The sequence below is a fragment of the Streptomyces sp. NPDC003027 genome (genome assembly GCF_053591435.1).
In genome coordinates this window covers 1-49,763 of record NZ_JBSFTU010000044.1, presented here as the reverse complement: position 1 = coordinate 49,763, position 49,763 = coordinate 1, and the positions used below count along the sequence as shown (strand labels likewise).

At 71.6% G+C, this 49,763-nt stretch carries 40 protein-coding genes and 3 pseudogenes; 24 read left to right on the top strand and 19 right to left on the bottom strand.

Going from position 1 to position 49,763, the window contains the following annotated elements; genetic code table 11:
- The 7 genes from ACWDX6_RS25740 to ACWDX6_RS25710 form a co-directional block, all read left to right on the top strand.
- Positions 1-351 (top strand): VOC family protein (locus tag ACWDX6_RS25740; RefSeq protein ID WP_451487246.1); only part of this gene is annotated, 351 nt, incomplete at its 5' end.
- Positions 352-418: 67 nt separating this feature from the next.
- Entirely contained in the window at positions 419-1,084 is a 666-nt protein-coding gene (locus tag ACWDX6_RS25735; protein ID WP_451487245.1) for a class I SAM-dependent methyltransferase, read from the top strand.
- A gap of 63 nt (positions 1,085-1,147) precedes the next feature.
- Complete coding sequence (locus ACWDX6_RS25730) at positions 1,148-1,642, top strand: GNAT family N-acetyltransferase (RefSeq protein ID WP_451487244.1); 495 nt, start codon at positions 1,148-1,150, stop codon at positions 1,640-1,642.
- A 212-nt stretch (positions 1,643-1,854) separates the two neighbouring features.
- Positions 1,855-3,195 (top strand): hemolysin family protein, encoded by a 1,341-nt coding sequence (locus ACWDX6_RS25725; protein ID WP_451487243.1) that lies wholly within the window; start codon positions 1,855-1,857, stop codon positions 3,193-3,195.
- Positions 3,192-4,211: a hemolysin family protein gene (locus tag ACWDX6_RS25720; RefSeq protein WP_451487242.1), complete on the top strand. Its 1,020-nt coding sequence runs from the start codon at positions 3,192-3,194 to the stop codon at positions 4,209-4,211. The genes ACWDX6_RS25725 and ACWDX6_RS25720 overlap by 4 nt, the downstream gene beginning before the upstream one ends.
- A gap of 109 nt (positions 4,212-4,320) precedes the next feature.
- Positions 4,321-5,109, top strand: coding sequence for an SGNH/GDSL hydrolase family protein (locus ACWDX6_RS25715; protein ID WP_451487251.1), 789 nt, complete (start codon positions 4,321-4,323; stop codon positions 5,107-5,109).
- A 187-nt stretch (positions 5,110-5,296) separates the two neighbouring features.
- Positions 5,297-6,100: an endonuclease I family protein gene (locus ACWDX6_RS25710; protein WP_451487241.1), complete on the top strand. Its 804-nt coding sequence runs from the start codon at positions 5,297-5,299 to the stop codon at positions 6,098-6,100.
- An 85-nt stretch (positions 6,101-6,185) separates the two neighbouring features.
- Here the strand turns inward: ACWDX6_RS25710 and ACWDX6_RS25705 are convergent, their stop codons facing one another.
- Positions 6,186-9,326, bottom strand: a complete 3,141-nt coding sequence (locus ACWDX6_RS25705; RefSeq protein WP_451487240.1) for a hypothetical protein — start codon at positions 9,324-9,326, stop codon at positions 6,186-6,188.
- A 647-nt stretch (positions 9,327-9,973) separates the two neighbouring features.
- Between ACWDX6_RS25705 and ACWDX6_RS25700 the strand changes: the two genes are divergently transcribed.
- Positions 9,974-17,767 carry a ricin-type beta-trefoil lectin domain protein gene (locus ACWDX6_RS25700; RefSeq protein ID WP_451487250.1) on the top strand — a complete coding sequence of 2,598 codons (7,794 nt, stop codon included), beginning with the start codon at positions 9,974-9,976 and terminating at the stop codon, positions 17,765-17,767.
- Positions 17,764-18,192 carry a hypothetical protein gene (locus ACWDX6_RS25695; RefSeq protein WP_451487239.1) on the top strand — a complete coding sequence of 143 codons (429 nt, stop codon included), beginning with the start codon at positions 17,764-17,766 and terminating at the stop codon, positions 18,190-18,192. The genes ACWDX6_RS25700 and ACWDX6_RS25695 overlap by 4 nt, the downstream gene beginning before the upstream one ends.
- Before the next feature lie 145 nt (positions 18,193-18,337).
- Here ACWDX6_RS25695 and ACWDX6_RS25690 read toward each other — a convergent pair whose 3' ends face one another.
- The 4 genes from ACWDX6_RS25690 to ACWDX6_RS25675 all read right to left on the bottom strand — a co-directional run bounded on the left by ACWDX6_RS25690 (position 18,338) and on the right by ACWDX6_RS25675 (position 20,516).
- On the bottom strand, positions 18,338-18,859 hold the full coding sequence (locus ACWDX6_RS25690) for an AAA family ATPase (RefSeq protein WP_451487238.1): 522 nt from the start codon (positions 18,857-18,859) through the stop codon (positions 18,338-18,340).
- 5 nt (positions 18,860-18,864) lie between these two features.
- Entirely contained in the window at positions 18,865-19,590 is a 726-nt protein-coding gene (locus tag ACWDX6_RS25685) for a DUF6766 family protein (RefSeq protein ID WP_451487237.1), read from the bottom strand.
- Between the two features lie 86 nt (positions 19,591-19,676).
- Positions 19,677-20,099: a hypothetical protein gene (locus ACWDX6_RS25680; RefSeq protein WP_451487236.1), complete on the bottom strand. Its 423-nt coding sequence runs from the start codon at positions 20,097-20,099 to the stop codon at positions 19,677-19,679.
- 174 nt (positions 20,100-20,273) lie between these two features.
- The gene (locus ACWDX6_RS25675; protein WP_451487235.1) at positions 20,274-20,516 is read right to left on the bottom strand and encodes a hypothetical protein; all 243 of its coding nucleotides are present in this window, start codon (positions 20,514-20,516) and stop codon (positions 20,274-20,276) included.
- Positions 20,517-20,657: 141 nt separating this feature from the next.
- On the opposite strand from ACWDX6_RS25675, the gene purB reads away from it, so the two are divergent.
- A complete protein-coding gene (purB, locus tag ACWDX6_RS25670; protein ID WP_451487234.1) occupies positions 20,658-22,100 on the top strand; it encodes an adenylosuccinate lyase in 1,443 nt (480 codons plus the stop codon).
- Positions 22,097-22,666, top strand: a complete 570-nt coding sequence (gene mug, locus ACWDX6_RS25665; RefSeq protein ID WP_451487249.1) for a G/U mismatch-specific DNA glycosylase — start codon at positions 22,097-22,099, stop codon at positions 22,664-22,666. Before purB ends, mug begins: the two co-directional genes overlap by 4 nt.
- A gap of 25 nt (positions 22,667-22,691) precedes the next feature.
- On the opposite strand, the gene ACWDX6_RS25660 is transcribed toward mug, so the two are convergent.
- Positions 22,692-23,060 carry a hypothetical protein gene (locus ACWDX6_RS25660; RefSeq protein ID WP_451487233.1) on the bottom strand — a complete coding sequence of 123 codons (369 nt, stop codon included), beginning with the start codon at positions 23,058-23,060 and terminating at the stop codon, positions 22,692-22,694.
- Positions 23,061-23,225: 165 nt separating this feature from the next.
- On the opposite strand from ACWDX6_RS25660, the gene ACWDX6_RS25655 reads away from it, so the two are divergent.
- Complete coding sequence (locus ACWDX6_RS25655) at positions 23,226-24,383, top strand: ROK family transcriptional regulator (RefSeq protein ID WP_356886490.1); 1,158 nt, start codon at positions 23,226-23,228, stop codon at positions 24,381-24,383.
- A 157-nt stretch (positions 24,384-24,540) separates the two neighbouring features.
- Here the strand turns inward: ACWDX6_RS25655 and ACWDX6_RS25650 are convergent, their stop codons facing one another.
- Together ACWDX6_RS25650 and sigJ are read right to left on the bottom strand one after the other, a co-directional pair.
- A complete protein-coding gene (locus tag ACWDX6_RS25650; RefSeq protein WP_451487232.1) occupies positions 24,541-25,284 on the bottom strand; it encodes a GntR family transcriptional regulator in 744 nt (247 codons plus the stop codon).
- 326 nt (positions 25,285-25,610) lie between these two features.
- Positions 25,611-26,495 carry an RNA polymerase sigma factor SigJ gene (sigJ, locus tag ACWDX6_RS25645; RefSeq protein ID WP_451487231.1) on the bottom strand — a complete coding sequence of 295 codons (885 nt, stop codon included), beginning with the start codon at positions 26,493-26,495 and terminating at the stop codon, positions 25,611-25,613.
- A gap of 125 nt (positions 26,496-26,620) precedes the next feature.
- Here sigJ and ACWDX6_RS25640 point away from each other — a divergent pair, with 125 nt between their 5' ends.
- Positions 26,621-27,451, top strand: a complete 831-nt coding sequence (locus ACWDX6_RS25640) for an alpha/beta fold hydrolase (RefSeq protein ID WP_451487230.1) — start codon at positions 26,621-26,623, stop codon at positions 27,449-27,451.
- A gap of 42 nt (positions 27,452-27,493) precedes the next feature.
- Here ACWDX6_RS25640 and ACWDX6_RS25635 read toward each other — a convergent pair.
- Positions 27,494-28,330, bottom strand: a pseudogene (locus tag ACWDX6_RS25635) (EamA family transporter); the annotation flags it as partial.
- Positions 28,331-28,377: 47 nt separating this feature from the next.
- Between ACWDX6_RS25635 and pdxR the strand changes: the two are divergent.
- Positions 28,378-29,853, top strand: coding sequence for a MocR-like pyridoxine biosynthesis transcription factor PdxR (gene pdxR / locus ACWDX6_RS25630; RefSeq protein ID WP_451487229.1), 1,476 nt, complete (start codon positions 28,378-28,380; stop codon positions 29,851-29,853).
- Positions 29,854-29,876: 23 nt separating this feature from the next.
- Positions 29,877-30,119: a hypothetical protein gene (locus ACWDX6_RS25625; RefSeq protein ID WP_451487252.1), complete on the top strand. Its 243-nt coding sequence runs from the start codon at positions 29,877-29,879 to the stop codon at positions 30,117-30,119.
- Between the two features lie 15 nt (positions 30,120-30,134).
- Here the strand turns inward: ACWDX6_RS25625 and ACWDX6_RS25620 are convergent.
- Positions 30,135-30,515, bottom strand: a pseudogene (locus ACWDX6_RS25620) (XRE family transcriptional regulator); the annotation flags it as partial.
- Between ACWDX6_RS25620 and ACWDX6_RS25615 the strand changes: the two are divergent.
- Positions 30,516-31,060: pseudogene (locus ACWDX6_RS25615) on the top strand (IS5 family transposase); the annotation flags it as partial. It lies immediately after the preceding pseudogene.
- A gap of 83 nt (positions 31,061-31,143) precedes the next feature.
- Here ACWDX6_RS25615 and ACWDX6_RS25610 read toward each other — a convergent pair.
- Positions 31,144-31,716 carry a dihydrofolate reductase family protein gene (locus ACWDX6_RS25610; protein WP_451487228.1) on the bottom strand — a complete coding sequence of 191 codons (573 nt, stop codon included), beginning with the start codon at positions 31,714-31,716 and terminating at the stop codon, positions 31,144-31,146.
- A 332-nt stretch (positions 31,717-32,048) separates the two neighbouring features.
- Between ACWDX6_RS25610 and ACWDX6_RS25605 the strand changes: the two genes are divergently transcribed.
- Positions 32,049-32,717: a hypothetical protein gene (locus tag ACWDX6_RS25605; protein WP_451487248.1), complete on the top strand. Its 669-nt coding sequence runs from the start codon at positions 32,049-32,051 to the stop codon at positions 32,715-32,717.
- A gap of 878 nt (positions 32,718-33,595) precedes the next feature.
- Entirely contained in the window at positions 33,596-35,026 is a 1,431-nt protein-coding gene (locus tag ACWDX6_RS25600; protein ID WP_451487227.1) for a GNAT family N-acetyltransferase, read from the top strand.
- Here the strand turns inward: ACWDX6_RS25600 and ACWDX6_RS25595 are convergent.
- Complete coding sequence (locus tag ACWDX6_RS25595) at positions 34,938-36,155, bottom strand: trans-sulfuration enzyme family protein (RefSeq protein WP_451487226.1); 1,218 nt, start codon at positions 36,153-36,155, stop codon at positions 34,938-34,940. The two genes, ACWDX6_RS25600 and ACWDX6_RS25595, sit on opposite strands and share 89 nt — an antisense overlap.
- Positions 36,156-36,215: 60 nt before the next feature.
- Here ACWDX6_RS25595 and ACWDX6_RS25590 point away from each other — a divergent pair, with 60 nt between their 5' ends.
- The 3 genes from ACWDX6_RS25590 (at position 36,216) to ACWDX6_RS25580 (ending at position 39,050) form a co-directional block, all read left to right on the top strand.
- A complete protein-coding gene (locus ACWDX6_RS25590; RefSeq protein WP_451487225.1) occupies positions 36,216-36,713 on the top strand; it encodes an Lrp/AsnC family transcriptional regulator in 498 nt (165 codons plus the stop codon).
- A 49-nt stretch (positions 36,714-36,762) separates the two neighbouring features.
- On the top strand, positions 36,763-38,466 hold the full coding sequence (locus ACWDX6_RS25585) for a DUF885 domain-containing protein (protein ID WP_451487224.1): 1,704 nt from the start codon (positions 36,763-36,765) through the stop codon (positions 38,464-38,466).
- Between the two features lie 137 nt (positions 38,467-38,603).
- A complete protein-coding gene (locus ACWDX6_RS25580) occupies positions 38,604-39,050 on the top strand; it encodes an Lrp/AsnC family transcriptional regulator (protein WP_451487223.1) in 447 nt (148 codons plus the stop codon).
- Between the two features lie 22 nt (positions 39,051-39,072).
- On the opposite strand, the gene ACWDX6_RS25575 is transcribed toward ACWDX6_RS25580, so the two are convergent.
- The 3 genes from ACWDX6_RS25575 to ACWDX6_RS25565 all read right to left on the bottom strand — a co-directional run bounded on the left by ACWDX6_RS25575 (position 39,073) and on the right by ACWDX6_RS25565 (position 44,460).
- A complete protein-coding gene (locus ACWDX6_RS25575) occupies positions 39,073-42,411 on the bottom strand; it encodes an AAA family ATPase (RefSeq protein ID WP_451487222.1) in 3,339 nt (1,112 codons plus the stop codon).
- On the bottom strand, positions 42,408-43,577 hold the full coding sequence (locus ACWDX6_RS25570) for an exonuclease SbcCD subunit D (RefSeq protein WP_451487221.1): 1,170 nt from the start codon (positions 43,575-43,577) through the stop codon (positions 42,408-42,410). The genes ACWDX6_RS25575 and ACWDX6_RS25570 overlap by 4 nt, the downstream gene beginning before the upstream one ends.
- A gap of 256 nt (positions 43,578-43,833) precedes the next feature.
- On the bottom strand, positions 43,834-44,460 hold the full coding sequence (locus tag ACWDX6_RS25565; protein ID WP_451487220.1) for a YigZ family protein: 627 nt from the start codon (positions 44,458-44,460) through the stop codon (positions 43,834-43,836).
- Between the two features lie 114 nt (positions 44,461-44,574).
- On the opposite strand from ACWDX6_RS25565, the gene ACWDX6_RS25560 reads away from it, so the two are divergent.
- Entirely contained in the window at positions 44,575-44,997 is a 423-nt protein-coding gene (locus tag ACWDX6_RS25560) for a CoA-binding protein (protein ID WP_451487219.1), read from the top strand.
- Here the strand turns inward: ACWDX6_RS25560 and ACWDX6_RS25555 are convergent.
- Positions 44,990-45,553 carry a YbaK/EbsC family protein gene (locus ACWDX6_RS25555; RefSeq protein ID WP_451487218.1) on the bottom strand — a complete coding sequence of 188 codons (564 nt, stop codon included), beginning with the start codon at positions 45,551-45,553 and terminating at the stop codon, positions 44,990-44,992. The two genes, ACWDX6_RS25560 and ACWDX6_RS25555, sit on opposite strands and share 8 nt — an antisense overlap.
- Before the next feature lie 44 nt (positions 45,554-45,597).
- Positions 45,598-46,170: a helix-turn-helix domain-containing protein gene (locus ACWDX6_RS25550; protein ID WP_451487217.1), complete on the bottom strand. Its 573-nt coding sequence runs from the start codon at positions 46,168-46,170 to the stop codon at positions 45,598-45,600.
- Positions 46,171-46,287: 117 nt separating this feature from the next.
- On the opposite strand from ACWDX6_RS25550, the gene ACWDX6_RS25545 reads away from it, so the two are divergent.
- Positions 46,288-47,157: an EamA family transporter gene (locus tag ACWDX6_RS25545; RefSeq protein ID WP_451487216.1), complete on the top strand. Its 870-nt coding sequence runs from the start codon at positions 46,288-46,290 to the stop codon at positions 47,155-47,157.
- A 96-nt stretch (positions 47,158-47,253) separates the two neighbouring features.
- Here the strand turns inward: ACWDX6_RS25545 and ACWDX6_RS25540 are convergent, their stop codons facing one another.
- Positions 47,254-48,033: an acyltransferase gene (locus tag ACWDX6_RS25540; RefSeq protein WP_451487215.1), complete on the bottom strand. Its 780-nt coding sequence runs from the start codon at positions 48,031-48,033 to the stop codon at positions 47,254-47,256.
- 184 nt (positions 48,034-48,217) lie between these two features.
- Between ACWDX6_RS25540 and ACWDX6_RS25535 the strand changes: the two genes are divergently transcribed.
- On the top strand, positions 48,218-48,772 hold the full coding sequence (locus tag ACWDX6_RS25535) for a gamma carbonic anhydrase family protein (RefSeq protein WP_451487214.1): 555 nt from the start codon (positions 48,218-48,220) through the stop codon (positions 48,770-48,772).
- Positions 48,773-48,933: 161 nt separating this feature from the next.
- Here ACWDX6_RS25535 and ACWDX6_RS25530 read toward each other — a convergent pair whose 3' ends face one another.
- Positions 48,934-49,608, bottom strand: a complete 675-nt coding sequence (locus ACWDX6_RS25530; RefSeq protein WP_451487247.1) for a DedA family protein — start codon at positions 49,606-49,608, stop codon at positions 48,934-48,936.
- Positions 49,609-49,763: the final 155 nt, after the last annotated feature.

Genomic DNA, 49,763 nt, shown 5'->3' with positions numbered 1-49,763 from the left:
CAACCCATCCTGGCCACAGTTCACCAAATCGTGTCCGACGGCGCGGACCCGGCCGCCATGTGCGCGTCCGGGCCCCACCTCGCGGGGGGGGCCCCGCCCCCCCGCCCCCCCGACTGGTCGTACATCGACCCGCCCGATTTCGTCCGGCTCGCCTTTCAGCGGGTGCCGGAGGGCAAGGCCGTGAAGAACCGGCTCCATCTGGACCTCCAGGTGGCCGATCTCGACGCGGCGGCCGACGAGGCGACCGGCCGGGGGGCGGAGCGGGTCGCCGGGATCGTCACCGACGACCACGGCGACTTCCAGGTGATGCGGGACCCGGAGGGCAACGAGTTCTGCTTCGTGACGGGCTGAGCGGCGCGGAACGGGGAAGAATCACCCCGTCCGCGTCTGCGCCGTCGAGCGCCGGAGGAGGTCCGCGATGTCCCCGCGTTCCACCCGGGTCCCCCGGGACGCCGTCCACCACCCCCTCTTCGCCCGCTTCTACGCACGGTTCAGCGTCGCCGCCGACACCAAGGGCGGTATCGGCGACCTGCGTACGGAGCTGCTCAGCGGCCTCTCGGGCCGGGTCATCGAGATCGGCGCCGGGAACGGCCTCAACTTCGCGCACTACCCCGGGGCCGTCTCGGAGGTGGTGGCCATCGAACCGGAGCGCCATCTGCGGCGGTTGGCGGCCGAGGCCGCCCTGCGCGCGGAGGTGCCGGTCGATGTGGTGCCCGGCGCGGCGGAGGCGCTGCCGGTGAAGAGCGAGGCGTTCGACGCGGCGGTGGTCTCGCTGGTGCTGTGCACCGTACGGGATGTCCCTCGCGCGCTCGCCGAGTTGTACCGGGTGCTGCGTCCGAGTGGTGAACTGCGCTTCTTCGAGCACGGGTCGGCACCGGGCCGCGGGATGGCTCGCGCTCAGCGCGCTCTCGACCGCACGGTCTGGCCGCTGCTCTTCGGCGGCTGCCACACGGCGCGCGATCCGCTGGCGGCGATCGAGGCGGCGGGGTTCGAACCGGCGGCGTACCGCCGTCTCACCGTCCCGGCGGACGGTCCCCGCCTACCGTCCTCCTTCTGTGTGCTGGGATCGGCGCGACGCGGCTGAGGACCGCCGACGGCCGGCGGACGGGGTCGACGTGCGGCGCCCGGCGGTGGTGGGATGCCTACCATGAATGATCTTCGTATCCGGGCCGCCTCCCCCGCCGACCTCGACACCGTGCTGGCCTTCTGGAAGGTCGCCGCCGAGGGCACCAGCATCAGCGACGACCGTGACGGGATCGAGCGGCTCGTCGCCCGCGACCGGGAGGCGCTGATCCTCGCCGAGCGCGGCGGCGAGCTGGTCGGCACGGTCATCGCCGGTTTCGACGGCTGGCGCTGTCACCTCTACCGGCTCGCCGTCCACCCCGGCCACCGCCGCCAGGGCGTCGGGGGCGCGCTGCTCGCGGCGGCCGAGGAGCGTTTCGTACGGCTCGGGGGGCGGCGTGCGGACGCGATGGTGCTGAACCGCAACGAGCTGGGGCAGCGTGCCTGGCGTGCGGCGGGGTACGGGGCGGAGGAGCGGTGGAGGCGCTGGGTCAAGCCGCTGCCGCCCGTACCCGCCCGGGACGACACGGACGGCACGGGCGACGCGGGCGACGCGGGCGACGCGGGCGGCCGGTCCTGACCCGGGCGCACGAGCAGCCGCGGCCGGCCGAGCCCGTACGCCAGGGTGATCAGCCGATCGCTTTGCCCGTCCTTTACCATAGGTGCTTTCTTCCCGACGACCGAAAGGTGTGAGCGTCCGCCCATGGGCGAGCCTCCCAGTAGCAGCCTGCGCCACGACCCCCATCGAGCGCCCCCTACGCCCCTGTCCGACCATGGGACGGAGGTGAATCGATGATCGAAGTGCTTCTTCTCGTGGTGGCGCTGCTGCTCTCGCTGGCGTGCGGCGCGTTCGTCGCGGCCGAGTTCTCGCTGACCACGGTCGAGCGCGGCGAGCTGGAAGCGGCCGTCGAGCGGGGAGAGCGGGGGGCCGCGAGCGCGCTCAAGGCCGTCAAGACGCTCACCTTCCAGCTCTCCGGCGCGCAGCTCGGCATCACCGTCACCAACCTGGTCGTCGGCATGCTCGCCGAACCCTCGATCGCCAAGCTGATCCGCGGCCCGATGGAGGCCGTCGGCGTCGCTCCCTCGATCGCCTCCTCGGTCGCCCTGGTGATCGGCACCGGCCTGTCGACCGTCGTCCTGATGGTCGTCGGCGAACTGGTCCCCAAGAACTGGGCCATCTCCTCACCGCTGGCGATCGCGAAGCGGGTGGCCACCCCGCAGCGGGTCTTCACCGCCGCGTTCAAGCCGCTGATCAGCCATCTCAACAACACCGCGAACCGGATCCTGCGCCGGATCGGGATGGAGCCGGCCGAGGAGCTGGCCTCCGCGCGTTCCCCCCAGGAGCTGGTGGCGCTGGCCCGCCACTCCGCCCGTGAGGGGGCGCTGGAGCCGGACACCGCCGAGCTGTTCGTACGGACCCTCAACCTGGCCGAGCTGACGGCGGAGAACGTGATGACGCCGCGGGTCCAGGTCACCGCCCTGGAGGTGCAGGCCACCGCCGAGGACGTCGCCAACGCGACCCGCGCGACCGGCCTGTCCCGCTTCCCCGTGTACCGCGGGAACCTCGACTCCGTGGTCGGGATCGCCCACATCAAGGACGTCCTGGCGATACCGGCCGGCGAGCGGCGCCTGCGCCGGATCGGCGACATGCTGCGCGAGCCGCTGCTGGTCCCGGAGACCCTGACCGTGGACCGGCTGCTGGACCAGCTCTCGGGCAAGCAGACGATGGCCGTCGTCATCGACGAGTACGGCGGCACGGCCGGCGTCGCCACGCTCGAGGACATCATGGAGGAGGTCGTCGGCGAGGTGCGCGACGAGCACGATCCGCACGAGACGCCGGACCTGGCGCCGGCGGGCGTGGACGCGGACGGGCGCGACCTCTGGTCCGCCGACGGCGCGGCCCGTACGGACCAGTTGGAGGCGATCGGCCTGCGCGTGCCGGACGGCCCGTACGAGACGCTGGCCGGTGTCCTCGCCACGGAGCTGGGCCGCATCCCGGCGGTCGGTGACCGGGTGGAGCTGGCCGACTGGAGGCTGGACGTCGTGGACGCCTCCGGGCGCCGGGCGGCGCGCGTACTGATGCACGCGCCGCTCAACGACGGCTCCGACGAGACCGGGGAGGCGGGCCGATGACCGCGATCCAGCTGCTGATCGGCCTTATGACGCTGGTCGTGAACGCCTTCTTCGTCGGCGCGGAGTTCGCCCTGATCTCCGTACGCCGCAGTCAGATCGAGCCGGAGGCGGAGGCCGGGAACCGGCGGGCCCGCAGCGTCATCTGGGGTCTGGAGCACGTCTCGGCGCTGCTCGCCGCGGCGCAGCTCGGCATCACGCTGTGCACCCTGGTGCTCGGTGTCGTCGCCGAGCCCGCCATCGCGCATCTGCTCGAACCGGTCTTCGACGCGATCGGCGTGCCGCACGGTCTGGTGCACCCGATCTCGTTCGTGATCGCGCTGGCCGTGGCGACCTATCTGCACATGCTGCTCGGCGAGATGGTCCCGAAGAACATCGCGCTGGCGGAGCCGACGCGTACCGCGCTGCTCCTCGGACCGCCGCTGGTGGCCCTCGCCCGGACGCTGCGTCCGGTGATCTTCACGGTCAACGCCTTCGCCAACGCCCTGCTCAAGCTGTTGCGGGTGGAGCCGAAGGACGAGGTCTCGGCGACGTTCTCGGACGACGAGCTGGCCCGGATGGTGACGGACGCGGGCGTCGCCGGCCTGCTGGACGACCGGGCGGCCGAGCGGCTGCACGACGCCCTGGAGCTGGGGCGCCGTCCGGTGCGGGACGTCGTCATGCCGGTGGAGAGGGTCGTGTACGCGGCGGTGGGCACGACGCCGGAGGAGCTGGAGGCGCTCTCGGCGGAGTCGGGCTTCTCCCGCTTCCCGGTGGTCGACTCGGGCCGCCGGATCCTCGGCTACCTCCATGTGAAGGACGCCCTGGACGCGGCCCCGCGCGACCTGCCGTTCCCGGTCGCGGCGATGCGGCCGATCGCCCGGGTGCGGGCGGCGACGCCGATGGACGACGTGCTGACGGCGATGCGCCGCAGCCGGACGCATCTGGCGGCGGTCCTGGACGAGGACGGCAAGCTGGCCGGCCTCGTCACGATGGAGGACGTGCTGCGAGAGCTGGTGGGCCGGCCGGCGACGCAGTGACTCCGGTCTGCCGGAGCCCCGGGGCGCGTCCGCGCGCCCCGGGGCTCCGTCCGTGCCCGGGCTCCGGCGGACTCCCGCTCCCATACCGCACGGTATGATCTTCTCCGCCATGGAGATGAATGCCACCTACACCAGTCTTGTCGCCGTGGGCGACAGCTTCACCGAGGGCATGTCGGACCGTCTGCCCGACGGCACGTACCGGGGGTGGGCGGACCTGCTCGCGGCCCGGCTGGCCGCGCGTACGCCCGATTTCCGGTACGCGAATCTCGCCGTACGCGGAAAGCTCATCGGCCAGATCGTCGAGGAGCAGGTGGACCTGGCCGCCGCGATGAAGGCGGACGTGGTGACCCTGGTCGGCGGGTTGAACGACACCCTGCGGCCGAAGTGCGACATGGGGCGGGTGCGCGGGCTGCTGACGGAGGCGGTCGAGCGGCTGGCGCCCTCCTGCGGGCAGCTGGTCCTGATGCGCAGCCCCGGCCGGCAGGGCCCGGTCATGGAACGGTTCCGCTCCCGCATGGAGGAGCTCTTCGGGTACGTCGACGAGCTCGCCGCCCGGCACGGCGCCCTGGTGGTCGACCTGTACGGGGCTCCGGTGCTCGGGGACCCGCGCCTGTGGGACGTGGACCGGCTCCATCTGACCGGCGAGGGGCACCGGCGGGTGGCCGAGGCCGTGTGGCAGGCCCTGGGCCTGGACCCGGAGGACGACTGGCGGGCACCGCTGCCGGCGGCCGTGCGTCCGAGGTGGACGAGCCGGCGCGCCGAGGACGCCCGCTTCGCCAGGGAACACCTCGGCCCCTGGGTGGGCCGCCGGCTGACCGGCCGCTCCTCGGGTGACGGCCGCCCGGCGAAGCGCCCCGAACTCCTGCCGTACGAACCGCCGACGGGCCTGGGCGCCTGAGCGAACGGGCGGCGGGCGAGGGACGCGCCGTATGCCAGAACGTCACGGAAAAGCCCTCTGACCGTTACACGACAACACACTGCCGCATGCCACTCTCCCGGTGACAAGAACTCAACACGCGTAGAACGCCTCGCCCTTGAGCCCGGAGCGACGTTCATCGCGCGTGCCGTCCCGGGAAGGGCCCCCCATGTCCGTTCTGCAGACAGGCCGGTGGAAGATGCTGGCGGCAGGCATGGCCGCCACGCTCGTCGGCCTCACGCTCCCCGCGGTCACCGCGACTCCCGCGAGCGCCACGACCACCGCCTATGACAGCACGTACTACAAGAACGCGGTCGGCAAGACCGGCACCAGCCTGAAGTCCTCGCTGCACACGATCATCAGCAACCAGAGCAGAATCTCGTACGACGCCGTCTGGACCGCGCTGAAGGCCACCGACCAGGACCCGAACAACAGCGCCAACGTGCTCCTGCTGTACAGCGGCGTCTCGCGGAGCAAGAACCTCAACGGCGGCGACGTCGGCGACTGGAACCGCGAGCACGTGTGGGCCCAGTCCCACGGCAGCTTCGGCACGTCGGCCGGCCCCGGCACCGACCTGCACCACCTGCGCGCGTGCGACGTCCAGGTCAACAGCATCCGCGGCAACAAGGACTGGGACAACGGCGGCAGCCCGGTCAGCGGTGCGACCGGCAGCTACACGGACAGCGACTCCTTCGAGCCGCGCAACGCGGACAAGGGCGACGTGGCGCGCATGATCCTCTACATGGCCGTCCGCTACGAGGGCGACGACTCCTGGGCCGACCTGGAGCCCAACGAGTCGTCGGCCAACGGAAGCGTCCCGTTCCACGGCCGCCTGGCGATCCTGAAGCAGTGGAACGAGCAGGACCCGCCGAGCGCCTTCGAGGAGCGCCGCAACGACCTCATCCACAGCACCTACCAGGGCAACCGGAACCCGTTCATCGACCACCCGGAGTGGGTCGAGGCGATCTGGTAGCGGATCGCGGCATGGGACGAGGGGCCGCCCCGGATCACTCCGGGACGGCCCCTCACCTGTTCAGACGATCAGATCACTCAGGGGGTCACCCGAAGGACTTGATGCCGTTCCAGTTGGCCGACAGGACGGTCTTGACGGGTGCGTTGGTGTTGGTGGTGGACGGGTAGTACAGCTTGATGTTGCCGGTGTCGGCGAAGCGGGCCCAGATGTCGGGGATGCCGTCACCGCTGACGTCGGGGATGCCGATCGCGGTGGAGACGTTGGCCGCGGTCCAGCTGGTGCCGAAGGCGACGTCACCGTTGAGGGAGTTCGCCGCCAGCTTGAGGGACTCGAGGTCCACGCTGCCGGTTCCGGTGCCGGGCTTGCCGTGGCGGACGTACATGTTGCCGTTGTCGGTGTTGCGCCACAGCAGGTCGGGGGTGCCGTCCTTGTTCATGTCCGCGAGGTTGACGATGTCACGCGGGGCGGCCCAGGCGCTGCCCTCCATGAGGGTGGCGGTCTGGAAGGTGGCGCCGGTGTAGCCGGACAGCACCCAGAACGCGGTGCCCGCGCGCAGGGCGAGGTCGGGCAGCTTGTCGCCGGTGATGTCACCGACCGCCTTCATCTGCGTCCACGTCGAGGGCGCCGGCGCGTTCGACGGGAGGCGGATCTTGAGCCGGTCGCCGACGTTGAAGGTGCCGTAGCCGTCGCCGGGGTAGAGGTAGAACGTGCCGTCGGGGTCGACCGCGAACAGGTCCGTGGACCCGTCGCCGGGGTAGACGTCCTGGTAGTGGGCGATCAGCGCGGCCTTGGTGCCGTTCCACCACGGGGTCTTCGGGGCCAGGACCGGCTTGCCGTCGGCGCCGATGGTGTAGGAGCCGGTCAGGCCCGCGTACAGCTCTCCGCCCGGGGAGCCGGGGTAGGAGAAGAAGTTGCCGTTCGCGTCGATGATCATCAGGTCCGGGATGCCGTCCCCGCCGACGTCGCCGGGACCGTCCGCGGCGTCACGCGGCGGGATGTAGGTGGCGTAGTCGGTGCGGGCGCTGACATTGCCGTTGGCGTCGAGCGCGAAGATGTGCAGCCAGTTCGGGCCCGCGTGCGGCGGCTTGAGGTCGGAGACGGTGTAGGAACCGTTCACCGCGGTGACGTCGGTGTAGCTGACGCCTTCCCAGCCGTAGCGGAACTTCGCCGCACCCTCGGACGAGAAGGTCATGGAGCCGGTGTTGCCGAACTTCACGGTGGCCCAGGTGGCGCCGTCGGAGGTGGCCCGCTTGAACGGGGTGGTGTCCTCGTCGACGACCGGCGGCGGCGGGGCCGAGCCGTCGATGGTCACGGCGCAGTTGTCGGTGGTGTTGGCCGGGAAGTAGGAGGAGACGGCGCCGGCCGCGTCCTCGGCCCGCACGGCCCAGTAGTAGGTGGCCTTGTCCTCCAGGGAGGTCGAGGCGATCGTGGTCGACGCCCAGCCGCTGGACAGGCTGGTGACCAGGGTGCCGGCCGGGACGGTGGTACCGGCCTTCCAGAACTTGAAACGCAGGCCCTTCAGGTTGCCGTCCGGGTCACTCGCGTAGGCCTTCAGGACCAGGTTGGTCTTGCCGACCGTACGGCCCGGGGCACCGACGACACAGGCGAAGCCGGCGATCGTTCCGTTGGTGGGCTCCGCCGGCGGACGGTTGTAGGTGACCTCCAGCGTGGCGGAGGTGGCACGGAACTTGCGCCAGGTCTGCGTGTCGCTCTCGCTGGTCGCGCGCAGGCCGAAGGTGATGTTCGACCAGCCGTTGTCGGCGCCCTTCTGGGCGGCCGCGACGACGCCGGAGTTGTTGAACATCTCGTACTCGTCCGGGCAGGACGTCGACCAGCCGTGCGCGAAGGACTTCGACTGCAGGTGCGTCGACCAGGACGGCTGCGCGTTCCACGTCGTACCGGAGGAGATGGAGCCGGTCAGGTAGAACTTGAACTCACGGTCGGTGCAGGACCAGGAGTGGTTGTTCAGCACCTTGAAGGCCGCGGAGGTGACCTTGGCGCCCTTCATCTTCGAGTCGAAGCCCATCCGCCAGAAGGAGCGGCCCAGACCACCGGTCTCCGACTCGTAGCCCACGCGGGCGTCGGAGGTGCCGGAGGAGAAGTTCGTGCCGTTGTAGAAGCTGGAGTTCGGGTACGGGCGGTACGCCGTCGTCCACGCCTGCCAGCCCGAGTTCATCGTCGGGTCGACGAAGAGCGGGAACTTCGCGCTCTTGTCGGCGAGGAGCTTGGTGGCGCCGAGGTTCAGCGCGAGCCGGGCCGTACCGGTCCTGTCACCCTCCAGGGCGACCGGCAGCTGGGCGGACTTGGCGCCCGGCTCGATACCGGTGAGGCCGGACAGCTTCAGCACGTCGGCGGGCGTGGCGGTCGACGTACGGGCAACCGTGCCCTCGGGCAGCTCGGGGTCGCGGCCGCTGGAGTCCCAGGCGAACGGAGTCGGGATGGACCCGACCTCCTTGCCCTTCTTGTCCAGCACCAGCACGCGGTTGGCCTTCGTGTCGAGCTGGAAGGTCGCCGTCGTCGAGCGCAGCCCGTACGCCACGGACGTGAGCGCTTCCTGCTGGGCCGCCTCCGGCGTCTTCACGATGAGGAGCTGGGCGAAGCCGCCCTCCTCACGGGCCACCAGGAGCAGATCGACGCCGGGCAGAACCTCGGAGTAGAGGGCGCGCGGGCCGTCGAGCACCGGCTCGGGCAGGGCGCCCGGCCAGGTGTAGGTGAGGGTGTGACCGCCGAACTCGACCTCGGCCAGCGGCGATTCACCCGGCTGCGGGGCACGGGCGTACGAACGGTCCGCACGAGAGGCGTCCTTGCCGCCGCCGCTGGCGAACCGCACCGGATACGCCGCGTTCACGGGCGAGATGCCGAGCCCGCGGGGCGCCTTGTCGGAGCGCTGGAGCTTGTTGTCGATCGGCGCCCACCGGCCGGCGGCGTTCTTCGCGCGCTGCGGAAGAGCGTGCGTCTGCGAACGCAGCTGCCCGTCGGGCAGCGCCCAGGTCAGCGCGGTGGCCGTGGTGGCGGTGTCGACGAGGACCTTCTTGCCACTGCGCACGGCCTCGGCCAGCGCGGTGGCCTCGTCCTTCGGTCCGGTGGCGGTCCGCTGGGCATCGGTGGCCTTGCCACCGGCCGTCGTCGCGGGTGCGGAATCGGGCTGCCACCAGGGCAAGAGGGCAGCGGTGAGGGCGGCCAACACCAGGCCGATGGTCAGGGACAGCCGCGTGCGCGTGCGCACGAAGGGGCTGAGATATGGAGGCGGCGCGGGCACGAGGTCTACTCCCGTGTGAACCAGGTGGATGGTGGACAGCACAACCAGCCCCTACGGCGAGCCGCGGGGCATGGGAGCGTCACGATCACACACCCGCCACAGAGCGTCCACACATGAGAACTTTATAAATCGTTTACCAAAGCAGAGCGATCAACCTCCGTGACGCCGGGACACTCCCCCTTCACGGCTTTTGGGGCCAAGGGATGAGGGGACATCAGGTGATTACCCGTATTGCCTGATTCTCCGTCAGAGAGGCACTGTGGCCCGCAATATGGCGTGACCAAGGTCACGTGGGCTTACTTTGCGTAGCCGTAATAGACCTTGCTGTCGTCGGCCCTCGTGACAGAAAGTGCCCCCGCGGGCGTCTCCGGACGTTCGCCTCTTGGCGTTTCTGCGCCTTTCTGTTTGCAATTTCTTCACTTCGTGGCTGGTGGGAGTCGACGCGTATGCGTGCTTCAGGTCCGCTGCCATGGCTGGGGCGAGGACGCCCAGTCATGACAGAGTCGATACGACGGCGCCGGCGGCGAAGCCGCACGGCGACCGTCCTTCTGTTGTCCTCGTTGTTGACGTTGACGAGTCTGGGCACCCAGGCGCTGGCCATCCCCGGCCCGGGCATGAACCGCGAGGAGTCGACCACCTCGGTCGACCTCCCCGACATCCCCAGGAGCACCGAGCTCGACGGTGACGCCGAGGCGCAGAAGGCGCTGACCACGGCGCCTGAGGTGCCGGTGGATCCGTACGAGCCCAAGGCGGTCACGCCGTGGACGGCGGACATCGGCACAGCGCCGCTGACGGCGCAGACCCAACCGGGGACGATGGTTCCGGCCGGCAATCTGCCGGTCGCGGTGGGCGTGCCCGCGGGTACCGACCCGGCCGCTGTCGCCGGTGACTGGAAGATCGACCTGAAGGCGCCGGAGGCGTCCCAGGAGGCCGGTGTGTCCGGTCTGATCATGCAGGTCACCCCGCCGGCGACGGCGGACCCGGCCGCGCAGGTCTCCCTCGCCGTCGACTACACCGCGTTCGAAGACCTCTACGGGCCGCAGGCCGCCGACCGTTTCGGTCTCGTCCTTCTCCCGGACTGCGTCCTCTCCGCCACGCCGGTCGGCGACTGCGTCGCCGAAGAGGGCACGGAGACCATGTCCGGCCAGGACGGCGAGAACAGCGCGAACGGGGCCGAGAAGTTCGAGCGTCTGCGCTCGACCGTCAAGACGGTCGCGACGAAGGACGCCCCGACGAGGACGACGGCGGCGAAGAACGCCAAGACCCGCAAGATCCTCTCCGGATACGTGCCGGTCGCCGACCTCCTGGACGGCGAGAGCACGTCGGGCGCGCGCAAGGCCGCGTTCCCGTCGGTGGACGCCTCCGGCTCGCAGGCCGTCGGCGCCATGGACACCGGTGCGTCGGTGTCGGGTGACTTCACCGCGTCCCCGCTGCTGTCGTCCGGCTCGTGGTCGGCCGGGTCCTCCTCGGGTGCGTTCACGTACCAGTACCAGGTGCAGGTCCCGGAGACCGCCGGCGGTCTGGTGCCGAAGATCGCCCTCTCGTACTCCTCGCAGTCCGTCGACGGCCGTACCTCGTCGACGAACAACCAGGCCTCCTGGATCGGCGACGGCTGGGACTACAACGCGGGCTCCATCACCCGTACGTACGCCAACTGCCGCCAGGACTCCAAGAAGGCCGGCTCCAACAACGCCACCCACAAGACCGCGGACCTGTGCTGGGGATCCGACAACGCCACCCTCTCGCTCGGCGGCATGACCACCGAGCTGGTGTGGGACGAGGCCAAGGGCACCTGGTTCACGGCCAACGGCGACGGCTCCAAGGTCGAGCGCGTCGTGGGCCAGGCCACCGGCAACGGCGCCCGCAACGGTGAGTACTGGATCGTCACCACGAAGGACGGCACCAAGTACCACTTCGGCAAGCACAAGCTGCCGGGCTGGTCCGACCACGGCACCGCCGCCGACGACCCCACCACCGACTCCGTCCTGACCGTCCCGGTCTACGGCAACCACCCGGGCGAGGACTGCTACAAGGCCGGCGACTGGGCCCACTCCTACTGCACGCAGGGCTGGCGCTGGGGCCTCGACTACGTCGAGGACATCCACGGCAACGCCATGTCGCTGTGGTGGAAGAAGGACCAGAACTACTACGCCCGGAACATGTACTTCAAGGGCCCGGTCGTCTACGACCGTGACGGGTACCTGACGCACATCGACTACGGCCAGCGCAAGGACGCCAACGGCAGCATCTTCTCCGCCCCCGCGCCCGCCCGCGTCACCTTCGACGTCGCCGAGCGCTGCTACACCGTCGGCACGGTCACGTGCACCGAGGCGAACTTCACGTCGAAGAACCCGGGCAACTACCGGGTCTGGTTCGACACTCCGGCCGATCTGCGCTGCGAGAAGGGCAAGATGTGCTGGAACGCGGGCCCGACCTTCTGGTCCCGTAAGCGCCTCGACAAGATCACCACGTCGACCCAGCGCATCTCCGGCAACGCCGCCCGTCAGGCCGTCGACGACTACCAGCTCAAGCAGAGCTTCGCCGAGCTGAAGACCGGCCCGAACACCGCCCTGTGGCTGGAGTCCATCCAGCGCACCGGTTACGGCCGCGACGGCATCACCGGGGAGAAGAAGACCCTCAACGCCGTCCGGTTCGAGTCCAACACCGAGGACATGCCGAACCGCGTGCTGAAGCGGAGGACGACGGACGACGCGACCGGCAAGAAGGGCGACTCGATCGACCCCCGCCCCGCGTTCTCCAGGCTGCGCGTCGCCCGCGTCATCAACGAGTACGGCGGCGAGACCGTCGTCAACTACACCATCCCCAAGTGGGGCGACACGGCGGACGACTGCGCCACCGGCCAGACCCTGCCCAGCAAGTCGGACACCGCCGCGCTGAAGGCGAACAACCGGCTGTGCTATCCGGCGTTCTGGAACCCGGACCCCGAGGTCGAGGACATCGACTGGTTCCACAAGTACACCGTGGAATCGATCGAGGAACTCCCCAACGTCGACGGCGCCTTCGCGACCAAGACGGCCTACCAGTACAAGAACCCGGGCTGGAAGTACGCCGAGGCCGAGTTCACCAAGAAGTCGACCCGGACGTACTCCCAGTTCGCGGGCTTCGAGCAGACCACGGTGCTCACCGGCGCCGAGGACCCCGCCATCGGCAGCAAGCAGTCCAAGTCCGTCAACCGCTTCTTCCGCGGCATGGGCGACACCGTCCCGGTGAAGGACGTCCACGGCAACATCATCAAGGCGTCGGACGGATCGACGGTCTACGACCGCGAGGCCTTCGCCGGCCGCATCTCCGAAGAGCTCACGTACACCAACCCCACGGACGCCGACACCGACTGGCTCAGCCGCAGCGTCACCATCCCCCAGGCCACGCTCCTCGCCAAGCGCGACCGGGACGACCTGAGCGATCTCAAGGCCTGGCGCGTCACGGAGCCGGAAGAGGTCGCGTACACCAAGTCGTCCGGTACCAACACCGATGACCCGCGCACCGTGCGCGAGGTCCGTACGAGAACGACGTACGACCCGACGCACGGTCTGCCCACGCTGGTGGAGTCGCTCGGCGACACCGGAAAGACCGGCGACGAGTCCTGCACCAAGTCCGAGTACCTGCACCAGACCACCAAGAACATCATCGGTCTGACCAAGCAGGTCCTGGCCTCGCCGACGACCTGTGCCAACGCCGACTGGGCCGACCTCACCACGCTGAGCGGTGCCAACCGCACGGCGTACGACGGCACGGCCTACGGCACCGCCCTGTCCGGCACCACGCGTGGTCTGGCCACGGAGTCCTGGTCGCTCAACGGGACCGGCACCGACTTCCAGACCAACGGCACCAGTGCCTTCGACGCGGTCGGCCGCGTCATCCGCCAGACCGACGCCGACGGCAAGTCGGACACGATCACCTACGACCCGCCGACCGGCCAGGTCTTCAAGATCACGCACACGAACTCCCTCTCCCACACGCAGGTGCAGGAGCTGGAGCCGGGGCGCGCGACCACGGTGAAGACGACCGACCTCAACGGTCTGGTGAGCCAGGCGAAGTACGACCCGCTGGGCCGTCTCGCCGAGGCATGGGGCCCCGGTCGTACCCCGGCCACGGGCGCCGTGCCGGACTTCCGGGCCGAGTACACGATCCCGAAGCCCGAGCCGGACCCGGCCGACCCGACGCTGGAGATCCGCAAGCCCCCGTACGTCATCACGTACGCGCGCGGTCACGAGGACCGGATCGAGACCTCCGTCACCCTCTACGACGGCCTGGGCCGTGAGCGCCAGACCCTGGAGGAGGCCGACAACGACGCCGGCTACCTCGTCACCGACACGCTGTACAACAGCTCCGGTGAGGTGTGGCAGACCAACAACGCCTACCTGACCAGGGAGGCCAGGCCGGGCGAGCTGTTCACGCCGCTCGCCGACACCGCCATCCCCAACATCACCCGCTACACCTACGACGGCCTCGGCCGTGTCGTGACCGAGACCCCGTACATGAAGTACGTCGACCCGGTCACCAAGGAGGCCACCTCCAAGGCGTACCCGGAGCGGGCGACCAGGTACGAGTACGGCCAGGACTGGTCCAAGGTCATCAACCCCGAAGGTGCCTCGTCCTACCGCGTCTACACCGACGCGCAGGGCCGCACGATCCGCTCGGACACCTTCAACCCGGCGGCGCCCGGCGGCTTCACGTCGACGAGGTACACGTACGACGCCCTCGGCCGACTGGTGAAGGCCACCAGCTCGGCGGACCCGACGCACCCGTGGACGTGGACCTTCGACCACCGCGGCCGGATGGAGACCGCGACCGACCCGGACTCCGGGACGTCACGCACCACGTACGACCACCGTGACCGGGTGCTGACCACGACCACGGCCCGGGGCACGGTCTGGAACGGCTACGACGAGCTGTCGCGGCCGAAGCAGCAGCGCCTGAACGGCGCCACGGGAACCCTGCTGTCCGAGTACACGTACGACACCGCTCCCGGCGGCAAGGGCATGCCCGCCACCGCCACGCGTTACACGGACGGTCTGGCGTACACGCAGAAGGTCAACGGCTACACCAAGGACTACCAGCCGACCTCGACCACGCTGTCGCTTCCGCAGTCGATCGTCGACACGTGGGGCTTCGCCAAGGACTACACCTACGGCTACAGCTACACCGACACCGGTGCGCTGGAGGAGGCGCAGCTTCCGGCCGCCGGCAAGCTGGCCGCCGAGAAGATGGTCGTCCGCTACAACAAGGACGGCAATCCGCTCTCCGTCTCCGGCAAGGACTGGTACGGCTCCGAGACGACCTACGACGCGTACGGGCAGGTCGTGCGCTCCACCCTCGGTGCCCAGCCGTACCGCGTGTGGACGCAGAACTCGTTCGACGAGGGCAGCGGTGAGCTGAAGGAGCAGGCGGTCTACCGGGAGCAGAACACCGCCAGTCTCGTCGGCGGGAACCTGGTCTCGAACCGGGCGTACGGCTACGACCCGGCGGGCAACGTCACCTCGATCCAGGAGAAGTCGGTCGGGATCGAGGAGCGCCAGTGCTTCGTCTACGACCCGCTGGGTCAGCTGAAGTCGGCCTGGACCTCCAAGGACCAGGCGAACTGCACCGCCCCGAAGAACACCGACGGCACCCTGAACGTCGCCGCCGGCAAGGACGGCTCCGGCTACTGGCAGGAGTACGAGTACGACCTCCTCGGCAACCGCACCAAGCTGACCGAGAAGGACCTCACCGGCGACACCGCCAAGGACGCCGTCAGCACCTACGCGTACGGCAAGGGCACCGACAAGGCCCAGCCCCGCACGCTCACCAAGGTGACGAAGAAGTTCACCACCCCGGCGGGTGCGCAGGTCACCACGGAGGCCGAGCGGCTCTACGAGCTGACGGGTGAGACCAAGTCGATCACCTCGGTCCAGAACGGCGACAAGCAGGACCTGACCTGGACCTACGACGGCAAGGTCGACCGGATCACCGGCCAGGGCGCCAACGGCAAGACTCCGTATGTGGGTCTGGGCCAGAAGTGCATCGACCTGAAGTCGGGTCTCGCCTCCGCCGGCAACGCCATCCAGCTCTACCAGTGCAACAGCACCGTCGCCCAGTCGTGGCACTTCGACCCGGTCCCGGGGCAGACCGACGCCAACGTCGGCACCCTCGAGGTGTACGACACGTGGTGCGTGCAGCCGGCGGCGAACACCGCGGGCTCGGCGGTCCAGCTGCAGAAGTGCGACGGAACCACCGCACAGCAGCTCAAGCGCAACGCGGCCGGTCAGCTGACCCACGTCGCCTCCGGCCTGTGCCTCGCGGTGCAGGGCGCGGCGAACGTGAACGGCACCGCCATCGTGCTGGCCGCCTGTGACGCCGCTTCCACGGCCCAGCAGTGGCTGGCGCAGAACGACACCCGTCACATCTACGGCCCCACCGGCGAGCGCCTGCTGACCATCCAGGGCAAGCAGGCCACGCTGGATCTGGGCGAGGCCCAGGTCACCGTCCAGCAGGGCGGGGTCCTGGTGCGCTCCGAGCGCACGTACGCCGCAGCCGGCGGCGCGGTCCTGCGCTACGCCAACGGCACCGGCGGCGAGGCGCTCGTCGCCCTGGCCTCGGACCACCAGGGCAGCATCTACACGGAGGTCGGCCTCTACGCCAACATGCCGGTCCGGGTGCGCAAGCAGGACCCGTTCGGCAACCAGCGTGCCGCCGGCACGACGGGTCAGAACCTCCAGACCCACAAGGGGTTCCTGGGCGCCACCCGGGACGACGCCTCCGGCTTCCAGCCGCTGGGCGCCCGTCTCTACGACCCGGTGGTCGGACGCTTCCTGTCCGCCGACCCGGTGCTCGACCTGGCAGAACCGCTGCAGTCCAACGCGTACGCGTACGCCCACAACAACCCGGTGACGTACTCCGACCCGACGGGTCTGGCGATCACCCTGACCGCCTCCGAGAAGGAGGCCGCCCTTCGCGGTGCGGGCCTGTCCTCGGCGGAGGTCGCCCAGGCGCAGGCCACCATGGGCAAGTCCCTCACCTCCGTGATCCTCTCGATCGCGTGGGAGACCCTGAAGGACTTCATCGGGATCAACGACGCCATGGCCTGCTTCGGCGGTGACATGTGGTCGTGCGCGGGTCTGATCATCGACGCGATCCCGTGGACCAAGCTCGGCAAGATCCCGTCGGTCATCAAGGCCGTCAACCGCACCATCGACGCCATCCAGGCGTTCAAGGCCGCCAAGAAGGCTGCCGAGGCCGTCCTCAAGGCCGCCAAGGCGGCCGAGGCGGCAGCCTTGAAGGCCAAGAAGGCCGCCATCGAGAAGGCCAAGAAGGAGGCCGCGCAGAGAGCCAAGAAAAAGGCGGCCGAGCAAGCGAAGCGAGCAGCCGACAAGGCGGCCGCCGAGGCCAGGAAGACCGGTAACCGGGCCCAGAAGAAGGCGCAGGCCAAGGCCGCTCCGAAGGCCTCCTCGCAGCCCAAGCCCAAGAGCTCCGGAGGCGGCAAGAGTTCCGCCGGGGGCAAGTCCAACTCGAGCAAGCCCGGCGGCAACTCCGGCGGCTCCGCCCGCAGCAAGGGCGGATCCAGCGGCAGCGGCGGCTCCGGCAAGGTCGAGGAGGGCGGCACCTGCAACAGCTTCGTGCCCGGCACGAAGGTGCTGATGGCCGACGGCTCGGCCAAGCCGATCGAGAAGGTCAAGGCCGGCGACCAGGTCGTCGCGACCGACCCGAGGACCGGGGCGACCCGCGTCCAGGCGGTCACGTCCGAGATCAAGGGCCAGGGCCTCAAGAACCTGGTCGAGATCACCATCGACACCGATGGCGAGGCCGGCTCCGAGACGGCCCGGGTCACGGCGACCGACGGCCACCCCGTCTGGGTGCCGGAGCTCGGCGACTGGGTCAGGGCGACCGACCTGCGGTCGGGCCAGTGGCTGCGGACCAGCGCCGGCACGCACGTCCAGATCGCCGCGATCCAGCGGTGGACCGCCTCGCGGGCCGAGGTCCACAACCTCACGGTCTCCGACTTCCACACGTACTACGTGCTGGCGGAGGCCACCCCGCTCCTCGTCCACAACTGCGATCACTACGCGCTCGGCAGGCGCGGGAGCGACCTGAAGGGCTTCGCCGAGAAGATCGGTGCCGAGCACTTCCTCGGGTCGCCGGACGCCACCTGGAAGGACGATGTCCTGGGGGCGATCCAGCGAGCCGCGCAGGGCGAGGCGAAGATCTCGTTCCTGCTGGATGACCTCCCCGGCGCCAGCCAGGGACCGGCCAGGGCACTGAAGATCGCCCAGGAGACGGATCCCAAGCTGCTCATGTGGACTCAGTGGGAGCTGCTGCAGGTCCACCAAGCCGGTCTCATGGACTCCGTCGACTTCTATCGCTGGAATCGACGCCAGGAGGACTGGACGAAGGTGAAACTGAAGAAATGACGTACGAGCTGGTCGGTGGAGACCTTCCCCTGAGGCTGCCGGGGACCTTCAAGCCGTGGGCCATCGAGGTGGGCCACAGCAAGGTCCTGCTCCGTGGACTCCTGGGGGGCGAGGACGGTGGGCGTCCGAGGATGTTCGACGTCCTCTTCCAGGACGTGTCACGGATCTCGCTGTCGGATCGGTACACGGACCTCGCTGTCCACACCGCCGACCCGGAGACGATGCGGGCCGAGGAGCGGAGAGTGGGAGGCAGATGGCGCGGTTCCCATCTCTTCCTCCTCTCCGAGACCAATCCGTGCGACTACGTGGTCGCGGGGTATCTGTTCTGGGCGGAGGTGAACGTCTTCCCCGGCGAACGGAGCCCCCTGCTCGAGGAGTCTCCGCAGCCCGGGTCCATCGTGGGGAACAGGGTCTTCCGGGTATAGCCCTGGAGTGCTGATTCCCGCGAGCCGAGCTCGTGGCGTCCGAACGGTGGGAGCCCCGCCAGGCACAGCCTGGCGGGGCTTCTCGCATGGGCGGCGGAGTCTGGGCGGGGCGACGGCGGCCATGGGCATGGGCATGGCGAACGTTCTATGCCTCGTTCTCGTGCACCTGCCCGGCGTCGCTGTCGGGCCGGACCAGGAATCCGCCTCGGCCGTCGAAGCGCACCTCGTACACGGCGTCGAACCCGTCGGCCGGCGAGGGCCGGCGCAACCTGGTGGAGGTGGCGTGGATGCCCACGTCGGGCACCCGCTCACGGTCCCGCCGCGCGGCATTGCGGCGCTTGGAACCGGCGACGTCCGGCGGGAACCAGTACGCCGTCACCGTGGCGCCATGGGCGTGCCCGGCGGCCACCAGGGGCCGCCACTCCTCGGGCGACGGGTTGGTGTTGTCGACGGCCACGGACCGGCCTTCGGCGAGCGCGGCCTCCACCAGACGCATCTGCCGCTCCTGCTTGCGCCGGGCCGCGCGGGGGAAGAGGTCCTTGCTGACCAGTGCGTAGCGGCCCGCCAGGCGCTGTCCGTAGAAGGTCGACTTCCCGGACGCCTGCAACCCGACGAGCACGGCTATGTCGAGGGCCTCCGCGTCAGGCGGTGGCTGCTCTTCAGTCACCCGGCTCAGCCTTCGATGCCGGTGTCGGGGTGGGACGCTCCGACGGGCTTGGACTCCGGGGAGCCGCGTTGCCTCAGGTAGATGGCGAGAATGGCCATGGAGGCGACCGCCAGCAGCTCGGACTGCCAGTTCTGCAGCGTGCGGCTCCAGAACTCCGCCGATGACAGGTAATGGGCCCACGTGGTGGGGGCCTCCAGCCGGCGCAACTGCTCCTCGTTGTGGGCCGCGACGCCGGTGACCGACTGGGCGAGCCAGGAGAGCAGGAAGATGACGCCCATGACCAGTCCGAGGGAGCGGGAGAAGACCAGTCCGCGCCAGTCCTTGTACGCGGCCCAGCGCGGCGAGTCGTCCCGGGCGTATTCCCCGACCATCTGGTCCTTGTCGGACTCGGTGCCCGCCTTGTCGAGTTCCTTGGACTCCGGTGACCCGCGTTGCACCAGCCAGACGGTCGCGAAGATGTACAGGAAGAACTGCAGGTACTCCGACTGCCAGTTCTCGGTGACGTCGACGGCGAAGTCCGACGACGTCACGTAGGCGCCGAATCCGACGGGGGCCATGCCGTCGCTGACGAGCTGGTTGTTGAATTCCGCGTGCCCCGCGACGGCTTGACCCACGAGTGCCAGCAGGAAGGTGGTCAGGAAGAACAGGCCGAGGCTGTTGTGGCGCAGAAAGCGCCGTACGCGGTGCTGGGCCGGTGCGGTGTCCTCGCCGGTCCCCGGTTCGTGGCTCATCGGTGCATCAGCCCCACCGTCATGAAGTACGCCAGACCGCCGAAGATCACCACCAGGGTCCCGATGAACAGCGTCCTCATGGTCGCTCACCCGCCCTTGATCTCACAGTCGTACGGTCGCTGGGGCCGTGGCAGGCACCCGGCGGCCGTCACCTTCCAGCCGGCGGGAAAGCGCGCCAGGAACACGGTGTCCCGCTCCAGCACCACCCGGGCCTGATCGCCGTACACGTCGACACCCCGTACGGCACCGGCCGCCGGGAGCTTCTGCTCCTCGATCGCCTGGCCGATCGCCCGCTCACAACGGCTCTCGGCGGACTGCTCCAGTTCTTCCCTGGTGGCGGGCGCGAGAGCCGCGCACAGCCGCTGGCGCTGTCCGGCGCCCAGCGCCTGCTCGAACCGGGTGACTTCGTCCGTGACCTCGTCACGCCGCTCGGGAAGCGTGCTACAGGCGCTGACCGCGGCGAGGGCCGCCAGTATCACGATTCCCGGCCCGTACCGCCGTCCTCGCATCCTGCCTCCCCGTCGGCCCGGGCTGAAGCGGTTCCGCTCTGTCGGTCAAGTGACATGCGCCTTCCCGCTCATAGGACATCCACGCCCGTGCGCCCGCAACTGGGAAAGCTCCACGTCGGCGCGGTCGGCCACCATGGCCGCCGTCGGTGGCGGTGGCTCTCCGGGCTCGTCGGGTCAGTGCTGGTCGGGGTCGGCCTCGTCGGCGCCACTACTGGTAGGGCTGGGCTGGCCGCCCCCGCTCGTGCCATAGCCGCCGGGGACGCCCGGGACGCTGTCGGCGTCCGCCTCCTCTCGGGTGATGTGCCGGGTCGCGCGGACGTTCGAGCGCCGCTCAGGGTAGGGGTAGCTGAACGGCTGCGCCTCGGCGCGCTCCTCCTCGGCCTCGCGGATCTCGGCTTCGGACTTCTTGTCAGGCATGTCAGGCTTGGTCGTGCCTTGCGGGTGACCAAGCCGGCCCAGCGATATGCACGGCGGAGGCTGAAGCCGTCTCTGACCTGGATCTCAGGGGTCGTACGGACGCTCACGAGCCGCCGAGAACGCCAGGTAAGCTCTGGTCACGTGACTGCTGTGACTGCGAAGCCCCGCATCCCCAATGTCCTGGCCGGCCGCTACGCCTCCGCGGAGCTCGCCGTCCTCTGGTCCCCCGAGCAGAAGGTGAGGCTGGAGCGTCAGCTGTGGCTCGCCGTACTGCGTGCCCAGAAGGACCTCGGGATCGAGGTTCCGGACGCGGCCCTCGCCGACTACGAGCGCGTGCTCGACCAGGTCGACCTCGCCTCCATCGCCGAGCGCGAGAAGGTCACCCGGCACGACGTGAAGGCCCGGATCGAGGAGTTCAACGCCCTCGCCGGCCATGAGCACGTCCACAAGGGCATGACCTCCCGCGACCTCACCGAGAACGTCGAGCAGCTGCAGATCCGGCTCTCGCTGGAGCTGATGCGCGACCGCACCGTCGCCGTCCTGGCCCGCCTCGGCAAGCTCTCCGGCGAGTACGCCGAGCTGGTCATGGCCGGCCGCTCCCACAACGTGGCCGCCCAGGCCACCACCCTCGGCAAGCGTTTCGCGACCGCCGCCGACGAGCTGCTCGTCGCCTACGGCCGTCTCGAGGACCTCCTCGGCCGCTACCCGCTGCGCGGTATCAAGGGCCCGGTCGGCACCGCCCAGGACATGCTCGACCTGCTCGGCGGCGACGCGGCCAAGCTGGCGGAGCTGGAGCAGCGCATCGCCGGTCACCTCGGCTTCGCGCACGCCTTCACCTCGGTCGGCCAGGTCTACCCGCGCTCGCTCGACTACGACGTCGTCACCGCGCTCGTGCAGCTGGCCGCCGCCCCGTCGTCGGTCGCCAAGACGATCCGCCTCATGGCGGGCCACGAGCTGGTCACGGAGGGCTTCAAGCCCGGCCAGGTCGGCTCCTCGGCGATGCCGCACAAGATGAACACCCGCTCCTGCGAGCGCGTGAACGGTCTGATGGTCATCCTGCGCGGCTACGCCTCGATGACCGGCGAGCTGGCGGGCGACCAGTGGAACGAGGGAGACGTCTCCTGCTCGGTGGTCCGCCGGGTGGCGCTGCCGGACGCGTTCTTCGCCTTCGACGGTCTGCTGGAGACCTTCCTGACCGTGCTCGACGAGTTCGGCGCCTTCCCGGCCGTCGTCGCCCGTGAGCTGGACCGCTACCTCCCCTTCCTGGCCACCACCAAGGTCCTCATGGGCGCCGTGCGCGCCGGGGTGGGCCGCGAGGTCGCCCACGAGGCCATCAAGGAGAACGCCGTCGCCTCCGCTCTGGCCATGCGTGAGCAGGGCGCCGAGCGCAACGAGCTCCTGGACAAGCTGGCCGCCGACGAGCGGATCCCGCTCGACCGGGCGCAGCTCGACGCGCTGATGGCCGACAAGCTGTCCTTCACCGGTGCCGCCGCCGACCAGGTGGGCGCCGTGGTCTCCCGTATCGAGGAGATCGTCAAGCAGCACCCGGACGCCGCCGGGTACACCCCCGGGTCGATCCTCTGACCGGGTTCACCCCGCGGGAGCTCCAGGCCGCTCGCGACCGCGTCGTCCCCGACGTGGCCGCGAGCGGCCTTTCCGTACTCTTCTGCGGGATCAACCCGGGTCTGATGTCCGCGGCGACCGGCCATCATTTCGCGCGCCCGGGCAACCGGTTCTGGCCGGTGCTCCATCGGTCGGGCTTCACCCCCCGCCAGTTGAAGCCGTCGGAGCAGGAGGAACTGCTCTCGTACGGCCTCGGGATCACGAACGTGGTGGCGCGGGCGAGCGCGCGGGCCGACGAGCTGAGCGACGAGGAGTTCCGGGAGGGCGGCCGACTGCTGACCGAGCGGGTGGAGCGGCTGCGTCCGCGCTGGCTGGCGGTCGTCGGCATCACCGCCTACCGGACGGCTTTCGGGGAGCGCAAGGCGCTGATCGGGCCGCAGGAGCGGATGATCGGCGAGACCAGGATCTGGGCCCTGCCCAATCCGAGCGGGCTCAACGCCCACTGGACGGCGGAGTCGATGGCGGAGGAGTTCGCGCGGCTGCGGGTGGCCGCGGGGGTGCCCGACCGGCGTACGGACGGCGTGTAGGGGCCGTGCCCGTCGGTGCTCCGGCTCAGGGCGGGTCCACCTCGGTGTGACAGGCGACGAGCCGGAACTCGGCCTCGTCCCACCGCGCGAGTCCCAGCGCGACCCATCGGTCCCTCACCCGCCAGAGCTGGATGTCGGGCACGGAGGTGCAGAGGAGGTCCCAGGGGCGGGGTATCGGCTCTCCCTCGCCGTGCCGGGCGAGCATCGAGGAGAAGCCGACGAGCGCCGGCGGGCCCCAGCGGTGGGCGAGGAGGAGGGCGAGCGCCTCCCGTTCGGCCTCCGCCTGCTCCTCGGACGGGGCGCCGACGGCTAACTCCGCGAGGTGGTACCCCTCCTCGGGGAACGCGCGGGCGCGCAGCAGGTCGAGGGCGGCGAGGTGCTGTGCGAGCGTCATCGCTCCAGTAAAGCGCCCGGGTCCGACAGCTGGTACTCCGTCAGGCTTCCATGACGGTTGAAGGCGGGCGCGGGCGAGCACGGGCGGCGCGCGGGCGGCCCTCGCCGCGCTCCTGTCCATTGAGTAACATCCGGCAGACATGCGCACGAGCTGGAAGGACACACGGTGGGCCGGCTGACCGGCGGGGATCCGTCGCTGCTGCGGCGGATCAATTCCGCGGTGGTACTCCATGCTCTGCGGGGCGCCGACGCGCTCACGCTGACCGATCTGACGCGGGTCACGGGCCTGTCGCGGCCGACGGTCGAGGGCGTGGTCGAAGGGCTCATCGTGGGCGGGCTCGTCGTCGAGGTGGCGCCCGAGGAGGGTGAGGCGAGGCGACAGGGCCGGCCGGCCCGGAGGTTCCGCTTCCGCGCGGAGGCGGGGCATCTGCTCGGCATCGAGATCGGCCCGCACCGGGTGGCCGCGCTGCTCTCCGGCCTGGACGGCCGGATCATCGGCGCCGGGGCCCGGGAGGTCTCGGAGACGGCTCCCGAGGACGAGCGCCTGGAGCGGGTCCGTACGGTCGTCGCCGACGTCCTGCGCCGGGCCGGTGTTCCCCGGTCCAGCCTGCGGGCGGTCGGTGTGGGGACGCCCGGGATCGTGGAGGCGGACGGCACGGTGCGGCTCGGCACCGCGCTGCCGGGCTGGACCGGTCTCGCGCTCGGCGAGCGGCTGCGGCGTTCGTTCCGCTGCCCGGTGCTGGTGGAGAACGACGCGAACGCGGCCGCGGTGGCGGAGCACTGGAAGGGCGCGGCGACCGACTCCGACGACATCGTCTTCGTCCTGGCGGGGTTGAGCCCGGGGGCGGGTTCGCTGATCGGCGGGCGGCTGCACCGCGGGTACGGCGGGGCGGCCGGGGAGATCGGGGCGCTGCACCTGCTGGGCCGGGGGGTCACGCCGGAGCATCTGCTCTCGACCACGGACGAGCCGCTGCATCCGCTGGACGAGCAGGCGGTCGCCGAGGTCTTCACGCTCGCTCGCGGCGGCGACGCGCGGGCACGGGCCGCGGTGGAACGCTTCACGCAGCGCCTGGTCCACGACGTGGCGGCGCTGGTCCTGGCCCTCGATCCGGAGCTGGTGGTGATCGGCGGCTGGGCGGCGGGCCTGGACGGTGTCCTGCAACCGCTGCGGGACGAACTGGCGCGCTTCTGCCTGCGGCCGCCACGGGTGGTCCTGTCGATGCTGGGTGACTCGGCGGTCGGCACCGGGGCGCTGCGGCTGGCCCTCGACCATGTGGAGGAGCAGCTGTTCGCGGTGGAGCGGACGGTGACGGCCCGCCGCTGAGCGCCGGGCGACGGCGCACGGCCGGAAGCGGCAGCGACCGCGCCGGGCGGGCCCGGACGGCGGCGAGCCCGCGCGGCGCGCCGTCGGTGCGGCGTCCCTCGCGGGCTCGGAGCGTAGGAGCGCCGGGCGCTCGGGGCGTCGGAAGGGCGGGCCCCCGTCAGGAGGCCATCACCAGGTCGCCCGAATCGCCGAAGGTGAGCCGGCAGGTGTCGGCGCGGTAGGTGGCGACGGAGACGGCGGCGGTGCGGCCCTCGGAGAGGTAGCGGGTCGTCACGACGAGGACGGGAGCGCCGGGCAGGCGGTCCAGTTCCCTGGCGTCGTCGGCGCGGGCGGAACCCAGCTCCACGGCGCGGTCCTGGCCGTCCAGGGCGAGGCGCTGGAGTTCGCGCAGGACGCCGCGGGCGCCGGCGGGACCGGTCGCGGCGGCACCGGACGCGCCGAGTTCGGGGACGGAGCCGGACGGCACGTACAGCAATTCCGCCGCGACGGGCTGCCCGTGCGTGGCGCGCAGCCGGCGCACGACGTGCAGCTGCTCGTCGGGTTCGATGTCCAGGAGCCGTGCCACGGCGGGGGGCGCCACGGCGACGGCGCAGTCGACCGACTGCCAGGTCTCCTCGGTGACGCCGGGCCAGGTGTGCTGGGTGGTGGAGACGTCCACGCCCACGCGGGGCGGGGCGACGGTGGTGCCGACACCGCGGCGGCGCTGCAGGCGGCCCTCCAGCTCCAGCTGTTCCAGGGCCTGCCGGAGCGTGGCGCGGGCGACGCCGAAGCGCGCGGCCAGATCCCGCTCGTTGGGCAGGATCTCCCCGACCGCGAAGTCGGTGTCGAGCGCTTCGCTGATCACGGTCTTGAGGTGCCAGTACTTGGGCTCCGGCACCGATTGCAGCTGCGTGGTCCCCACCCTGATCCTCCGCATTCGCCGTGTCCGCGACGGTGTTCCGCGCCCTTGTTTATTAAAGGTTCCTGCACTATCTCTGCGACCATAAAGCGGCACACCCCCTTGGTCAAGACCAATCCTGCGTCGGACGGGTGGGAATCGTCGGCTCCGGCATGGATCGTTCACACGGCGTTCGCGCCCTCGTGAGCCGTCGCCTCCACGGGGCACGGCCTCCACGGGGCACGGCCTCCACGAGACAGGGCATCCCCGCGCCGAGGGTTCCCGCCCCCGCACAGCACCGTGCCCCGCCTCGGGCGGCCCGGGCGGGGCACAGGGACCGCAACAGCCGGTCAGTCGACGGTCAGCGCGCGCAGCTTGTCGGGGTTGCGGACGATGTAGACGCATTGGACGCGTCCGTCGCGTACCTCGATCTGGAAGAGGGCGTCGGGCGTGCCGTCGGCCAGGCTGAGCAAGGCGGGCGCGCCGTTGACCTCCACGAAGCGGAACGCGTAGAGCTGATCGGCGCCCTGCGCCACGGCGGAGAGGAAGCGGCCGACCTTGTCGGCGCTCTCGATGATCCGCAGCGGCGCCTTGGACTTGCCGCCGCTGTCGCCGACCAGGCGGACGTCCGGGGCGAGGAGCGCGAGGAGCTGTTCGAGGTCGCCGCCGGCCGCGGCCGCGAGGAAGCGTTCGGTGAGGTCGCGCCGCTCGGCCGGATCGACGTCGTACCGCGGCCTGCGCTCGTCGACATGGCGGCGGGCCCGCGCCGCGAGCTGACGGACGGCGGCCTCGGAGCGGTCGAGCGCGGTCGCGATCTCCGCGAAGGGGAAGCCGAAGGCCTCGCGCAGCACGAAGACGGCGCGCTCCAGGGGCGAGAGGGATTCGAGGACGACGAGCACGGCGAGCGAGACGGAGTCGGCGAGCATGGCGCGCTCGGCGGTGTCGGGGACGGCCGGGCCGAAGTCGGTGACCACGGGTTCGGGCAGCCAGGGTCCTACGTAGGACTCGCGGCGCGCCCGCACCTGGCGGAGCCGGTCGAGGGCGAGCCGGGTGGTGACGCGTACCAGATAGGCGCGCGGTTCGCGGACGTCCGAGCGGTCCGCGGCCGACCAGCGCAGCCACGCCTCCTGGACCACGTCCTCGGCGTCGGCGACGCGGCCGAGCATGCGGTAGGCCACGCCGGTGAGCATCGGCCGGTGCTCTTGGAAAACGTCGGTCGTCGTCTCGGTCGCCACTCCCCCATCCCAGCCGAACGGGCCGCTCCTGTCCAGTTCCGTCCGGGCTCTTGAACTCCTGGCTACCGGACGGTAATTCTTGCTGACAGGGCGTCTAAAAGGTGCCGATGACAGGGAGCAGACGCATGTCCGCACAGATCTCGTTCACGATTCCGTCTCCCCGGGGTCCCCGCACAACCTCCCTGACGTACGAACGCAGGGGTGCGGGCGAGCCGTTGCTGCTGCTCCACGGCATCGGTCACCACTGGCAGGCGTGGGAGCCGGTGCTCGACGTCCTCGCGGCCGAGCGCGATGTCGTCGCAGTCGACCTGCCGGGTTTCGGCGCCTCCCCGGCGCTGCCGGAGGGATGCGCGTACGACCTGTCGACCGTCGTGCCGGTGCTCGGCGCGTTCTGCGAGGCCCTCGGCATCGAGCGGCCGCATGTCGCGGGCAACTCGCTGGGCGGGCTCCTGTCGCTCCAGCTCGGACGGGAGAAGCTGGTGCGTTCGGTGACCGCGCTCTCCCCGGCCGGTTTCTGGTCGGAGCGCGAGCGGCTGTACGCGTTCGGGACGCTGCGCGCGATGCGGGCGGCCGCGGTGGCGATGCCGGTGCCGGTGATCGAGCGCCTCTCCCGCACCGCGGCCGGCCGGACCGCGCTCACCAGCACCATCTACGCACGGCCCGGGCGCCGTTCACCGGAGGCGGTGGTCGCCGAGACGCTCGCCCTCCGGGAGGCCACCGGTTTCCGCCACACGCTGGAGGCCGGCCGGACCGTGGTGTTCGGCCACGACGTGCCCGCCGTGCCGGTCACCATCGCGTGGGGCACCCGCGACCGGCTGCTGCTGCGCCGGCAAGGCGTCCGGGCCAAGCACACCGTCCCCGGCGCCCGGCTCGTCCGGCTTCCGGGCTGCGGGCATGTGCCCATGAACGACGACCCGGCTCTTGTGGCGCGGGTGATCCTGGACGGGAGCCGCTGACCGCCCCGCGCGCGTGAACAGCCCCGTCCCGAGGACCGCTCCCGCGCCGACCAGAACGCTGCCGGCGGCCTGCGGAAGGCCGAAGCGACCGGTCGAGACCAGGGCCGCGGTCAGAGCGGCGGCCACCGGAATGGCACCGGTGTAGAGGGTGGCCCGCTCCATGCCGATCCGCTGGACGCCCATGTAGAACAGCACGAAGCCGACGACCGTGGCCAGGACGGCCTGCCACACCAGGGCTCCGGTCTCCACGGCCGACGGCAGCCGCAGGAACGCTCCGCCGTCCACGACGAGGCCGAGCAGGGCCGATTCCACGGCCGCGAGCGCGCAGACGACGGCCGTGAGCAGCTTCGGCCCGAGCGGACGCAGCACGGGCACGGCGAGGACGGTGAAGCCGACCTCGCCCGCGAGGGCTCCCACGGAGTAGAGGAGGCCGGGCAGGTCGGTACGGCCCCAGCCCTGCACGGTGAAGGCCCCGGCGGCCACGAGCAGCGCCCCGAGGAGGACCGGCCGGGTGGGCCTGCGCCCGTCGAGGAGCGGGACGAGCACGGCCACCACGACCGGGGCGCAGCCCACCAGGACACCGGGGACGGCCGGCTCGGCGGTGCGTTCCGCCGCGAGGACCGCGAGGTTGAAACCGACCATGCCGACGGCCGCGAGCAGGGCGAGACGGACCCAGTGGCGACCGGTCAACCCGCGGAGGGGCGCGAGACCGCCGGAGCCGAGAAGAGGCAGCAGGAGCAGGCAGGCGGCGCCGTAGCGCAGGGCCTGGCCGCCCGCGTACGGATAGTCGCCGAGGAGGCTGTTGGCGGTGAAGGAGGCGCCGACGAGGGCGTAGGCGAGGGTCACGAGGAGCGCCCCGCGCAGGGAGTTCGCGTTCATGGTCCCGACGTTAGGAAGCGGGGCGGCCCGGTTTAAGGTCCACTTCCATGACGACATCGGGGACCACTTCCCGTACCGCGCCGCAGCCCGGCTCACCCACGGCGGGCGCGCATCCCGCCTGGGAGCTGCTGCTTCCCGCGGTGGCCGCTCCGGCCCGGCGGCGCGGCCGGGCGCTGCGGGAGGCTCTGCGCGAGGCGGTGCGCACGGGCCGGCTGGCACCGGGGACCCGGCTGCCGTCCAGCCGTGATCTGGCGGCCGACCTCGGTGTGTCGCGGGGCCTGGTGACCGAGGCGTACGAACAGCTCACCGCCGAGGGCTATCTGCGCAGCGACCGGGGCTCGGGCACCTGGGTGGGCGACGCGGCGCGGGCGGCCGCCGCGCAGGGCGCCCGGGACCTCGCGCCGCGCGCGCCGGGCGGCGGGCCCGACACCGTCGACTTCCGCCCGGGAACGCCGGACCTCTCGCTCTTCCCCCGGTCGGCGTGGGCGGCGGCGCACCGCTCCGTACTGTCCCGGCTGCCCCATCGGTCGCTCGGGTATCCCGACCCGCGAGGCCTGCCGGAGCTGCGGACCGCGCTGGCCGGGATGCTGGCGCGGCGGCGCGGGGTGGTGGCCGATCCGGAGCGTCTGGTCGTCTGCTCGGGGGTGGCGCAGGCGTCGACGCTGCTCGGCTTCGTCCTGCGGGCGCGCGGGCAGCGGACGGTCGGCATCGAGGACCCCGGCAGCCCGGAGCACGGACGGCTGTTCGCCTCCACCGGTATGGACACGGTGTGGCTGCCGCTGGACGAGGAGGGGCTGATGCCGGGTCCGCTCGCCGCGTCGGGGGTGCGTGCGGTGGTGACGACGCCCTCGCACCAGTTCCCCTCCGGGCTCGCGTACTCGGCGGCCCGCAGGGCGGAACTGCTCGACTGGGCGCGGGCCGTGGACGGCTGGATCCTGGAGGACGACTACGACGGGGACTTCCGCTACGACCGGGCACCGGTCGGCGCGCTCCAGGGGCTCGACCCTGAACGCGTCGTGTACACCGGCTCGGTGAGCAAGTCCCTCGCTCCGGGGCTGCGGCTCGGCTGGATGCTCGTACCGGAGGGCATGGTGGCGGACGTCGTGGAGCGCAAGCGGACGATGGACCTCGGCAACCCCGCCCTCGACCAGGCGCTGCTCGCCGAGTTCGTGACGAGCGGCGCCTACGACCGGCAACTGCGCCGCTGCCAGCGGGCGTACCGGGAGCGGCGGGACGCCCTGGTGGCGGCTCTGGACGAGCACTTCCCCGGCACCCGGGTGAGCGGGATCGCCGCCGGACTGCACATCATCGCGCGCGTGCCCGGGCATTACGGGCCGAGCTCGCTCTTCGTGGAGCGGGCGGCGTCCGCCGGGGTGGTCCTGCGGCCGTTGGAGGAGTACGGCACGGCCCGGTACGCGGACGGGGCCGTCCGTCTCGTCATCGGGTACGCCCATCTGACACCGTCCGAGATCGCGCACGGGATCGGTCTGGCCGCGCGGGCCCGTGGGGCGGCGGGGCGGTAGCCGGCTGAGGGCGAGGCGGTGGCGTGGGTGCGCTTGCGGCCTGTTCACGCGGGGTTCGTGTCCGCGCCGCCCGCGTCCTCTACTCATGGGGCGGCACCACACACCCGCCCGGGACGACCGCGCTGCGCGGGCTGCCCGCCGGTGAGCAGATCCACTACCGCGTCACCCTCGCGGACCCGGGCGACCCGCGGCGTACGGGCGAGCCGGTCGTCGGCACCTTCCGTACGGCTCCGGCCCGGCGGCGCGACGGCGTGCGCTTCGTGTGATCGGGGCGCGAAGGATCAGGCGGTCTCAATCTCCTTCATCAGAAGCCGGAGCGTCAGGGAGTGCTTTTCGGGGGGAAGCGCGTCCAACGCTGCCCGGGCGTAGGCCGCGCCCCCGGCCCGGTCACCGGAGCGGGCAAGCATTAGTCCCCGATGCATCTCCAGGTGCGTGGCGAACCGGGGAAGCGCAGCCGGGAGGTCCCGACGGGCGGCCTCTTGGGCCTCCACGGCGGTGATCTCGTCTCCCAGGCGGGCGGCCAGCAGAGACATGAAGACGTTCATGCGCCACCACGGAACGGCATAGTCAGAGGTTTGTTCGTGTGACCCGGCCGCGTCGAACACCCGCCGGCCCCGCTCCATCAGGTGGCGCGCGGTGTCATGGTCACCCCGCAGAGCTGCCGTGCCCACCAGCATGCGGCCGGGGCCCGCAAAAAGGGGCCCCGGCTGGCGAACCGGCAGACCACGCTTTCGGCCGGTCCCGCGGCGGACTGACCACGAAGATCCACCTCGTCGCGGACGGCAACTGCCGGCCCCTGGCTTTCGTCCTCACTGCCGGGCAGGCCGGCGAGGCGCCCGCCTTCACGGAGGTAATGGCCCGTCTGCGCGTTCCCCGACGGCGAGGACGGCCCCGCACGAGGCCGGACTTGGTCCTGGCCGACAAGGCGTACTCCTCCCGCGCGATCCGTGAGAACCTGCGCAAGCGCGGCATTCGGGCAGTGATCCCCGTCCCGGCAGATCAGCGCAGTCACAGGCTGCGTCGCGGCAGCAGAGGCGGCAGGCGACCGGCCTTCGACCGTGACGCCTACAAGCAGCGCAACACCGTCGAACGGTGCATCAATCGTCTGAAGCAGTGGCGCGGCATCGCCACCCGCTACGAGAAGACCGCGACCATCTACCTGGCCGGACTCCACATCGCAGGCATCCTCCTCTGGTCCGCGCGGTGAGCCAACTCCCGCCGAACAGGTAGGTACCTTCGGATGAGTGCCATGTCCGGGGACGCGACGGCAGGATGAGTGCGAGAGCCTTGTCAGCGGACGACGTCGAAGACGTTCTTCTGCAGGCCATTGGCGTAGGCCTCGTGCTCGACAAGCTTCAGCTTCTGGGTGTCCTTGTCCGTGGCGCTGAAAAGCCGCTTGCCCGCGCCGAGCAGCAGCGGGAAGACGAGCAGGTGGTAACGGTCGATCAGGCCGGCGTCCGAAAGGGCCTGGTTCAGGGCGGCGCTGCCGTGGACGATGATCGGCCCGCCCTCGGTCTCCTTCAGCGCGGCGACCTCGTCGAGCGAGCGCAGGATCGTGGTCTCGCCCCAGTTCGACACCAGGTCGTCCCCAGTGAGAGTGGTGGAGACGACGTACTTCGGCATCGCCTTGTAGTCGGCGAAGTCCTCCATGTCGGGCCACACGGGGCTGAACGCCTCGTAGCTGGTCCGGCCCATCAGTATCGCGGTGGCTTCCTTCTGCTCGCGCCCCTTGATCTCGAACGCCTCGGGGAGGAACTCGACGTCCTTGAAGGTCCATCCCGAGTTCCGGTATCCGGGCTCGCCACCGGGGCCCTCCACGACGCCGTCGAGGGAGATGAAGGCGGAGCTGATCAGGGTACGCATCTGGGGTTCCTCGGTGTCTCGTATCTGGTTCTCAGCGGGTTTCGGTCGGTGCACGCTTCGACCACGCTCGTAGCTGCGGCGCACCAATCATGATCTATGACTGTGGATCATGGAGAAACTCATCGGCCGTCGCCCACTCCTGCCGGCGGCTTCGGTCATCCGGATCACCTCGGTGAGCCACACATAGGCCTGATCGCCAGAACTACCAGCAGCCCAAAAGCGACAAGCAGTGCATGACCCGCCGCAACCGGTGGCGCGACATCAGCATGTAGTCGGCTCGGTGTTCCGAACGAAACGACCTAGGGGCGGCGGGATACACGCCGTTGGCGGTCGTGGGCGACGGGGCCCAGGGTTGGGAGGCGTCCGCCCCGTACGATCGCGTCCTGATCACCGCGTCCGTGCGGGAAATCCCTCGCGCGATCGTCCATCAGACCCGGCCCGGTGGGATCATCGTTGCCCCGTACGCCACGGAGTACGGCGGGGAGGGCGTGGTCCGGCTCACGGTCCAGGAGGACGCCACGGCGTCCGGCCCGTTCGTCGGGTCCTCCGCGTTCATGCGTCTGCGCCAGCAACGGGCCAACCGGGTGCGCGTGCGGGAGTACCTGGGCGGTAAGCCCTGGCCGGCCGACGGCACCAGATCGTTCACCAGGGTGTCTCCGGAGTCCGTGGGCGACTGGCTCCCCATGTTCGCGATCGGTCTCCAGACCCTGGGCATGTTCCCGTGGGCGGAGAACTACGCGGACGGGTCGTACACGTTGTGGCTCCGGGACACGGCTGTGACCTCCTGGGCCAGCGTCGACTACATCCCCGGGGCGGACAGGCTCGAGGTGTACCACTCCGGCCCGCGCCGTCTCTGGTGGGAGGTGGAAGCGGCCTACGCCTGGTGGCTGCATCGCGACCGTCCCGGGTTCGAGCGGTTCGGTCTGACCGTGGATGCCCAGACCGGTGCTCACGCTCCCTGGCTCGATTCCCCCGACCACCAGGTGCCCATCGTGGGGTGACACCCCTGTGACCGGCCCCGGTCGTCCGCTTCCCCCGTGGCGGATGGCCGGGGCCTTTGCCTTACGCCACCGTCTCTCAGGGCCTCCGCCGGTTGCAGCGCGAGGCGGACCGCACGGGCGGTGGCTGGGGACATGCGGTGGCCGGGTCCGCGCAGCACGGTGGCCAGCTATTCAGCGGCCTCTACGTCACCACCAACCTTGCCCAGAAGACCCTGAACGTGGCGACTGCATGGGGTGGAACGTGCGGACGGTCGGCCGGTGGGAGTTCGGCCGCTTGTCCCGTCCGAGTGCCGGGTCTGACTGCCCGTCCGCCGGATCCTGACCGTCCACGTCCTTCAGCGCAGTGGCGGCTCCTCTACGGCGTCCGACCCCAGGGCGCGGGGAACGGCCGCGAAGTGGACATGTGCGCCACCACCACCGGAGGCACGGCAGACACGGCAGCCACCAAGTACGCCGAGGACCCGGCGTACCCGGCGGAGATCACGTGGGCCACAACCTGGGCGGACAAGGCCAGGGCGGCCAGGAGGACGGCAGGACGGCCGACGGTTGCGGCGGCGCGGGCGTACCAGGGCATGGCAAAGCGAGCAGACACAGGATCTCGCCGGGGTCACTCATATGGACTGTCAATCGCGTGTCCAGGTGTTCAGCAGGGTGCTGCAGCCGGGCCGCGTGGGGCAGAGACGACCGGCGGTGCGGGGCGGCGGCGCGCTATGCGTCCACGGCAGGCGCCCGGTGACTCGTCGACAGGATCTCCTCGCAGACCGATCAGCTTCGCGCACAACTGGTTGAAAATAGCCACTAAACCCCCAGATCAGGGCTTAACCCATCAGTCACAAAGCGTTCGTGATCACGCAACACCGTTGGGTCACAGTGAGCTCATGACTGATGTGACTTCCGCGAAGAGCGCCCGCCGTCCGCACCACTGGCGGCGGGACCTCATCGAGCTGGCCGCTCTCTTCACGGCCGTGGTGGTGGCGGACACCGTCGCCAAGACCGTCGTCCGCGGCGCCGAGGGTCCGTACGTGCTGGTGTTCTCGGCGATCGCGCTGATCGCCACCGCCACGTTCCACACATGGTGGGCACGGCGTCACAGCCATGCGCCGCCCGCCACCGATACCGGCGGCGGGTCCACTCCCCCGCCGGCGCGGGCCGGCGGCGGAACCTTGGAGCGGAACGACGCCGCCGAGCCCGTCGCGGCCGTACTGTGGCGGATGCGGACCACGGTCCGGGACACCCCCGGCAGCCTCGCCGCGCTGTGCACGGCGCTGGCCCGGCACCGGGTGGACATCCTGACCCTCCAGACCCACCCGCTCGCCGAGGGCACGGTCGACGAGTTCCTGCTGCGCGCACCGGCCTCGCTTCAGGCCAACCACCTCACGCGGGAGATCGCCGCGGCCGGCGGCAGCGGCACCTGGATCGAACGGGCCGACGCCCACGACCTGGTGGACACCCCCACCCGGCTGCTCGGCCTCGCGACCCGTACCGCCCTGGACGCGGCCGAACTTCCCCTGGCTCTCCGTCAGCTCCTCGGCCGCTGCACCATCCACTCGCTGCCCGCCGTCTCCCTGACCGGCCGGCCCACCGGTGAGAGCGCCCCGGTCGAGGGCATCCTCGAAGAGACGGTGATGCGGCTGCGCGACCCGGGCGGCGGGGCGATCACCATCGAGCGGCCGTATCTGCCGTTCACCCCGACCGAGTTCGCCCGCGCCCGCGCCCTGGTGGAGCTCGACGCCCGGCTCGGCCCGCGCGTGCCGCGCAGCCAGGACGTGCTCACCCTGCCCGAGGGCAACGAGATCACCGTCCGCCGCGCCGACCAGCGCGACCTGGTCGCGGCGCGCGCGATGCACGACCGCTGCTCCGAGCGCACCCTGAGCCTGCGCTACCACGGCCCGGTGAGCGACGCCGACCGCTATCTCACCCATCTCCTCAGCCCTCGTTTCGGCCGTACGCTCGCCGTGCAGACGGCGTCGGGCCGTCTCGTCGCCCTCGGCCATCTGCTCTGGGACGGCGACGAGACGGAGGTCGCCCTGATGGTCGAGGACGACTGGCAGCGTCGCGGCATCGGCTCCGAGCTCCTCGGCCGACTGGTCGCGATGGCGGTCGAGGCGGGCTGCGAGAGCGTCTACGCCGTCACGCAGTCCTCCAACACCGGGATGGTCGCCGCCATGCGGGCGCTGAACCTGCCCCTCGACTACCAGATCGAGGAGGGGACGCTCGTCATCACCGCCCGGCTGGCCGGGACGCCGGCACCGATCCGTCCGCCGCACGAGGAGCTCCGGAGCGGGACGCATCTGCGGGCGGAGCGCTGAGGGCCTGGGTCAGATCCCGCCACAGGTCCTCGACGTCCTCCAGACCGACCGACATCCGCAGCAGCCGGTCGCTGACGCCCGCCGAGCGCCGGTCTCCCTCGGCCACGATCCGGTGGCTGATGGAGGCCGGGTGCTGGATCAGGGTGTCGACGCTGCCGAGACTGACCGCCGGAGTGATCAGCCGTACCCCGGCGATCACGTCGTGCGGGTCCCCGTACACCTCGAAGGAGACCATCGCGCCACCCACCCGCGGATAGTGGACCCGGGCGACGCGCGGGTCGACGGTGAGCCGCCGGACCAGCTCCGCGGCGGTCGCCGACGCCGCCCGCACCCGTACCGGCAGGGTGGAGAGCCCGCGCAGCAGCAGATAGCCGGCGAGCGGGTGGAGCACACCGCCGGTCGCGAACCGCACCTGGCGCAGCGCGCGGGCGAACTCCTCGTCGCAGGCCACGACGCCGCCCATGACGTCGCCGTGTCCGCCCAGGTACTTGGTCGCGCTGTGCAGCACGATCCGCGCCCCGTCCCCGGCCGGGCGCTGGAGCACCGGAGTGGCGAAGGTGTTGTCGACCAGCAGCGGAACCGAGCCGCAGGCGTGGGCGACGGCCCGGATGTCGACCTCGGCCAGCGTCGGGTTGGCCGGCGTCTCCACCATCACCAGACCGGTGTCCGGACGGATCGCCTCCGCGATGCCCGCCGGGTCGGTCCAGGTCACCTCCGTGCCGAGCAGGCCCGCGTTCAGCAGATGGTCGCTACAGCCGTACAACGGCCGGACGGCGACCACATGGTGCAGACCGAGGCTCGCCCGGACCAGCAGGACGGCGGTCAGCGCCGCCATGCCGCTGGCGAAGGCGACCGCGGAGTCGGTGCCCTCCAGGCGGGCGAGGGCCGATTCGAAGCGCGCGGTGGTGGGGTTGTCGAGGCGCGCGTAGACGGGCGGGCCGTCCAGCCGGGCCCCGGTGGTGGCGAAGTCGTCGATCCGCGCGGCCTCGGCCCGCGTGTCGTACGACGGGTAGGTGGTCGACAGATCGAGCGGCGGGGCGTGCAGACCCAGGCCGGCGAGGTCCTCGCGGCCGGCGTGCACGGCTTCGGTGGCCAGAGCCCTGGGGGTGGTCGAGGCGTCGTAGTCCATGGGCGGAACTGTGAACGGATACCGGAGGGTAGGGGGAGAAAGCCGTGTTACGTTCGCCGTATGGCCGATTCTGTCGTACTCGACGCGGTCGATCTGCACATTCTTCGCCTCTTGCAGAACGACGCACGGACCACCTACCGCGAGCTCGCCACCGAGGTCGGTGTGGCACCCTCCACCTGCCTGGACCGGGTCGCCAGGCTGCGCCGCACCGGAGTGATCCTGGGGCACCAGCTGCGATTGGATCCGGCCAAACTCGGCCGCGGCCTCGAAGCGCTTCTCCTCGTCCAGGTGCGTCCGCACCGGCGGGAACTGATCGGTCCGTTCGTCGACCGGATCCGCGCGCTACCGGAGTCCCGGGCGCTGTTCCATCTGACGGGCCCGGACGACTATCTGGTGCACGTGGCCGTCGCGGACCCCGCCGACCTGCAACGACTCGTCCTGGACGAGTTCACGTCGCGCCGCGAGGTGGCCCGTGTCGAGACCCGGCTGATCTTCCAGCAGTGGGAGTGCGGACCGCTCCTGCCGGCGTCTCCGAGCGCTCATTTGTCAGCCGACTGAGAGCGGACGGGGATGACGCGACGCCCGTGGAGAGACGAGGATGAGCCTCATGCCAGAGACTTCCAGCAGCGCGCTGCCCCGCCAGGTCGCCGACACCTACGTCGACGCACTCATCGCACTCGACCCGATCACCGGTACATACCTGGGAGTCCAAGAGAGTGCCGGTCTTCTGCCCGATTTCTCGCCCGCGGGGCAGGAGGCGGTGGCCGAACTCGCCCGCCGCACCCTGGAACTGCTCGACGAGGCCGAGCGGCGGCCGGGCGCGGACGCCGATGCCGAGCGCCGGTGCGGACGGCTGCTGCGGGAGCGTCTGACGGCCGAACTCGCCGTCCACGACGCCGACGAGGGCCTGTGCACGGTCAGCAACATGCGCTCTCCCGCGCACAGTGTGCGCATGGTCTTCACCGTGATGCCGACGGAGACCGCGGAGGACTGGAAGGCGGTCGCCCAGCGGCTGCGCGCGGTGCCGGCGGCTTTCGAGGGCTACCGGGCCTCGCTCGAACTGGGCCTGGAACGCAAGCTGCTGGGCGGCCCGCGGCCGACCGCCACCTTCGTCGACCAGTTGACCGAGTGGTCGGGGGCGGACGCGGCGAGCCCCGGCTGGTTCGAGGAGTTCGCCGCGTCCAGGCCCGACTCCCTCGATCCGGACCTGCGTACGGAGCTGGCCGCCGCCGGCCGGACCGCCAACGAGGCCGTGGTGTCCCTGCGGGACTGGATGCGCGACGTCTACGCCCCCGCGGTCGCCGGCGCGCCCGACACGGTGGGCCGCGAGCGCTACCAGCGCTGGTCGCGGTACTTCAACGGCACCGACCTGGACCTGGACCAGGCATACGCGTACGGCTGGTCCGAGTACCACCGTCTCCTGGGCGAGATGAGAACGGAGGCGGAGCGCATCCTTCCCGGCTCCGGCCCCTGGGAGGCTCTCGCGCACCTGGATGTCCACGGCACCCACATCGAGGGCGTCGAGGAGGTCCGCGTCTGGCTGCAGAACCTGATGGACGAGGCGATCGAGGCGCTCGACGGCACGCACTTCGAACTCGCCGAACGGGTACGGAAGGTGGAGTCGCGGATCGCCCCGCCCGGCAGCGCCGCCGCACCGTACTACACCGGCCCCTCGGAGGACTTCTCGCGCCCCGGCCGCACCTGGCTGCCGGTCGACGGCGAGACCCGCTTCCCCGTCTACGACCTGGTGTCGACCTGGTACCACGAGGGCGTTCCCGGCCATCATCTGCAGATCGCGCAGTGGGTGCATGTCGCCGACCAGCTCTCCCGCTACCAGGCGACGATCGGCGGGGTCAGCGCCAACGCGGAGGGCTGGGCGCTCTACGCGGAGCGGCTCATGGACGAGCTGGGGTTCCTGCCGGACGCCGAACGCCGGCTGGGCTACCTGGACGCCCAGATGATGCGCGCCTGCCGGGTGATCGTCGACATCGGCATGCATCTGCGGCTGGAGATCCCGGCGGACTCGCCGTTCCACCCGGGCGAGCGGTGGACGCCGGAGCTCGCGCAGGAGTTCTTCCAGCAGCACAGCAGCCGCCCGCCGTCGTTCGTCGAGAGCGAGATGACCCGCTATCTGTCGATGCCGGGCCAGGCGATCGGCTACAAGCTGGGCGAGCGGGCGTGGCTGCTGGGCCGGGCCAACGCGAAGGCCGCGCACGGTGACGCGTTCGACGCGAAGGCATGGCACATGGCGGCGCTGTCGCAGGGTCCGCTGGGCCTCGACGACCTGGTGGACGAGATCTCCCGCCTCTGACGGCGGAGGCGGACAGGAGCGGCGGCGGGCAGCCGGCCGCTCCCGGACAGGGCTTCCACCGCCCCGGCGCGTCCGGGCAGCGAGAACTCCCCGGGCTCGGCTTGATCGTCCGGGGATCTCCCTGCTATTTCTCGCGCATGAGCGGATACGCACCGGACGCCACCGACTGGCGGATCATCGAAGCCCTGCAGAGCCAGGGCCGCGCCAGCTTCGCCGAGCTGGCGCGTACCGTCTCCATGTCCGCGTCCGCCGTGACGGAGCGGGTGCGCCGGCTGGAGGAGACCGGGGTGATCGCCGGGTACACGGCCGTGGTCGATCAGGAGCGGCTCGGGCTGCCGATCCTGGCCTTCGTCCGGTTGCGCTATCCGCACGGCAACTACAAGCCGTTCCACGACCTGCTCGACGCGACTCCGGAGATCCTGGAGGCGCACCATGTGACCGGCGACGACTGTTTCGTCCTGAAGGTGGCCGCGCGGTCCATGGCGCACCTGGAGGAGATCTCCGGGAAGGTCATGACGCTGGGCTCGGTGACGACCAGCGTCGTCTACTCCTCGCCCCTCCCCCGGCGCGCGATCAGCCGCTGACATCCCGACGTCCCACGGTCGCTCAGCCCCGCGTGCGGAGGCGCACGGCCGAGCCGTGCCGCTCCTTGACGACCTCCAGCTGAACGGGGATCCGCCTGCGGAGGTCGGCGACGTGGCTGACGATGCCGACGCTGCGGTCCCGTTCCCGCAGGGAGTCCAGGACGTCCAGGACCTCGTCGAGCGTCTGGTCGTCCAGGCTGCCGAAGCCCTCGTCGATGAAGAGGGTGTCGAGCCGGACGCCGCCCGCCTCGTCGGTGACGACGTCGGCGAGACCGAGCGCGAGCGCCAGGGAGGCGAAGAAGGTCTCTCCGCCGGAGAGCGTCGCGGTGTCGCGTTCGTTGCCCGTCCAGGCGTCGACCACGTGAAGCCCGAGCCCGGCCCGCTTGCCGCCGGAGCGCGCGTCGGAGTGGACGAGGGTGTAGCGGCCGGAGGACATGCGCTGGAGACGGGCCGTGGCGGCGGCCGCGACCTGTTCGAGGCGGGCGGCCAGGACGTACGACTCCAGGCGCATCTTGCGCTCGTTCTCGGCGGAGGTGCCGGCGGTGAGCCCGGCGAGCCGGGCGACGCGTTCGTACTCCTCGCGGAGCGGGCCGAGCCGGCGGACCTCGGTGTCGGCCTGGCGGGAGAGCCGGGACAGTTCGGCGCATCGGGCCTGTACGGCGGCGAGAGCCGACGCCGCGTCGCGCAGGGCCCGTTCGGCGGCGGCGTGCGCCGCCTCGGCGGCCGCCACGTCGGCGGGCGGCCGGTGCGCGGCGGCCTCGGTCTCGGGCTCGGCGAGCCGGTCGGCGACGGCGGCGGCCTCCGCGTGCCAGGCGTCCAGGCGGTGCTGGAGCGCCCGCTGCTCCCCGTCGCCGAGGAGCGCGGCGGCGGCCGCCTCCGGGGTGTCGAAGCCGGCGCGGAAGGCGGCGTCGGCGAGGCGGTCGTCGGCCTCCTTCAGGCGCTGGGCGGTGAGCTCGACGGTACGTACGGTCTCGGCGGCGTCGAGCAGGATGGCGATCCGGCGCTCCAGGCGTGAGGCGTGCTCGGCGACGGAGCCCGACTCGCCCCGGCCCCGGGCCACCTCGGCCTCCAGGGTGGTCTGCTCCCGGTCGAGCGCCTCCCGCTGCGAGGTCCGCGCGGCGACCCGCCGCTCGGCGTCCCGCTGCGCCGCGGCCCTCTCCTCATACTCCCGCTCGGCCCGCGCCAGGGCCTCGCGCGCGGCATGGGTCTGCCCGGCGAGCGCATGCGCCTCGGCGTGCTGCCGGCCCAGCTCGTCGACCTCGCGGGCGAGCTCGTCGACGGTGGGCTCCGGTACGCCGGAGTCGGCGCCGTCCGCGCCGGCCCGTGCGCCCGAGTCCGTGCCGTCGGTTCGTACGCCGGAGTCGGCGCGCGTCGGGCCGCCCGTCGCCTGCTCCGGCACGGTGCCGTGGTTCGGGCGTCGGTCGGAGGGGGCGGCGGCGGGCGATTCGCCCCTGGCGCCGGGCAGAGTCGGGGCGGGAACAGACGACTCCGCCGCGGCGTCGGCCGCGTCCGTGGCATCGGGCGCCGTGGCGTGGCCGCCCGGGCGCGACCGTCCGGCCGGGTCGGACATGGGGCCCCCGGAGACGCCCGCCGCGGCCGCGACCCGCTCGGCCCCGGAGGCGACCGTCGCCGCCGGGCTCGACAGGACGTCGGCGCGGGCTGCCGCCCACGCTTCCCGGGTGACCGCGAGGTCGCGTTCCGCGGCGGTGCGGGTCTCCTCCGCGTGGGTGAAGGCGGCGTAGGCCGCGTCCTCCGTCGTACGGTCGACGTGGTCCGCGCCGGTACGGGCGGGGGCCGGGTGGTCGGCCGAGCCGCAGACCTGGCAGGGGTCACCGGGGGTCAGGGCGGCGGCCAGTTCGGCGGCGATGCCCAGCAGGCGGCGGGACTTGACGTCCAGCCAGGTCTCGTGGGCTTCGTTGCGGCGCTCGCGGGCGGCCGTCAGCCGCGCCTCGGCCTCGGCCGCCCGCAGCGCCAGGTCGTCGCGGCGGCGGGCCGCCGCCAGCCGGCGGCGGGCGGGCTCCAGACGGCCGGCGAGGTGCTCGGCCCGGGCGGCCGCCTCCTGCGCGGTCTCGATCCGGGCGGTGAGCTCGGCGCGGCGGGCCCCCCATCCCGCCAGCCAGCCGGCCGCGTCCTGGAGGATCTCCTCGTCCGCGCGGGCCTGCCGTTCCAGTACGTCGCGTTCCCTGGCGAGCTCGGCGCCGCGCCGCTCGGCGCGCCGCGCGGATTCGAGGCCGCCGAGCTCTTCGCGCAGCCGCCGCTCCAGCGCGGAGAGCTGTTCCGCGCCCGCGTCGGAAAGGTCGTCCGGCAGCAGACCGCGCGACCGCTCGCGTGCCGTGCTCGCCGAGGCGTGCTCGCGCTCGGCGTCGGCACGCAGGTTCAGGGCGGGCGCCACCAGGCCGGCCTTGCGGGCGCGTTCGAGCGTGGCCTCCCAGCGGTCCCGCTCGGGCCTGCTCGCCTCCAGTTCCCCGTGCCAGCGCCGGGCCTCGGCGTACCGCTCCTGACGGCGGGCGAGTTCCCGCTCGGTGTCGAGCGCGCGGCGGGCGGCGGCCTGCCGCTCCTCCGCCGCGGACACCGCCACGCGCGCGATGTCGAGGTGTTCGCGCGCGTCCGAGCGCGCCTGGGCCGCCCGGCTCTGGACGGCTTCGGCGAGTCCCGGCTCACCGGGCCGCTCGTCGACGACGGTGCCGCCCGCCTCCTGCGCCATCCGGTGGGCGAGTGCGAGGAGCCTCTCGTCACCCTCCCGTACCTGCTGTTCGGCCGCTCGCCGCAGATCGGCGAGCCGCTCCTCCACGGCGGCGAACCGCCGGGTGTCGAAGAGCCTTCCGAGGAGCTTTCCGCGTGACTCCGCGTCGGCGCGCAGAAAGCGCGCGAAGTCGCCCTGCGGCAGGAGCACGACCTGGCAGAACTGCTCCCGGCTCATGCCGACGAGCTGGGTGATCTCCTCGCCGATCTCCTGGTGGGAACGGCTGAGCCCGGCCCATTCACCGGTCGCGGGGTCGTGTTCACGCAGCCAGGTCTGGGCCTTCTCGGTGGTGAAGCCGCCGCCCCTCTTCTTGGGGCGCGACTGGGCCGGGCGGCGGGTGATCTCGAGCCGTCGGTCGCCCACGGTCAGGTCGAGGGTGACCTCGGTGAACGTGCCGGCCGGCGCGTGGTCACTGCGCAGCGAGGCGCCGGGGCTCTGCCGGGCGCCGGGCACGGCGCCGTAGAGGGCGTAGCAGACGGCGTCGAGCACGGATGTCTTGCCGGCGCCGGTCGGGCCGTGGAGGAGGAAGAGCCCGGCGGACGACAGGGCGTCGAAGTCGATCTCCTGGGTGGTGCCGAAGGGCCCGAAGGCGGTGATCGCGAGGCGGTGGAGTCTCACCGGCCCACCTCGCGGCGCTCCGCGTCGACGCGCACGTCGTCGAGGGCGCCGTACAGGACCGCTCGCTCCGATCCGTCCGGTCCGGCGCCTCCGCGCACATGGGCCACGAAGTCCTCCGCGATCTGCCGGTCGCTGCGGTCGCGGAGCCGCTGGGCGTAGGACGCGTGCGGGTCGTCCTCGGTGCGTTCCGGCTCGAAGACGAGGTTGAGGGTGTGCGGGAAGCGTTCGGTGAGCCGGGCCATCGGCTCGGCCGGCCGTACGGGGTCGGTGAGCGTCGCCTCGATCCAGGAGTCCTCGTGGCGTACGAGAGCGGGGTCGGCCAGCAGGTCGTCGAGGCGGCCCCTGATGCGGGCGAGCGTTCTGGGCACGGGGCAGTCGATCCGTTCGGCGGCCGCGATCTCGCCTCGCGGTCCGAGGTCGATCAGCCACATCGTCTTGCGGTGCTCGGCCTCGGAGAAGGAGTACGCGAGCGGGGAGCCGGAGTAGCGCACGCGGGGTGTGACGGTCTGGCTGCCGTGCAGATGGCCGAGGGCGACGTAGTCGACGCCGTTGAAGACTCCGGCGGGGACGGCCGCGACTCCGCCGACGGTGATGTCGCGTTCGCTGTCGCTGGGCTCGCCTCCCGCGACGAAGGCGTGTGCGAGAACCACGGAACGCGTTCCGGCGGGCCGTCCGGCGAGGTCGGCCCGGACCCGCTCCATGGCGGCACCGAGAACTGCCTCGTGGCCCGCCTTCGCGGCGCCGAACCGCTCCCGTACGAGGGCGGGTTCGAGATAGGGCAGGCCGTAGAGGGCGACGTCTCCATGGGTGTCGGAGAGGACGACGGGGGTGCCGATTCCCGCCGGGTCGGTACGGAGATGGATCCCGGCGCGTTCGATGAGCCCGGCGCCGACGCCGAGGCGGCGCGCCGAGTCGTGGTTGCCGGAGATCATCACGGTGGGGACCCCGGCGTCGGCGAGCCGGTGCAGGGCGGTGTCGAACAGTTCCACGGCGGGCAGCGGCGGGACGGCCCGGTCGTAGACGTCGCCGGCCACCAGGACCGCGTCCACCTCGTGCTCGCGCACCGTCCTGACCAGGTGGTCGAGGAAGGCGGCCTGGGCGTCGAGGAGGCCGACCCGGTGGAAGGAACGGCCCAGGTGCCAGTCCGACGTATGCAGAAGTCTCAACGTGCCGCCCCGCCCCGCACGTCTCCGCCGCCCCACACGTGTCCCTCGCTCCGCATGTCTTCCCCGCCCCGCATGTCTCCGGCCCCTGCCTGTCCGCCCCGCGTGTGTTCCGTTCTTCCGCCTCGCCCCGCCCCGCCGGTCACGGCACCCGCACGCACGGGCCTCGCGGGCAGCGGACAGCAGCGACCACGCTAGCGCCCCTGAGGACCTGGTCCCGCACGGACCGCCCGATCCCGGCCGATCACGTGTCGCCGTATCACGTGTCGCCGTACGCCTCGCCGCCGAGCTCCAGGGCCGCCGCGCCGGCCGTCACCTGGGCGAGCCATTCCCGGAAGGCCTCCACCTCGGCGTCCGGCAGACCGATCTCGATGGCGACCGCCTCGCCGTACCGCACCTCTCGCACCCCGCGCCCGGTCGCCCGCAGATCGTTCTCCAGCCTGCCCGCCCGCTGGTGGTCCACGGTGACCGTGGCGAGACGGAAGCGCTGCCGGGTGAGGGTGCCGAGGGCGTCGAGGGCCTCCCCGACCACACCGCCGTACGCCCGGATCAGCCCGCCCGCGCCGAGCTTGACGCCGCCGTAGTAGCGGGTGACGACGGCCGCGACGTACCGCATCTCGCGCCGCATCAGCATCTGGAGCATCGGGGTACCGGCCGTGCCGCCGGGCTCACCGTCGTCGCTGGCCTTCTGGACGGACGCGTCGGCGCCGATGACGTACGCGAAGCAGTTGTGCGTGGCGGTCGGGTGCTCCTTGCGGACGCGGGCGACGAAGTCCTGCGCCTCCTGCTCGGTCGCGACGGGCGCCAGCGCGCAGATGAAGCGCGAGCGGTTGATCTCGGTCTCGTGCACGCCCTCCCGGGCGAGCGTGCGGTACTGCTCCTGCATCCCGCCACCCTATGCGTCCGCCGGACGGCGGGAATCCTCCGGGATCCGCGCTCGTTCAGCCGAGGGACCGGTCAGGGGACCGGTCAGGGACCGGCGAGCCACGGGAGGCGGCGCATGAGCGGCGAGACCACGACCACCGAAGCGGACACCGTACGGAAGATCCTCACCGACACCGGCGACACCTGGGCCGTCGTGGGTCTGTCGTCGAACCAGGCGCGCGCGGCGTACGGCGTGGCGGCCGTGCTGCAGCGCCACGGGAAGCGGATCGTGCCCGTCCACCCGAAGGCGGAGACGGTGCACGGGGAGCGGGGCTACGCCACGCTCGCCGACATCCCGTTCCCGGTGGACGTGGTCGACGTCTTCGTCAACAGCGAGCACGCCGGGCAGGTGGCGGACGAGGCGGTGGCGGTCGGTGCGAAGGCGGTCTGGTTCCAGCTCGGTGTGATCGACGAGGCGGCGTACGCCCGGACCCGCGAGGCGGGACTCGACATGGTCATGGACCGCTGCCCCGCGATCGAGATCCCGCTTCTCAGCTGACGGGGACGCCCAGACCCTCCAGGACGACGGCGCCGGGCAGCTCGGCGAAGGCCTTGCCCGGGACGATGAGCTTGCCGCGGCGTCGGCCACTGCCGATCAGGACCCATGGGGTGTCCACGACGGTGGCGTCGACGAGGACCGGCCAGTCGGCCGGGAGGCCGATCGGGGTGACGCCGCCGTACTCCATGCCGGTCGCACCGATCGCCGTTTCCATCGGCGCGAACCGCACCTTGCGCGAGCCCAGATGCCTGCGGACGACCCCGTTGACGTCCACGCGGGTCGCCGAGCGGACCACGCAGGCGGCGAGCGTCGTCGACTCGCCGCGCTTCCCGGCGACGATCACGCAGTTCGCCGACGTGTCGAGCAGCCGGGAGCCGTGGTGCGTCACGAAGACGGCCGTGTCGGCGATCTCCGGGTCGGTGTCGACGTACAGGATCTGGTCGGCCGGTACGGCCCCCTGCCAGCCGCGGACGGCCGCGGCGACCGGCTCGGTCAGCAGCTCCAGGCAGTCGGGGGCGGGCCGGGCGTCGTCGAAGTCTCCGATGGGGGCGCGCATGCCGGTCACGCTAACAAGCCGGTCCCCGCCGGAGGTTGGGCGTCTCAGCGTACGGGCGGGATGGAGACGGCCATCGTCATCTCCACCCGCTCGTCGCCGTCGTTGCGGTAGGCGTGCGGCACATTGCCCTCGAAGACGGCCGAGGTGCCGGCCGGGAGGGTGTGCTCCGTGCCCTCGACCACGAGGGTGAGCACGCCCTGGGTGACGTGCAGCAGCTCGGTCGTCCCCTCCGGGTGCGGGTCGGAGGCGCTGCCGTCACCGGGCATCAGCGTCCAGGACCAGAGCTCCAGCGGACCGCGGGACTCGGTGCCGGCGAGGAGCGTGGTGTGGCTGCCGGTGGAGGTGGACCACATGCGCACCGCCTGGTCCGGGGGGACGAGGCGGACCTGGGGACCCTGGTCGTAGTCGAGGAGGGTGGTGATCGAGACCCCGAGGGCGTCGGCGAGTTTCACCGTGGTGCCGACGCTGGGGTTGGTACGGGCCTGCTCGATCTGGATGATCATGCCGCGGCTGACCCCCGCGCGCGCGGCCAGCGCGTCCAGCGTGAACCCGCGTTCGTGGCGCCACCGCTTCAGGTTCCGCGCGAGCGACTGCGTGAGCTGATCGAGGTCCGACACAATCCGTCCAATATTATGGATGACAGAGTTCAACAGACTGAACTACGGTGTGGTGTACCGCGGTGTACCCAGCTGTCCACCGCACTGTACTGCCAGACCGCACCCTGCGAGGATCCCATGACCGCCCTGTTCGCCCTGGCCACCGCCCTGCTCTGGGGGCTGGCCGACTTCGGCGGCGGGCTGCTCACCCGGCGCATACCGGCCCTGACCGTCGTCGTCGCCTCCCAGGTGATCGCGGTGGTCGTCCTCGGCGCGATCGTGATCGCCACCGGCGGCTGGAGCGAGGTCGGCCCGGACCTCTGGTACGCGGTCGCGGCCGGTGTGGTCGGCCCCGTGGCGATGCTCTGCTTCTACAAGGCACTCGCCCTCGGGCCCATGGGCGTGGTCTCCCCGCTCGGCTCGCTCGGTGTCGTGGTCCCCGTCTCGGTGGGCCTGCTGATCGGCGACCGGCCCGGGCTGCTCCAGTTCGCCGGGATCGGCGTGGCCGTCGTCGGCATCGTCCTCGCCGGCGGGCCCGAGCTGCGCGGTGCGCCCGTCCAGCGCCAGGCGGTGCTGCTCACCCTCGTCGCGGCCTTGGGCTTCGGCTCGGTGATGGCGTTGATCGCGGAGGCGTCGTCCACGCTCACCGGTCTCTTCCTGGCGCTGTTCGTCCAGCGCGTCACCAACGTCCTGGTGGGCGGCGGCGCGCTCTACGTCTCCGTGAAGCGGGGCGGGCGGGCGCTGCCCGAGGACGGCGGCGGGATGCGGGTCGTCTGGGCCGCGGCGCCGGCCCTCGCCTTCGTCGGCCTGGCGGACGTCGCCGCCAACGGCACGTACTCGATCGCGGCGCAGAACGGACCCGTCACCGTCGCCGCGGTCCTCGCCAACCTCTACCCCGTCGTGACGGCGCTCGCGGCGCGCGGAGTCCTCAAGGAACGCCTGCGCGCCGTCCAGGCGGCGGGCGCGGGCCTCGCCCTGGTGGGCACGGTCCTGCTCGCCACGGGCTGACCGGCCGCCGGCCCCGGCACGAGGCCCCCGGGCGCTGAGGCGCGGGCGGGTGCCGAGGCGCGGGCGGATCGTCGGGACAGGCCGGGGCGCCGCCGGTCAGGCGCCCTTCAGGGCGTCCTTCACGTCGTCCCCGAGCGCGTCGGCGAGCTCCAGTGCGGCGAGCGCGGCGAGCTGTTCGGGCGTCACGCTGTCCGGTATCGGCACCGGCGCGGGCGTCCGCAGCGGTGGCTGCCAGCCCTTCTCGGGGTCCCAGCGGCGCACGACGCGGGCCGGGGCTCCGGCCACCACCGAGTGGTCGGGCACCTCTCCTCGTACGATCGCGCCCGCCGCGACCACCACGTTGCGGCCCAGCCGCGCCCCCGGCAGGATCACCGCGCCCGTGCCCAGCCAGCAGCCGGGCCCGATGGCCACCGGTTCCGAGCGCGGCCACTGCCGCCCGACGGGCTCGTGCGGATCGTCGTAGCTGTGGTTGGTCGAGGTGATGTAGACGTACGGCCCGCAGTACGTGTCCGAGCCGATGGTCACCGTCGTGTCCGCGATGACGTGGCTGCCGCGTCCCAGGACCACGCCGTCGCCGAGCGCCAGGACCGTCTCCGCGCCGAGGTCGAGGCCGGGCATCATGCCGGCGGTGAGCGTGACCTGTTCGGCGATGATGCAGTGCTCGCCGATCTCGATCCAGGGCTCGCCGAAGACGGTGCCCTGCGGGAAGGCGAGCCGGGTGCCCGCGCCGAGACGGCGGAAACGCAGCCGCCCGGGGGACTCGGCGGTCACCGCACCGGCCTTCTGCGCCCAGCGCCAGCCGGCCCGCACGGCGCGGCCGACGACACGGCGCCGCAAGCCGGCGAGAGACGAGAACGTGTTTCTGTTCCTGGGCACCCGCACACGGTAGTCGCCCACGCCCCACCCGATCGGGGCGGTGCTCTGTGATGTCCGTTACGGGTGTCCGTTACGGGTCTCCCGTCGGCGATCGCGGCGCAAGGCGGTCGGCGGCGGCCGGGCGCGGGGCATCTCGTAGGGTTCCCCCAGGCGCGACCGAAGAGCGAGCGAGCAGGAGCGGACGATGACCCAGCAGGCGTTGATCAAGGGCGTGGGCGGCAAGGAGCCGCGGGTCGACCCCACGGCCTTCACGGCCCCCACCTCCGTGGTGCTGGGCGACGTCACGCTCGGCGCCCGCGCCAGTGTCTGGTACCACGCCGTGCTACGGGCGGACTGCGGCCCGATCACGATCGGCGAGGACTCGAACATCCAGGACAACTGCACCGTGCACGTCGACCCGGGTTTCCCGGTGACGATCGGCGACCGGGTCACGGTCGGCCACAACGCCACGATCCACGGCTGCACGGTCGAGGACGACGTCCTCGTGGGGATGGGTGCGACGGTCCTCAACGGCGCCCGCGTCGGAGCCGGTTCGCTCGTCGCCGCACAGGCGCTCGTGCCGCAGGGGATGGAGATCCCTCCGGGTTCGCTGGTCGCCGGTGTCCCGGCGAAGGTGCGCCGCGAGCTGACGGAGGAGGAGCGGGCGGGCATCCGCCTCAACGCGGAGATGTACCTGCACCTGGCGAAGGGCCACGCGGAGGTCTTCGAGGACGGACCCGAGGACCAGACGACCGGCTGAACCGACCCCGGCCAGGCCAACCGACCGAATCGCCCCGACCGACCTCACCGGCCCCCGGCCGAACCGGCCCGCTGGAGCGACGCGACGACCCACCCCGCCGGGAACGTACGAAGGGCGCGCCGCCGTGACCGGCACCGCGCCCTTCGTCGTACCACCGTCGCTCAGTCCCCGACCGGCACGGGCTCCTTCGCCGCCGGCACCGCGGACGCCGCGGCCTGGGACTCCGCCCGGGCCGCCGCCTTCTTCGCGCGGTTCTTCAGGACGAGCATCGAGGTGAGGCCGATCGCCACCGCGAGCACCAGCCCCAGCCAGGAGAAACGCTTCAGCCACGCCTCGGCGACCACACCCACCGAGTAGACGACGGCCGTGGTCCCGCCGGCCCAGAGGATGCCGCCGAAGACGTTGGCGAGGAGGAACTTCCAGTACGGCATGCGCAGCACGCCGGCGAGCGGTCCGGCGAAGATCCGCAGCAGGGCGACGAAGCGGCCGAAGAAGACCGCCCACACGCCCCACTTCTCGAAGGACCGCTCGGCCAGTGCGATGTTGGCCTCGCTGAAGTGCTTGGGGAACTTCTTCCCCAGCCAGGCGAGCAGCGGCCGACCGCCCTTGCGGCCGATCGCGTAGCCGATGGAGTCACCGATGATCGCGCCGGCCGTGGCGCAGGCGCCGAGGACGTACGGATTGATGTCGCCGTGCTGCGAGGCCAGCAGCGCCGAGCTGACGAGGACGATCTCACCGGGCAGGGGGATGCCCAGGCTCTCCAGCCCGATCACCACTCCCACCAGTGCGTAGATGGCGACCGCGGGGATCGTCTCCAGCCACTCCTGGACGTGCAACGCGAGTTCCTCCCGTATCGGCCGTCGACGCCGGGCCCGCCTTGTCGGCCCGAGGTCGGGGCGTGCGCGCGGCGCATCGTTCAGGGTGGTGGCGGGTGACGGGCGGGAGCTCATGTGAGGGCTCCTTCCAGAGCGGGAGCCGTACGCGTCCGGAG

Coding starts and splice junctions, on each gene's coding strand:
- ACWDX6_RS25735 (WP_451487245.1), top strand. CDS start 419: ATGTCCCCGCGTTCCACCCGGGTCCCCCGGGACGCCGTCCACCACCCC.
- ACWDX6_RS25730 (WP_451487244.1), top strand. CDS start 1,148: ATGAATGATCTTCGTATCCGGGCCGCCTCCCCCGCCGACCTCGACACC.
- ACWDX6_RS25725 (WP_451487243.1), top strand. CDS start 1,855: ATGATCGAAGTGCTTCTTCTCGTGGTGGCGCTGCTGCTCTCGCTGGCG.
- ACWDX6_RS25720 (WP_451487242.1), top strand. CDS start 3,192: ATGACCGCGATCCAGCTGCTGATCGGCCTTATGACGCTGGTCGTGAAC.
- ACWDX6_RS25715 (WP_451487251.1), top strand. CDS start 4,321: ATGGAGATGAATGCCACCTACACCAGTCTTGTCGCCGTGGGCGACAGC.
- ACWDX6_RS25710 (WP_451487241.1), top strand. CDS start 5,297: ATGTCCGTTCTGCAGACAGGCCGGTGGAAGATGCTGGCGGCAGGCATG.
- ACWDX6_RS25700 (WP_451487250.1), top strand. CDS start 9,974: ATGAACCGCGAGGAGTCGACCACCTCGGTCGACCTCCCCGACATCCCC.
- ACWDX6_RS25695 (WP_451487239.1), top strand. CDS start 17,764: ATGACGTACGAGCTGGTCGGTGGAGACCTTCCCCTGAGGCTGCCGGGG.
- ACWDX6_RS25685 (WP_451487237.1), bottom strand. CDS start 19,590: ATGAGCCACGAACCGGGGACCGGCGAGGACACCGCACCGGCCCAGCAC.
- ACWDX6_RS25680 (WP_451487236.1), bottom strand. CDS start 20,099: ATGCGAGGACGGCGGTACGGGCCGGGAATCGTGATACTGGCGGCCCTC.
- ACWDX6_RS25675 (WP_451487235.1), bottom strand. CDS start 20,516: ATGCCTGACAAGAAGTCCGAAGCCGAGATCCGCGAGGCCGAGGAGGAG.
- ACWDX6_RS25660 (WP_451487233.1), bottom strand. CDS start 23,060: ATGACGCTCGCACAGCACCTCGCCGCCCTCGACCTGCTGCGCGCCCGC.
- ACWDX6_RS25640 (WP_451487230.1), top strand. CDS start 26,621: ATGTCCGCACAGATCTCGTTCACGATTCCGTCTCCCCGGGGTCCCCGC.
- pdxR (WP_451487229.1), top strand. CDS start 28,378: ATGACGACATCGGGGACCACTTCCCGTACCGCGCCGCAGCCCGGCTCA.
- ACWDX6_RS25610 (WP_451487228.1), bottom strand. CDS start 31,716: ATGCGTACCCTGATCAGCTCCGCCTTCATCTCCCTCGACGGCGTCGTG.
- ACWDX6_RS25600 (WP_451487227.1), top strand. CDS start 33,596: ATGACTGATGTGACTTCCGCGAAGAGCGCCCGCCGTCCGCACCACTGG.
- ACWDX6_RS25595 (WP_451487226.1), bottom strand. CDS start 36,155: ATGGACTACGACGCCTCGACCACCCCCAGGGCTCTGGCCACCGAAGCC.
- ACWDX6_RS25590 (WP_451487225.1), top strand. CDS start 36,216: ATGGCCGATTCTGTCGTACTCGACGCGGTCGATCTGCACATTCTTCGC.
- ACWDX6_RS25585 (WP_451487224.1), top strand. CDS start 36,763: ATGCCAGAGACTTCCAGCAGCGCGCTGCCCCGCCAGGTCGCCGACACC.
- ACWDX6_RS25580 (WP_451487223.1), top strand. CDS start 38,604: ATGAGCGGATACGCACCGGACGCCACCGACTGGCGGATCATCGAAGCC.
- ACWDX6_RS25565 (WP_451487220.1), bottom strand. CDS start 44,460: ATGCAGGAGCAGTACCGCACGCTCGCCCGGGAGGGCGTGCACGAGACC.
- ACWDX6_RS25560 (WP_451487219.1), top strand. CDS start 44,575: ATGAGCGGCGAGACCACGACCACCGAAGCGGACACCGTACGGAAGATC.
- ACWDX6_RS25555 (WP_451487218.1), bottom strand. CDS start 45,553: ATGCGCGCCCCCATCGGAGACTTCGACGACGCCCGGCCCGCCCCCGAC.
- ACWDX6_RS25545 (WP_451487216.1), top strand. CDS start 46,288: ATGACCGCCCTGTTCGCCCTGGCCACCGCCCTGCTCTGGGGGCTGGCC.
- ACWDX6_RS25535 (WP_451487214.1), top strand. CDS start 48,218: ATGACCCAGCAGGCGTTGATCAAGGGCGTGGGCGGCAAGGAGCCGCGG.